This window comes from Thalassoroseus pseudoceratinae, from assembly GCF_011634775.1.
Classification (GTDB): Bacteria; Planctomycetota; Planctomycetia; order Planctomycetales; family Planctomycetaceae; genus Thalassoroseus; species Thalassoroseus pseudoceratinae.
This window is the reverse complement of sequence record NZ_JAALXT010000002.1, coordinates 173,015-230,685: the sequence shown is the minus strand read 5'-3', so window position 1 is coordinate 230,685 and position 57,671 is coordinate 173,015. Positions and strand designations below refer to the sequence as shown.

Annotated in this window: 43 protein-coding genes and 1 pseudogene (2 of these 44 running past the window's edge); 29 read left to right on the top strand and 15 right to left on the bottom strand. The window is 54.7% G+C overall.

Annotation, left to right across the window (positions count from 1 at the left end):
• The 5 genes from G6R38_RS06495 to G6R38_RS06475 form a co-directional block, all read right to left on the bottom strand.
• Window positions 1-925: the 5' portion of a M81 family metallopeptidase gene (locus G6R38_RS06495; protein WP_166821693.1), read on the bottom strand. It extends 575 nt beyond the left edge of the window; only the first 925 of its 1,500 coding nucleotides appear in the window; its start codon is at window positions 923-925; the stop codon falls past the left edge of the window.
• Between the two features lie 34 nt (window positions 926-959).
• Entirely contained in the window at window positions 960-2,081 is a 1,122-nt protein-coding gene (locus tag G6R38_RS06490) for a mandelate racemase/muconate lactonizing enzyme family protein (protein ID WP_166821690.1), read from the bottom strand.
• Between the two features lie 71 nt (window positions 2,082-2,152).
• Window positions 2,153-3,184 carry a succinylglutamate desuccinylase/aspartoacylase family protein gene (locus G6R38_RS06485; RefSeq protein ID WP_166821688.1) on the bottom strand — a complete coding sequence of 344 codons (1,032 nt, stop codon included), beginning with the start codon at window positions 3,182-3,184 and terminating at the stop codon, window positions 2,153-2,155.
• A 38-nt stretch (window positions 3,185-3,222) separates the two neighbouring features.
• On the bottom strand, window positions 3,223-4,632 hold the full coding sequence (locus G6R38_RS06480; RefSeq protein ID WP_240928100.1) for a DUF1501 domain-containing protein: 1,410 nt from the start codon (window positions 4,630-4,632) through the stop codon (window positions 3,223-3,225).
• Window positions 4,633-4,679: 47 nt separating this feature from the next.
• Window positions 4,680-8,063, bottom strand: a complete 3,384-nt coding sequence (locus tag G6R38_RS06475) for a PSD1 and planctomycete cytochrome C domain-containing protein (protein ID WP_240928099.1) — start codon at window positions 8,061-8,063, stop codon at window positions 4,680-4,682.
• Between the two features lie 314 nt (window positions 8,064-8,377).
• On the opposite strand from G6R38_RS06475, the gene G6R38_RS06470 reads away from it, so the two are divergent.
• The 5 genes and pseudogenes from G6R38_RS06470 (at window position 8,378) to G6R38_RS06450 (ending at window position 14,399) form a co-directional block, all read left to right on the top strand.
• A complete protein-coding gene (locus tag G6R38_RS06470; protein WP_166821685.1) occupies window positions 8,378-9,001 on the top strand; it encodes a GntR family transcriptional regulator in 624 nt (207 codons plus the stop codon).
• Between the two features lie 201 nt (window positions 9,002-9,202).
• Window positions 9,203-9,400 (top strand): annotated as a pseudogene (locus G6R38_RS06465) (DUF1559 family PulG-like putative transporter); the annotation flags it as partial.
• A gap of 32 nt (window positions 9,401-9,432) precedes the next feature.
• A complete protein-coding gene (locus tag G6R38_RS06460) occupies window positions 9,433-9,777 on the top strand; it encodes a hypothetical protein (protein ID WP_166821174.1) in 345 nt (114 codons plus the stop codon).
• 83 nt (window positions 9,778-9,860) lie between these two features.
• On the top strand, window positions 9,861-12,914 hold the full coding sequence (locus tag G6R38_RS06455) for a DUF1553 domain-containing protein (RefSeq protein ID WP_166821682.1): 3,054 nt from the start codon (window positions 9,861-9,863) through the stop codon (window positions 12,912-12,914).
• A 78-nt stretch (window positions 12,915-12,992) separates the two neighbouring features.
• A complete protein-coding gene (locus G6R38_RS06450) occupies window positions 12,993-14,399 on the top strand; it encodes a DUF1501 domain-containing protein (RefSeq protein ID WP_166821679.1) in 1,407 nt (468 codons plus the stop codon).
• Between the two features lie 39 nt (window positions 14,400-14,438).
• On the opposite strand, the gene G6R38_RS06445 is transcribed toward G6R38_RS06450, so the two are convergent.
• From G6R38_RS06445 to G6R38_RS06420, 6 genes are all read right to left on the bottom strand, one after another.
• Complete coding sequence (locus G6R38_RS06445) at window positions 14,439-16,619, bottom strand: heavy metal translocating P-type ATPase (protein ID WP_166821675.1); 2,181 nt, start codon at window positions 16,617-16,619, stop codon at window positions 14,439-14,441.
• 148 nt (window positions 16,620-16,767) lie between these two features.
• Window positions 16,768-17,451, bottom strand: a complete 684-nt coding sequence (locus G6R38_RS06440) for an ABC transporter ATP-binding protein (RefSeq protein ID WP_166821672.1) — start codon at window positions 17,449-17,451, stop codon at window positions 16,768-16,770.
• Window positions 17,452-17,493: 42 nt separating this feature from the next.
• Window positions 17,494-18,726: an ABC transporter permease gene (locus G6R38_RS06435; protein WP_166821669.1), complete on the bottom strand. Its 1,233-nt coding sequence runs from the start codon at window positions 18,724-18,726 to the stop codon at window positions 17,494-17,496.
• A 108-nt stretch (window positions 18,727-18,834) separates the two neighbouring features.
• On the bottom strand, window positions 18,835-19,602 hold the full coding sequence (locus tag G6R38_RS06430; RefSeq protein ID WP_166821666.1) for a hypothetical protein: 768 nt from the start codon (window positions 19,600-19,602) through the stop codon (window positions 18,835-18,837).
• A 480-nt stretch (window positions 19,603-20,082) separates the two neighbouring features.
• The gene (locus tag G6R38_RS06425; RefSeq protein ID WP_166821663.1) at window positions 20,083-20,508 is read right to left on the bottom strand and encodes a hypothetical protein; all 426 of its coding nucleotides are present in this window, start codon (window positions 20,506-20,508) and stop codon (window positions 20,083-20,085) included.
• 197 nt (window positions 20,509-20,705) lie between these two features.
• Entirely contained in the window at window positions 20,706-23,669 is a 2,964-nt protein-coding gene (locus G6R38_RS06420) for a DUF1553 domain-containing protein (RefSeq protein ID WP_166821659.1), read from the bottom strand.
• A 194-nt stretch (window positions 23,670-23,863) separates the two neighbouring features.
• Between G6R38_RS06420 and G6R38_RS06415 the strand changes: the two genes are divergently transcribed.
• A complete protein-coding gene (locus G6R38_RS06415; RefSeq protein ID WP_240928098.1) occupies window positions 23,864-24,523 on the top strand; it encodes a D-sedoheptulose-7-phosphate isomerase in 660 nt (219 codons plus the stop codon).
• 114 nt (window positions 24,524-24,637) lie between these two features.
• Entirely contained in the window at window positions 24,638-26,551 is a 1,914-nt protein-coding gene (locus G6R38_RS06410) for a preprotein translocase subunit SecA (RefSeq protein ID WP_166821655.1), read from the top strand.
• Window positions 26,552-26,648: 97 nt separating this feature from the next.
• On the opposite strand, the gene G6R38_RS06405 is transcribed toward G6R38_RS06410, so the two are convergent.
• From G6R38_RS06405 to G6R38_RS06390, 4 genes are all read right to left on the bottom strand, one after another.
• Window positions 26,649-27,728 (bottom strand): 3-keto-disaccharide hydrolase, encoded by a 1,080-nt coding sequence (locus tag G6R38_RS06405; RefSeq protein ID WP_166821652.1) that lies wholly within the window; start codon window positions 27,726-27,728, stop codon window positions 26,649-26,651.
• A gap of 93 nt (window positions 27,729-27,821) precedes the next feature.
• Window positions 27,822-28,904: an ATP dependent DNA ligase gene (locus G6R38_RS06400; protein ID WP_166821649.1), complete on the bottom strand. Its 1,083-nt coding sequence runs from the start codon at window positions 28,902-28,904 to the stop codon at window positions 27,822-27,824.
• 147 nt (window positions 28,905-29,051) lie between these two features.
• The gene (locus G6R38_RS06395; RefSeq protein WP_166821646.1) at window positions 29,052-29,468 is read right to left on the bottom strand and encodes an NUDIX domain-containing protein; all 417 of its coding nucleotides are present in this window, start codon (window positions 29,466-29,468) and stop codon (window positions 29,052-29,054) included.
• A 13-nt stretch (window positions 29,469-29,481) separates the two neighbouring features.
• Window positions 29,482-30,189, bottom strand: a complete 708-nt coding sequence (locus tag G6R38_RS06390) for a leucine-rich repeat domain-containing protein (protein WP_166821643.1) — start codon at window positions 30,187-30,189, stop codon at window positions 29,482-29,484.
• A 208-nt stretch (window positions 30,190-30,397) separates the two neighbouring features.
• Here G6R38_RS06390 and G6R38_RS06385 point away from each other — a divergent pair, with 208 nt between their 5' ends.
• The 22 genes from G6R38_RS06385 to G6R38_RS06280 form a co-directional block, all read left to right on the top strand.
• Window positions 30,398-31,051: a riboflavin synthase gene (locus tag G6R38_RS06385; RefSeq protein WP_166821640.1), complete on the top strand. Its 654-nt coding sequence runs from the start codon at window positions 30,398-30,400 to the stop codon at window positions 31,049-31,051.
• Window positions 31,048-31,959: a 16S rRNA (adenine(1518)-N(6)/adenine(1519)-N(6))-dimethyltransferase RsmA gene (gene rsmA, locus G6R38_RS06380; protein ID WP_166821637.1), complete on the top strand. Its 912-nt coding sequence runs from the start codon at window positions 31,048-31,050 to the stop codon at window positions 31,957-31,959. The genes G6R38_RS06385 and rsmA overlap by 4 nt, the downstream gene beginning before the upstream one ends.
• An 18-nt stretch (window positions 31,960-31,977) precedes the next feature.
• Window positions 31,978-33,234, top strand: coding sequence for a TIGR02996 domain-containing protein (locus G6R38_RS06375; RefSeq protein WP_166821634.1), 1,257 nt, complete (start codon window positions 31,978-31,980; stop codon window positions 33,232-33,234).
• A gap of 9 nt (window positions 33,235-33,243) precedes the next feature.
• On the top strand, window positions 33,244-34,485 hold the full coding sequence (locus G6R38_RS06370; protein WP_166821631.1) for a TIGR02996 domain-containing protein: 1,242 nt from the start codon (window positions 33,244-33,246) through the stop codon (window positions 34,483-34,485).
• Window positions 34,486-34,515: 30 nt separating this feature from the next.
• Window positions 34,516-35,067, top strand: a complete 552-nt coding sequence (locus G6R38_RS06365) for a TlpA family protein disulfide reductase (RefSeq protein WP_166821628.1) — start codon at window positions 34,516-34,518, stop codon at window positions 35,065-35,067.
• Entirely contained in the window at window positions 35,006-36,157 is a 1,152-nt protein-coding gene (locus tag G6R38_RS06360; RefSeq protein ID WP_206028490.1) for a type II secretion system F family protein, read from the top strand. The genes G6R38_RS06365 and G6R38_RS06360 overlap by 62 nt, the downstream gene beginning before the upstream one ends.
• 68 nt (window positions 36,158-36,225) lie before the next feature.
• Entirely contained in the window at window positions 36,226-36,744 is a 519-nt protein-coding gene (locus G6R38_RS06355; RefSeq protein ID WP_166821621.1) for a hypothetical protein, read from the top strand.
• A gap of 208 nt (window positions 36,745-36,952) precedes the next feature.
• Window positions 36,953-37,984, top strand: a complete 1,032-nt coding sequence (locus tag G6R38_RS27810; RefSeq protein ID WP_206028489.1) for a Rieske 2Fe-2S domain-containing protein — start codon at window positions 36,953-36,955, stop codon at window positions 37,982-37,984.
• 89 nt (window positions 37,985-38,073) lie between these two features.
• Window positions 38,074-38,847: a cytochrome b N-terminal domain-containing protein gene (locus tag G6R38_RS06345; RefSeq protein WP_166821617.1), complete on the top strand. Its 774-nt coding sequence runs from the start codon at window positions 38,074-38,076 to the stop codon at window positions 38,845-38,847.
• Window positions 38,848-38,910: 63 nt separating this feature from the next.
• Window positions 38,911-40,248: a cytochrome b family protein gene (locus G6R38_RS06340; protein ID WP_166821614.1), complete on the top strand. Its 1,338-nt coding sequence runs from the start codon at window positions 38,911-38,913 to the stop codon at window positions 40,246-40,248.
• 131 nt (window positions 40,249-40,379) lie between these two features.
• Entirely contained in the window at window positions 40,380-44,933 is a 4,554-nt protein-coding gene (locus G6R38_RS06335) for a PDZ domain-containing protein (RefSeq protein WP_166821611.1), read from the top strand.
• Between the two features lie 31 nt (window positions 44,934-44,964).
• Window positions 44,965-45,909, top strand: a complete 945-nt coding sequence (locus G6R38_RS06330) for a carboxypeptidase regulatory-like domain-containing protein (protein WP_166821608.1) — start codon at window positions 44,965-44,967, stop codon at window positions 45,907-45,909.
• 790 nt (window positions 45,910-46,699) lie between these two features.
• Window positions 46,700-47,776, top strand: coding sequence for a cytochrome c (locus tag G6R38_RS28360; protein ID WP_390881379.1), 1,077 nt, complete (start codon window positions 46,700-46,702; stop codon window positions 47,774-47,776).
• 72 nt (window positions 47,777-47,848) lie between these two features.
• Entirely contained in the window at window positions 47,849-48,757 is a 909-nt protein-coding gene (locus G6R38_RS06320; protein ID WP_240928097.1) for a cytochrome c oxidase subunit II, read from the top strand.
• Between the two features lie 111 nt (window positions 48,758-48,868).
• Window positions 48,869-50,704 carry a cytochrome c oxidase subunit I gene (locus G6R38_RS06315; RefSeq protein WP_240928096.1) on the top strand — a complete coding sequence of 612 codons (1,836 nt, stop codon included), beginning with the start codon at window positions 48,869-48,871 and terminating at the stop codon, window positions 50,702-50,704.
• A 106-nt stretch (window positions 50,705-50,810) separates the two neighbouring features.
• Entirely contained in the window at window positions 50,811-51,836 is a 1,026-nt protein-coding gene (locus tag G6R38_RS06310; protein WP_166821602.1) for a COX15/CtaA family protein, read from the top strand.
• A complete protein-coding gene (cyoE, locus tag G6R38_RS06305) occupies window positions 51,833-52,816 on the top strand; it encodes a heme o synthase (RefSeq protein ID WP_240928095.1) in 984 nt (327 codons plus the stop codon). The genes G6R38_RS06310 and cyoE overlap by 4 nt, the downstream gene beginning before the upstream one ends.
• 57 nt (window positions 52,817-52,873) lie before the next feature.
• Window positions 52,874-54,421, top strand: a complete 1,548-nt coding sequence (locus G6R38_RS27980) for a cytochrome c oxidase subunit 3 (protein WP_240928094.1) — start codon at window positions 52,874-52,876, stop codon at window positions 54,419-54,421.
• A gap of 56 nt (window positions 54,422-54,477) precedes the next feature.
• Window positions 54,478-54,861: a cytochrome C oxidase subunit IV family protein gene (locus G6R38_RS06295; RefSeq protein WP_166821599.1), complete on the top strand. Its 384-nt coding sequence runs from the start codon at window positions 54,478-54,480 to the stop codon at window positions 54,859-54,861.
• Between the two features lie 44 nt (window positions 54,862-54,905).
• Complete coding sequence (locus G6R38_RS06290) at window positions 54,906-55,856, top strand: ABC transporter ATP-binding protein (RefSeq protein WP_240928093.1); 951 nt, start codon at window positions 54,906-54,908, stop codon at window positions 55,854-55,856.
• Window positions 55,856-56,737 (top strand): ABC transporter permease, encoded by an 882-nt coding sequence (locus G6R38_RS06285; protein ID WP_166821596.1) that lies wholly within the window; start codon window positions 55,856-55,858, stop codon window positions 56,735-56,737. The genes G6R38_RS06290 and G6R38_RS06285 overlap by 1 nt, the downstream gene beginning before the upstream one ends.
• Window positions 56,738-56,842: 105 nt before the next feature.
• Window positions 56,843-57,671: the 5' portion of an SCO family protein gene (locus G6R38_RS06280; protein ID WP_166821593.1), read on the top strand. Its footprint extends 503 nt past the window's final position; 829 of the gene's 1,332 nt are visible here — the first part of the coding sequence; its start codon is at window positions 56,843-56,845; the stop codon falls past the right edge of the window.

Here is a 57,671-nt window from a genome sequence, read left to right as displayed (position 1 = left end):
TTGTCGCGTCGGCGGCATCGACCAGTGCAACGGGCTTCGTGGTCGATAACGCTTGTCGCACACCTTCGGTCATTGGTGTGAGCTGAGCCTGCATGTGGGCTCGCTGTTCCCAAAACTGATTCGCCAGACGTTCCGCGGACTCGGCCGCCAAATCTGGGGCATTATCGGTGACGACGACGGCGTAGCTTCGAAGTTCCGGTACGTCCGTAAAGGGATTGCCGATGAAGAACCCCGCTGAAAGTCCCACGTCGGTTTGTTCGATCTCTTTGGCTTGATCGATCAATCTTCCAAATCGGCCGGTTTCCGTGATCAGTTCATCGCCACGCACGAGCGCGGGGATTTCGACTTTCGCCATGACCGGTTGGACCTTGTCATCCAGTCGATCCATCAACAATTGGGCCGCTTGCTCTCCGGTGCGTTGAAAATCGACGTGCGGATACGTGTGGTAAACTGTAATCGCATCGCAGTGCTTCATCATCCGATCCGTGAGGATGCCGTGCATGTCGAATGATGCAACGAACGGTATTGACTCACCAAGAAGTTCCCGAGCGATTTCCAACAATCGGCCTTCGGGATCGTCTTCGTCTTCTGTGGCCGTCGCCCCGTGCAACGCGAAATACGCACCGTCAACTGGACCGGCGGCTTCGATGCTCTCCCGCCATTCCGTTTCGATCCGAGCGAAATCCGCAGCCGGAATGACGCCGCCCGAAGTGATCCCACGAGCACTCGACGTGGGAATCACTTCCACCTCCGGTCGCTGTCGGAACACGCTGAGAGCCCCATGGACCTCGGTTCCCATTTTTTCGTGGTGCGAGAAAATTTCCGGTCCGAAGTTCATTAAGAAGTCGGTGTATCTTGTGGGGACGGGGTTGAACGAGGAGATCTCGTGGATGTACTCCGCCACCAAAATCCGCAGCCCGCGCATGAGCAAAGCTCCCTGGGAGTCGGGTGAGCGATGGTTAACAAGACTCGTCGATCAACGTTGATTTCACGAAGTCCTCATTGATCGTGACACCCAAACCAGGGCGATCAGGCGGTGAGATCCATCCGTCGACCGCTTGAATCTTTTCTTCGGTCAGTTCGTGACGCAGCGGCGAGTCTTCCACGCAGTCTTCGAAGATGAACGCATCGCGGCACGTGCTCAGCCAATGAATGCTCGCCGCCACCGTAACGGGACTGGTGTAGCAGTGATTGCACAGCCGAGCCCCAATTTCTTCGACACGCTGACGAATGTAATTGGATTCGCTGAAACCGTTGCGGGACAGATCGACCTGATAGACATCCAAGCAACGTCCGTCGATCAGCGGGCGGAACGAGTATCGTCCGCACTCCTCTTCGCCCGAGGCAATCGGCACCGGCGAACGATCTCGGAGCCAGCGATAACCTTCGTAATCATCGGGTCGCAACGGTTCTTCCAACCAACCGATTCGGTAATCCGCGAAGGCTTTGGCTCGATCAAGTGCGGTGCGAGCATCCCACACACAACCGGCATCGACGAGCAAGGTGGCATCGTCTCCGAGCCCTTCACGAGCGCCTCGAACCAAGTCGACGTCGACCGCTTCGCTTTGCCCCATTGGTTCCCAGCCGAACTTGACGGCGTTGTAACCGTATTCTCGCCAACGTTCGCCGATCTTCGCAGTTTCGTTTCCGTCCTTGCCGAACAGGATCGACGCGTACGCCTGAATGCGATCGTGTTTCTTCCCACCTAACAGACGGTGAATCGGCTCGCCAAATTGCTTCCCTTTGATGTCCCACAACGCCATGTCGATCGCGGCCATCGCGGTGATCGTGACCGATCGCCGTCCACAATACATCGTACTGCGGTACATCTTCTCCCAAAGGCGATCGGTCTCAAGCGGGTTCTCGCCGATCAAGATTTGGCGAAGTCCCGTGGCGACGTTGTGGCTAAACGGAGCGTCGATGACGGCTTTAACCATCTCGGGGGACGAGTCTGCTTCGCCGACACCTTCCAAGCCATTGTCAGTCCGGACACGAACCAAAACGGAATCTTGGCTGCTTGCGGTTTTTGCCTCCACATTTTTGATACGAAGAATTTGAACGACGATCTGAGTGATTTTCATCGAGTCGGTTCTCAATAAAGGGTAATGTTCGTCGATCGCCAATCGCGATGACGGTCTGTGTGAGTGTGTCGCTAGTCAATAACTCGCCCCACGACGACGATGTGTTGCCCACGCGGAACGGCCGCTCCCCACGCCTGAGCAAGTACCACACCATCGACACCGGCTTTCACCGGCCATGGTTCCATGTCAATGTGATCGAAATCGTGAAGACGCCCGATGGTGTCATTGGCTTTCACAACTGTGCCGCATTCCAAGAGCGGTTCGTAGTGTCCATCGAACGGTGCGAGCGTGTAGCATTCGCGATCGACAATTTCCAATTTCTTCTGCTTACCCGCCGCATGAAACGCGATCGGTTCGATCGTGCCTTGCATTAAATCGTTGTGAATCAAAGCGGCCAAAACTCCCTGCCGAGCGTATCGCACCCCCACCGGATCAACAGCGGCCCCCCAACCGAGTTCCGTCCCCACCGTGATTTTCCCAAGTCGCTCCGCCTCACTGGGCAACAACCCTGGTGTCACGTTCTGATAGACCATCAAGCTCGGTGTGCCAAACCAACGCGCGGTTTCTTCGATCTTGGCAGACAAACCGGGATCGTCGACCGGATGAAAACTCGCACAATGGGAGAATCTTGCGACGTGCCCGCCGGAGTGCAAATCAATCACGATATGCACTTGCGGCCAAATGTGTTGGCGAACGAAGTCGGCAATGCGATGGGTGATTCCAGATAACGCCGGCGTCTTCCCAGCACCGTCAACAAACGCGCGATTGAGGTTCACGCCGTCATCCAGTCGACTGCTTTCTCGTGTCCCGGCCCGGAATGCCGATGGGTTCAACACCGGAATGAAGATGATTCGTCCCCGGACATCTTCCGTGCGAATGTCGCGCATCAATCCCTTCAGCGCGATCGGTCCTTCGTATTCGTTGCCATGATTTGAACCGAACGACACCAATCCTTCGCCAGCTTGAGCTTCCGGCCCGACCCAAACGGTGAGCGGAATCAGATGGTCCCCCCAGATGCTGTCGTGTTCCAAGGCGACCCAGTAATCGCGGCGGCCTGGAGATTCAAAATCAAGCAACTTGGGTCGGACGATGGTTCGGGACATGCGAGAATGACTCTACTGATGGAAACGAAATTCGAGAGCTAACGCAGGATGTCGTGCAAAACATGCCCATGCACATCGGTCAGACGGAAATCGCGTCCGGCGTAGCGATACGTGAGCTTCTCATGATCAAAGCCCAAGAGGTGCAACATCGTGGCATGCAAGTCGTGTACGGCGGTCGGGGTTTCGACGGCTTGAAAACCAAAGTCGTCGGTGGCTCCACGGACAGTTCCACCGCGAACACCGCCGCCAGCCATCCACACTGTGAAACCGTAGTGATTATGATCCCGCCCCAACCGCGACTTACCTTCGCCGGTCAGTTCCACCGTCGGCGTGCGGCCGAATTCGCCGCCCCACAGAACCAACGTGTCCTCGAACATGCCGCGTTGTTTCAGGTCGGTCAGCAACGCGGAAATCGGCTGGTCAATTTCCCTAGCGAGCCTACGATGATGATTTTCGATGTCCTTGTGATTGTCCCACGGTTGGCCACCTCCATGCCAAAGTTGCACATATCGCACTCCGCGTTCGAGTAACCGACGAGCGATCAGGGTTTGCCGACCATGCACGCCGCTGCCATACATTTCCTGAATCGACTTGGGCTCCTTTTGGATGTCGAAGACATCCGCGGCTTCCATTTGCATCCGGAACGCCAACTCAAACGATTGAATCCGTGAATTCAGTCGATCATCGTCGCGTGCGGACTGATGTTCCCGGTTGAATGTCCGTAAGAGATCCAATTGCCGACGTTGAATTTGGGTGGTTGCATGCGTGCTGCGGATGTTCTCGATGAGCTTGTCGATCTGCTGATGCTGGGGATCGACGTACGTGCCCTGAAACGCTCCCGGCAAAAACCCCGATTGCCAATTGTCGGCCCCTTTGACCGGCAACCCTTTCGGGCACATGACGATAAAACCCGGCAGATTCTGATTTTCCGAGCCCAATCCGTACAAGACCCACGAACCCACGCTTGGTCGGGGAAGCACCGAATCGCCACAGTTCATCAGCATCAACGACGGTTCATGATTCGGGACCTGGGCGTACATTGAGCGGATGACGGCGATATCGTCGATGTGCTTCGCCGTCTTGGAGAACAACTCACTGACTTCGATGCCGCTTTCCCCGAATTTCCGAAACGAAAACGGTGACGCAAACGCGGCCCCTGTTTTGCGTTCTGTGGCCAAGCTCACCGGGGGGGCTTGGCCTTCGTACTTTTTGAGCATCGGTTTCGGATCGAATGTGTCGACGTGGGACGGTCCACCGTTGAGGAAGAAGTGAACCACCCGTTTCACTTTGCTCGGAAAGTGCGGCAGTTTTCCACCGGTGAGTGCCGCTTGAGTCGCCTGTGAATTGGGATCGCCGACGATGCCCGCCAGTCCCAAAGTTCCCAGCCCCATCCCCACACGTTGCAGGAGCGAACGCCGATCCAATTCCATCACCTGTTTATGTTGCATCAGCGTTCCCATGACTTGTGTTAGGCGGCTTATCACTCTCAAGTATCTCAGTCCACGAACAGAAATTCGTTCGACAACAACAGCACTTGTGCAAGCTGTTCCCAGGGCTTCAAGTTTTGCGTCTTTGGACCGGTGAAGTCCTCGACCGAATTCCACGATTGATTCGATTTCTCGTCAGCCGGTGTCCCCGCCACGGTTCCGAGTTCGTCAATGGCAATCGACCAAAGATACTGATCGCTGTTGAGATTGCCGTTGATGTCGACAACAAAATCCAATGTGTCCCCGGCTTGCACTTTTACCGATTCGATCTTCAACGTCTGTGCGGAGTCATGCAGCGTAAACTGACTCAACACTCCCTGCCGACTGGAAATGATCCAACACCGAATCCCGTTGCCCGCAGCGACTTCGTGCCGTGCATCAGAGTCGATGGAAACCGTCGCATCGCGTTTTGCGGTCCAACGACGAATTACGGCGTGTTTGTGGTCATTGCCTGGATGCCCTCCACTCGCCGTCAATTGCGCCCAACCGAGTTTGGAATCGGGCCATCTGCCTCCGCCTTGCCAAGCCGTCCCGTTGAAGTACGGCAATGGCTGAAAACTCTGGATCGCGGTCCCGGCTTCATCGACGGCCCCATAACCGTATTGCCACGCCAACTGACGGGAAGTCAGCGGGCGTTGACTTTCGGATTTGGGGGCGGAAACGAATCGCAATGCGGCCTCCCTTTGTTGTGGCGTGGGAGCCCGCTGATAGACGCGTTGAAAGAGTTGCTCGATACGTTCTTCCGGTGACGCATGCGGCATCGCCTCGATCAAGGCAGCCAAACGTCGTGCTCGAACGGCCACAAACGGATGATTCAGCCCGAACAAGGCTTGTTGCGGCACCGTCGTTTGCGAGCGTTCCGGAATATGCAGATCAGGATTGGCGAAATCGAAGACTCGATACGCATTCGGCAAACGTTCGCGGTCGATGTATCCATAAAGTGAGCGACGTCGATTTCCGTCGTTGCCACCAAACAACGGCTTTCCACGTCCACCAAGTTGCAACGTCAAATCGCCCGATGCGGTCAACATCGCATCCCGAAATTCCTCGAACGTCAACCGGTGTGCAGGATTCTTCCAGATGAGAGAGTTCCCCGGATCGACGCGTTCCGCGAGTTCCTGAATCGCATTGTCAACCGGGCCGCGTGATCCCTGTCGATACGCCGACGAAAGCAGAATCTGTCGGTGGATGGCTTTCGAGCTCCATCCACTCTCGACCAGTTGAGTCGCGAGCCAATCCAACAACTCCGCATGAGGCGGCTTCGCTGCCCGAGCACCAAAGTCACTGGGCGTCGGAACAATCCCTGTGCCAAAATGATGCTGCCAAATCCGATTGACCCACACCCGAGCCGTTAGCGGATTGTCCGGCGAAACAATCGCCTGAGCCAATTCCAACCGCCCACTCCCATGCTGGAACGGTTTGCGGTCTTGCCGTGCTAGAATCAGCGGTAGTCGGCGTGGAACCTCCTCGGTCTTGGTGAGGTGATTGCCACGGCGGAATATCCGCGGTTCTTCGATGGTTTTTCGATCGACTAGTCGCACTGCGAACGGCGGAGCGTCGGGTGAGTTTAGCAGCAGTTTCTCCAAAGCGGTTTGGTGTTTCCACAAACCGGGAAGTTCCGATCGCGTCGAAAAATACGTGCTGATTTCTGCAAGATGCACATCGGGAACAACACACGGCGAACCCTCCGCATATAACACGTCTCGAATCGCGTTGTGCTCCGGATCCGCGAGTCTTTCCGGTTGCGGGCTGTTGGAACTCTTCGCCGCCGCCAATGCTTGCCGCCACTCTTGATCAATCTGCGTGAACAACGCTCCGTAACGCTCCGCGACTTCCCGCATCGACTTCGGCGGCGTGGAGAATGAGTTCATCACCAATGGAGAGACTTCGTCCGCGTCGAGTTCTTGCAACTCTTGGAGCACCTTTGGTGCTTCGGCGGCGAACGACTCAGACTCGATCGCCGCAAACCGATGCCACGGCACGAACACGGGATGCCTCTCCGAATTCGTCTTTCGCAAGAACGCTTCCCAACGCTCCACGAAAACCGGGAAGATGTCATCCGTCGACAGGATTTGCGAAAACGGAATGTTCGGATGTTTTTCGAGTTCCAACTGGGCGATCAGATAATCGGTCATGCGAGCCCGCATCCGATCCGCAACCACACCACGCATGCGGTCCACTTCCTTGCGGAGTGCGTTCTGTTTTTCTTCCAACTGCTGTTTGAATTGGGGGGCGATGGGTTTCGATGAATCGATCGCCGGCGTCAATTCCTTGACGCTGTTCCAGAAGACTCCATACAGCGAATAGTAATCCGCCGTTGGAATCGGGTCGTACTTGTGATCATGACAACGTGCACACCCGAACGTGAGCCCCATCGTCGTGCGACCGAGAACATCAATGCGATCGTCAATGATGTCATGCTCGTTGCCTAGGAATCTCCGTCCGATGGTAAGAAACCCCATCGCCAATTGGGCATTCGGTTCTTTCGGGGCAGCTTGATCGGCTGCAATCTGCAAGAGCAAAAATTGATTGTAAGGCAGGTCATCGTTGAACGCCTGAACAACCCAATCCCGATACGCGGGAGCATGAATGAACGGGCGAATTTCCCAGCCATACATGTACCCCTTCGTGTCCGAATAACGAGCCAAATCCAACCATTTTCTCGCCCAGTGCTCCCCATACTGTGGAGATTCCAGCAAGTCATCCACAAGCTTCTCGTAAGCGTCGGGAGCGGGGTCGTTGACGAAACGCTCGACGTCTTCGGGGGCTGGTGGAAGTCCGGTGAGATCGAACGACAAGCGGCGAATCAGCGTTCGTCGGTCGGCGGGAGGCGACGGATTCAAATGCGACTCTCGAAGCTTTGCCAGCACAAACGCATCGACGGGCGTTCGCACCCATTTCTCATCGGCGACACTCGGTGCACCCGGTTCAATCACGGGCTGAAAGGCCCAATGGCTTTCGAGGAGGCTGGATTTTGTCGGACGGACCAGTGTTTCATTCGGCCAAGGAGCACCGATACGAATCCATCGTTCGAGGATCGCAACCTGAGACGCCGTCAATGGCTTCTCCGGCGGCATCTCAAAACTGGTCCGGCGAACGGCGGAGATCAGCAAACTCTCATCAGGATGACCTGGCACGATGGCCGGTCCAGAATCTCCCCCCGTGAGCAGATTGGTTCGTGAATCAATCCGCAAACCGGCCCACTGTTTCTTCTCGCCATGACATTCGCCACACGAATTGACCAAAAGCGGCCGCACCGATTTTTCAAAAAACTCCGCATCCGCCGGTGAAATCTCCGCCTGCTGTGAAGAAGCCTCGGCGCACGATCCGGTATGACACAGCGACAGCCACACTACCAAAGCCATCACCCCAAGCATCGCATACCGTGTCATGATCCGAATTCTCCAGTCACTCACTCAGCCTGCTTCGCTGATTTCCGGTTCCAGTTCTCATTGTTCTGTCCCAGACACCAGGAAGCAACCATCCGAGATCAAGCAGCCCGGGGACGATTGTCAGCAATAAACCGCCAATTGTCAACAATCCAGAAGTTTTTGGAGCAAATTGTTGACAATCCAATATCCATTGAGTACAAAAAACGTCGCATTAGTTCACTTCGATGACTTCCTGACCCACATCAACTGAGCCAATTTCATCGAAATCGATATTCACGGCCCACACGCCGACACTGACAATTGAGACCCCATACATGGGCACCAAAGAGATTCCCGTCGTCCGTTCCCTTCAGGTCGCTGAACAGCTCCGTGGGGAAATTCTGTCCGGTCGAATGCCGGAGGGTTTAAGGCTTACGGAAGCGGAATTGGTCAAGCGGTTCGGCGTGGGACGCGGTGCCGTTCGTGAAGCGGTGCAGCGGTTGTCCCTGCAAGGCTTGCTTGAGAATCGCCCGAACTGCGGTGCCGTCGTCGCCCCCGAAGCTCCCAAGGCAATTCGAGCTGTGATTATTCCCATTCGACGAACGCTTGAAGTCTACGCTCTTCAGGAAATCTTCGAAGACCTGACTGACGAGGATTTCGAAAAGTGGGATTCCATCCTCGCAGACATGCGGAAAGCCTGCGAAGCCGAAGACCTACACGCCATCGCCGAGCAAGACATTGCGTTTCATCACCACTTGCTCTTGCGACTCGACCAACCCGACATGACTGCGATTTGGGAGCTGCTCGTTGGACGAATTCGCTCTCACTTTCGCCGCGTCCAACGTCGGCGTCACTCCGACCTAATGGAAATTTACGAAGAACACCGCACCATTTTAGAGTCGTTCCGTCGCGGAACACTCGAGGAAGCGGTTTCATTGCTTGAAGAGAAAATCGACTGACTCGCAACGCCGCAACATTTGGCTAGCCCAGTCGACTTGATGATAAACGTCACGCAGCAAGTCACTTGCTGTGATAAAGCGTTCTTCTGCGCTTGACCAGTTTTCCCATTGAGATTGCTTCAGAAATCTCAATGGGGGGCTCTCGTCCCGTCCAAGTCCTCAAGTATTGGAGTTTGCCATGAAGTCTGTCGACGCTGCGCGGTGCCGTCCTGGGTTCACTTAATCGAACTCTTAGTCGTGATCGCCATCATTGCGATTTTGATCGCATTGCTACTACCCGCTGTTCAACAAGCCCGCGAAGCCGCGCGTCGCACGCAATGCAAAAACAATCTCAAGCAAATTGGACTCGCTTTGCATAACTATCATAGCAGTTCGCAAGTCTTGCCGCCTGGCTTCATTCAGGATCCATCGACGAACCTCAACGAGGCAACGTGGATTGCCCTATTCTGCCATACATTGACCAAGGCCCTGTTGTCTTCGTCCCCGCCCAAGGGCACAATGGACTTTCGGCAGGAGGCCCGATCAGTAACGGCGAGTTTAAGATTGATCACGCTAGCGGACTCGCCCCGGGTCCACATCGCGTGGAGATTCGTGCAACCCGCGTGAGTGGAACCACAACTGTGAAAGGCATCGAAGGAGCCGAAGGCGGACTATCTGGTGGTGGCTCCTTTGATAAAATCGAAATGTATATCCCCGCGAAGTACAATACACAGTCGACCCTTATCGAAGAGATATCTGATGACAAATCACAACTCGACTTCGCACTCGCTCCCTAGTTTTTGTCAAGAAAACTCGGGTATCACACTACCAACGATTGTCGGTGAAACGGTCTAGCAAAGCTCAACCTGAGATCTCTGTCATGCATATCTGTTCAATGTTGCGTGCTGCCAAACTGTTGACTATGGCGGCCGCATTCACCTTGTTCGTTCAACGGGTTTCTGTATTAGCGGACGATGCGAAACCAACTCCAGGCGAAATCAAGTTCTTTGAGAATGAGATTCGGCCCCTACTGACGAAGCACTGTTTCTCCTGCCATGGCAAAGATAGCGATGCAGAAGGTGAATTACGCCTGGATGGCAGAGCGGTCTTGCTTCATGGTGGTGCGAGCGGTCCCGCTGCGGTCCCAGGCAAACCGAAAGAGAGTCTGCTGATTGAAGCCGTTCAATACCGCAGCTTAGAAATGCCCCCCAATGGAAAGTTGCCTGAACAGGATATCGCAAAACTTGTTGAATGGGTCGAAATGGGGTTGCCGTGGCCGGCGGACGATCAGAATGCCCCAATGGTGAACCGCAAGAACTTTCACATTACCCCGGAACAACAAGCCCACTGGGCGTTTCAGCCCGTAAAATTGCGGACTCCCCCCACCATTGTTGATCCGATGTGGAACACCACCACCATTGATCGCTTCCTCTATGCCGCGATGCAGGAAAACGACCTAATTCCTGTGCAACGTGCCGATCGCGAAACGCTCCTGCGGCGAGTCACTTACGATCTCACAGGATTACCGCCGACTCCGAGCGAGCTAGCCGACTTCCTAGCCGATGAACACCCCGAGGCATGGGAAGCTGTGGTCGATCGGTTGCTAGCATCTCCACGTTATGGAGAGCATTGGGGGCGGCACTGGTTAGATATCGTCCGTTATGCCGACACCGCTGGGAATGCAAGCGACCATCCCGTTCCCGACGCCTATAAATATCGAGACTATGTGATTGCGTCGTTCAATCAAGACAAACCATACGATGAGTTTATTCAAGAGCAAATCGCGGGCGACCTATTGGCGAAAGATCACCCGGAACAGTTCGAGGAACTAACAACAGCAACGACCTATCTCGCGATGGCACGTCGCTTTGGCTACAACGACACGAACTTTCTCTACTTCCACCTCACCATCCACGATCTAATTAGCAATCTTGGCGAATCCATTTTAGGTCTATCTATTGGGTGTGCCCGATGTCACGACCACAAGTTTGAACCGATCTCTGCGAAAGACTATTACGCCCTCTATGGAATTTTTGAGAGTACAACGTTCACCTTCCCAGGAGCAGAGGAAGTCAATACCCCGAAGGAACTCATTCCGCTAGTCCCTCCGAACGTCGTCAAAAAGTACGATGAAAGACGGGCCATTCAAAAGGCGAAACTCGATCAGGAACTTGAGCGAAAACAGTTTTCGTTGTTGACCCTGGAAGGGTCATTGGAATCAAGTGACAAATTGAAGTCCCCGTGGCGTGCGGACAAAGATGTCAAAATTGTCAGTGATGCTTCGAGTCCATTCACCAACGTGTTCCCTAAGGGAAATCAATCGGTTGAGTTGCCAAACTCAGCTGGCAATATCGGGTTTCGACGACCAATACCCACACAAAACCGTGAGAGTACTGAGACAACTTTTATTAACCTCGACTTCCGGAACGTGAGCGCTCAGTCTGGTGGAGACGGCTACTATCGCATTTGTCTAGATCACGTTCAAAACTACTCTCCGAGCGTTGAACTCTTTATCAATAGCGACGGCATCTTCGCACGTGATGACGCCAAAATGAACAAAATCGCGTCTTTGAAACTAGGAGAGTGGTATAACCTACAGTTTCGCGTCGATTGGCAGAAGAAGACGTTCTCTGGAGTTGTGTCTAGCGAAAGTGGCACATGGTCATTCGCAGATTTGCCGTTTAATCCACGTTGGGATGGTGTCGCCAACTCCATTGTGATCGATGCCGCTTTCACTGATGCGACGAAGGTGAAGCCGCAACGGCAGGTCGATAACCTTGCTGTTCAATCGACCGCATTCCCAGCGGCTCACGAAAACGCAAATCATCCAATCAAAAGCGTTCCGGAAGAAGTTCAACGACTTCGGAAAGAGTATGCGGAGATCGAAGGTCGGAAAGCGACCCTCGACAAAGAAACGCTCTATCCCACTGCGTACGCTGTTAGGGAAGGCACGCCGTCTGACACCCGGATGCAAATGCGAGGCGAGCCGGACCGACTTGGCGAGGAAGTGCCCCGCGGGTTTCTCACAGTGTTCGGTGGCGAGCAATTGGCCGAGGACTGTCAAGAAAGCGGCCGCCGACAGCTTTCACAATGGCTAACCTCGCCCGACAACCCTCTCCCCCCTCGCGTGATTGCGAACCGTGTCTGGCAGTACCACTTTGGTCGTGGGATTGTCGCCACTGCGAATGATTTTGGGGTGCGTGGCGAACCGCCGACTCATCCGGCATTGCTAGACTATCTCGCGATTCAACTCATCCAGAATGGTTGGTCGTTGAAGTCGTTGCATCGCGAAATCTTGCTGAGCCGGGCCTATCAATCATCTAGCGTGATCCATGCTGAAACTAGGGAGCGTGACCCCACAAACCGCTGGCTCTCACACTTCACTCGTCGTCGTCTCACTGCGGAAGAGATTCGTGATTCGATTCTTCAACTCAGCGGAGAACTAGAACTGGGCCCCACGGGACCTCATCCGTTTCCCCCTGTGAGCAAGTGGCGATACTCTCAGCACAACCCGTTTGACGCTGTGTATGAGTCGAAACGACGGTCGGTTTACTTGATGACTCAGCGAATCAAACGACACCCATTTCTTGGACTGTTCGATGGAGCGGATCCGAATTCGAGTACTGCACGGCGGGAGACAACGACGACACCGTTGCAGGCGCTGTTTCTTATGAATGATCAGTTTACGCATGAGCAATCACAGAGAATCGCCGAACGGTTCCTGACGGAGTATCACACGGATTCCCAGCGACTGCACGCCTTACATGAGTCGGTTTGGTCGAGAACACCGACCGAAGTCCAGGTTGAATCGGCCAAGAATTTTCTGAGTGACTATGCCGCGAAGTTGCCGAACTCGACGACTCGTGAGATGAATAGTCTAGCAGCTTACACCCGTGTTTTGCTCAGCAGTAATGCCTTCCTATATGTCGACTAGTGAGTTCCGATGGGAATTGCCACTCATTTACTTGAACACTGCTGAGCCTTAAACAGTGAGTTCGAAAGAATGCCAGATATGAACCAATCGATCTCCCGGCGTGAGTTGCTCAACCGAGCCGCTGGTGGATTCGGTGCACTTGCCTTGCGTGGGATGCTCGCGGAACTGGAAGCAAGCGAAGGACGATCGACCTCGACAAATCCGCTCGCTCCAAAACCGCCCCATTTTCCCGCAAAAGCCAAGAACGTGATCTTTCTGTTCATGGGTGGTGGAGTCTCGCATGTGGACTCATTCGACCCGAAACCCAAGCTCGTTGAAGATCACAACAAATCCCTCACTGTTCACAACTACCGAGGGTCAATCGGTGAGTTCAAGCAGTACCTCAAACGTCCCCAGTGGGAGTTTCGTCCGCGAGGGAAATCGGGAATTGAGATCAGTGATTTGTTTCCCTATGTCGGAGAAGTCGCTGACGAGCTTTGCGTAATTCGCTCGCTAACAACCGACCACATCGCGCACTATGAAGCCACACTTGGAATGCACACAGGCTCCTTTAGTTTTGCACGGCCGAGTATGGGGTCTTGGATTAGCTATGGGCTAGGCACGGAGAATCGCAACCTACCATCGTTTGTCGTGGTCACCGGGGCCACTCCCTATGCGCGAGGGCAAAACTGGAACAATGATTTCCTACCGGGATTTCATCAAGGTACCCAGGTATTTCCGGGGAAGACGCCGATTCCGAATGTCAAGCGGCGGGTGGCTTCATCCGAACTGCAATCGACAGAACTCGAACTACTGCAACAGATCAATCAAGAGCACTTTGAGACACGTGCCCTGGACGATCAGCTCGATGCTCGGATTCGGTCCTTTGAAACTGCATTTGGAATGCAGCAGGCGGCTCCGGAAGTTCTAGATTTTTCTCAAGAGACGCAAGCGACGTTAGACTTGTATGGCCTGCAACCGGGACAGAATAAAGGGTTTGGTTGGCAGTGTCTCGTGGCTCGTCGGATGGTTGAGCGGGGTGTTCGATTTGTGGAATGTATTGATGTGGGTTCGAGTAACAATTGGGATTCCCATGGCAACATGCTCGACCACGCTCGTTTGGCCAAGAACGTCGATCAACCAATCGCGGGGCTCATCAAAGATCTCAAATTGCGTGGGTTGCTTGATGAGACGCTTGTTGTCTGGACGACTGAATTCGGACGAACCCCATACATGGCGGCTAAGAATGCCGGGGGTCGCGACCATCATCCGATGGTGTTCTCAAGTTGGATGGCGGGTGGGGGGATCAAAGGGGGGATCACACACGGGGCATCGGATGAACACGGGATCGCGGTTGCGGACAAACGCGTTCATGTCCACGATTTTCATGCCACGATCCTGCATCTGCTAGGCATGGATCACACTCGACTGACCTATCGACACGCAGGGCGTGATTACCGACTCACGGACGTCTTTGGCAACGTTGTCGAAGAAATCCTAGCTTGAATTTGCCCACGCACGAAACAAATCCTTTTGATTATGAGTCTAGTTGATTTTTAGCAGTCGAAGACCGTTGAAGATCACGAGGAGCGAAGTTCCCGCGTCAGCTGCAATGGCAGCCCACAGTGATGTGTAACCGGAGAATGTCAGGAGCACAAAGATAACTTTGACGGCAAGGGAAAAACCGATATTCTGACGGATGATGCGGAGCGTTCGTCGTGAGTGCCGGATCAGCCAAGGTAACTTCGCGAGATCATCGGACATTAAGGCGATATCGGCGGTTTCGATGGCCGCATCACTTCCCGCGGCCCCCATCGCAATTCCAATGCTGGCCCGTGCCAACGCGGGTGCATCGTTCACACCGTCACCAACCATCGCAACGCCGCCAAATTTGCCGACCAGTGTCTCGACGACGTGAACCTTTCCCTCAGGGAGCAACTCGGCATGGACCTCATCCAGATGAAGTTCTTGAGCAACGGCTTCTGCCGTCTGTTGGTTGTCGCCGGTGAGCATGACGAGATGGCGGATACCGGTTTCTCGTAACGCTTGCAGTGTATCATTGGCCGCCGGTCGCACGGTGTCGGCTAGCGAAATGAAGCCACACACATGCTCGTCGTTTCCAATGACAACCACGCTTTGGCCACTCTTGGAGAGAGCCTCCAACTGCTCACAAACCTCCGCGGTTTCTTGGCCTTGCTCCTGCAAATACCGATGCGAGCCCAGCCAATAGCGTTTGTTGTTCAATCGACCGACGGCTCCTTTGCCGGGAACGATCTGAAAGTCTTCCACAGGTTGAATCGTCACCTCACGGTCTCGGGCATAGTCAACGATGGCTCTTGCCAACGGATGATCGCTGCGCGCTTCCAACGCAGACGCACGTTCCAACAGTTCCGTTTCGGTGTGGTCGTCAAGCGGCACAACACCTCCAACCGTTGGCGTGCCCTCGGTCAATGTCCCGGTTTTGTCGAGTGCAATAGCATCCAACCGAGCCGGTGCTTCGACGTAGACACCACCTTTGATGAGAACCCCGTTCCGAGCAGCGGCGGCCAACGAGGCAACGATACTCACTGGCGTCGAGATGACCAACGCACACGGACACGCGATGACAAGCAAAACGAGCGACCGATAAAGCCATTCCGACCACACGCCATCGAATAGCAGCGGACCTGCGATCAGAACAGTGGCGGCGAGTCCCATCACGATCGGTGTGTAGATGCGAGCGAACTTTTCGACCCACTGTTCGGCAGGTGCTCGGCGGGACTGGGCTTCTCCCACCATGCGAATGATGTGAGCCAACGTCGTGTCCTGCGCGGGCTTGGTGCATTCGATTTCCAAAGCACCATCGCCATTGACCGTTCCCGCGAACACGGTGTCACCCGGCTGTTTGACGACCGGGATGCTCTCTCCGGTGATCGGAGACTGGTTGACATTGCTCGAACCATGGACGACGTATCCATCCAACGGCAACTTCTCGCCGGGTCGCACGATGAATAACGTGCCGACAGATACTTCCTCAGGCGGAACGTGGACTTCGGTGCCATCGTCGCGGCGAATGCATGCGGTCGGAGGCGCTAAGTCCATGAGAGCGGCGATGGCTCGACGTGCTCGACCAACGCTCCACGACTCCAATGCCAAAGACGCCGAGAACAGAAACACGACCACCGCGGCCTCGAACCATTCATTGATGGCAACCGCTCCCGAAACGGCCACAACCATCAGCAGATTCATGTCGGGGCGAACGCGACGCAATGCGAACCATGCTTTGGGAAGGACCAACCAAATCCCCGCAGCGATTCCCACGGCATACAGCACCTTCGAGGCCGGTGGGACGTGATGTGTCATCCCCATGCCTTCGGAGCCGAACGCCGCTTGGGCACCTCCAGACAACCAAACGTGAGTCAGAAACCCCGCTAATCCGAACAGGCCACTAATTACCGTGAGGAAGTTCCGACCAGGTCCGTCCCAAAAACGTTTTGAGCTTGTAACTGGTTCATCTTGACGCAGAACCTCGGCACGCATTCCGGTCCGAGAGACCGCTTCCGTGATGTCGTCCGCGGAAGCTTCGACGGCCCCCGGTTGCACTGACATCGTACCGTTGAGAATATCGAAACCGATTCGGTCCTCGTTGCCGACAACGCGACCGACCTCACGCTTGAGCAACGCAACTTCCTCAGCACAGCATAAGCCATGAACTTTGAACTTAAACAGTTCTTGCGAGGAGTTCATCGGTTGTTACTCTCAATCGGACACCGCCGAACCGCCGGACGACCACCGTGATTCGACTTCGAATATTCTCACCAATTCCTACGTTGCTTATGTACTCAGGATGATCAATCGGGAGCTGACCGGCAACTCCCGGTGTCGATTCGGGACATTACGCGGCTTCCGATTGTTCGGCTTCCTCGACCACTCCAGCCACGAGCCGAATAGTCCGCTTGGCGAAGCTGGCGGTTTGGGCATCGTGAGTGACCATCACAATCGTTCGCCCGTCATTGTGGAATTCGGCGAGGTATTCCATGACTTGCACACGGGTTTCGGCATCGAGATTTCCGGTGGGCTCGTCAGCCAAAATGACTTGAGGATCATTGGCCAACGTGCGAGCGAGGGCCACTCGTTGCTGTTGCCCTTGGCTCAATTCCGGTGGACGATGGTCGGTCCGATCCGAAAGCCCAACCCGATCCAGCAATTCCATCGCTCGGTCGCGTTGCTCTTTGGGCGATTTTCCGCAGAGCATCAATGGAACCTGCACGTTCTGGCAGGCTGTCAGCCACGGAATCAGATTGAAGGACTGGAACACAAATCCAATCGTTTGCTGTCGCAATGCGGCTCGTTTCGCGATTGAGAGGTCATACATCGACTCGCCATCGAGAGAGATCTGCCCCGATGTCGGAGCCAACATGCCGCCCAACACCGATAGCAACGTCGTTTTTCCGCTGCCGCTCGGTCCGACCACGGCCATGAAGTCATTTCCGGGGATGTCGAGGGTCACGTTGCTAAGAGCTGTCACAGTTTGGTTGCGACGCTGGTAGGTATGTGTGACTGATTGAAGCTGGTACATCGTGTCTCCTTCACCATTCTTGAGGGGATACAGCAAGCGGGTTCATGCGTCGTTGAACACCAAACACGGATCAAGTCCAGCGGCTCGACGGGCCGGCAGGAAACTCGCCGCGAGCGCAACGACGGTTGCCGCCGCCATCCCGATGGCCAACAGTTCCGGCAAGGGTTGCACTGTGATCCCCAACAGTTTTGGCCCGAGAACTGCGGCGAGGATGGTGCCACCAAGAAAACCACCGAGACCACCGGCCAATCCCAGAACCATCGCTTTGCCGAGGAACATGCGAACGACAAACCCACGACTGGCACCGAGTGCCATCAATGTGCCGATCTCTTTGCGTCGCTCCGTCACGTTGGCGTACATCACACTGGCAATGCTCGCAGCTCCGACGAGTAGCAAAATCGAGAAGAAGACCCACGAAAGCCGCGACATCAAACGATTCACCGCGACTTGCGTTTCGACGACCTGAGCGATTGTGATCACTCGGGTCTCCGGCAGTTCTGCGGACAATTCACCAATCAGATCACCTGCCGCGTCCTCGCAACATGCCATGATCTCAATCACGTTCACCACTGGACCGGTTTCCGCCAAATCTTGCACGCTGTGAAGGTGAGCGAATAGGCGGGAATCGTCGATGGTACCGGTCGACGGCAAGACCGAGAGAACTTGGAATTCCTCGTCGGATACAGTCACCTTGTCGCCGACTTTCTTCCCGAGTTTGGTGGCCGCATCGCTTCCGAGGATGATGTCACGTTCGTCAAGTTGGGCAATGGTCCGCATGGTGGCCAACGATTCCGGTGCGGCGTCCGCTTCGACATCCACCGTCGTCGCGCAGCAACCGCGATCGGTCCCAACCCCATCCGACATCGGCATGATGCCAATGCCTTGCCACGCGGCTTTGGCTTGAAACTCGCTTCGTGGCAGGATGCCGGTCAGTGTCACCGAAGTGCCATCCACATTCGCATCCACGCACAACTTGGGAGCCAGGTTTTCAACGCCGGGCATACGGGCGAGTGCCAACCGCGTGACGAACTCTTCCGGCATGGTTTTGCCGTGCATATCGGCTGCGTAATAGTCCTCGAGAGTCACGTTCGGTGGGAGGACGAGTACGTTCGCTCCCAGCGAGGCCATGTCGTCGGAGATTTTCTGCTCCGAGAAAACAGTGAGATTTTGAACTGCAACCAGGGCGGTGACGCCGAGCGTCACAGCGATCAGGCTCGTCAGCATCGGTGTGGGACGCTGCCAGAGTTCTTTCCAAACCATTGAACGAAGTCGCATCGGTTCCCGTCCTTGGGTCAAAGCTGAATTTCGAATCCAACCAAGACGAGAGAGCCAACGTGAATTGGCCCTTCGACTCGGGTTCTCAACATCGATCAAAGCGAGCCGTTATTTCTTCTTGGCTCCGTGGGATTTGTGATACTTACAATTTTCGTCGTCACAACATTGCCCAGCGGCCGCCAATTTCTCCGCGAGTTCGCGATGGGTGATGTTCTCACCGAACACACCGATCATCACGCCGGGAGGAGCCATGAACGCCACAACCGAAGTTGGCCGATCGGTTGGGACTCGAAGTTGCCGGAGAAACCGCGATTCGTTGGGGTCCTTGGCTTGAACCGTTACGACCTGCGTTCGTTCTTGGAACAACTTGTCCGCTTGAAACTGCCGCACACCCGCTGGAATCTCAGCCGATCCGTCGGGTTGGGCACACAGAATTGTAATCTTTTTGTCCTGTAGCGACTTCAAACACTCCGCCTGAGCGGGCGAAACAATCGCGACGGTGAGTTGCTCCGGCGTGACACGCTGTGGATAGACAATGCAAACGGCATCGTTTGGTGCGAGCACCGCCACGGCGGGCATCGGCATTCGTGTGGCATCGAATCGGTCGATCAGAGCTTTTTCAGCGGAATCGTCAATTCGGACCGGCACGATTACCGCGTCATCTCGGCTTTCCAAGGTGGATTTCAGTGTGCCATACATACTCTTGGTCGCGGAATCATTCCCGCGATAGAACATGATGAATGAAAACTGGCCATTCTCGGCAGCGGCCGTGACCGCTTGCTGACCGGGTCCAGCGGCATCGGCACGATGGCTCAATGCCAGCAACACGCCCAGCACGAACACCGTGCGGATATTGATTGCGACAATCCTTGTCATCGGTGGAACTCCATTTGAGGCCGAGCGGGAATATCGACTCCGCATCCGCTCGGCAGACGGACACAGAGTTGGCCGACAGAACTGCAAACAATCAGTCATCGCACAGGGTCTTGCGAGATTGAACAACGTCATTCACGAATGTTCTGGTCGGCGTTAATAGAAGTATCGGCGAGTTGCACACGTGGTTTTGGACGGTTTCTCACCGAACTCCGCTTTGTGCACAATTGATTTCGAGTGACACGGCAATTCATCACGCAAAGACTGTTCCCAAACGGCACGAACCACAGGTTTTCTCAGTTGCTGATCCGTAGGCCAGCTGAAATCGGAAACCGAACTTCGTTGTCCGGCCCAACCGTGGAACCGATACCGATGGAAGCACAGGCAAAGACGCAAATTTCACTGCGGGAACTGCCGATCATTAAGCGATGCTCAACCGCAAACATCATCGCGGGAGTCACGATCGGCAATGCAGGAACCGACTTAGACCAACCAAGATGCGATCGCAACACGCACGGCGATCCCCGATGGTAAATCCGGATGGGTGGCGTTGCGACCGTGTGGTCCGAGGGTCGCGGAATTGAAGGCCACAGAGAACTGATCGACAATCAAACCGGCATCGGTCAGGAATGTGGCATCGAGCTTCAGCAACAACGTCCTTGTGGACGTGTTCAACCGAGCATTCTTGACGCATTCGTGACGGCAATCGTCATGGTCTGGAAAGTCCGGACACTCGTGGTTCTCAGAGAAACCATGTGCCTGTTTCGAGGTCGCGTTTCCACCACCGCAACAGACACTCCCTGAGATCACCGGGGCACATTCCGTCACCAACCCCGTGCCCATGCAGGCGAACGGGCAAAGCAAGATGCCGACAACCGGCAAAATGGTGGTCACGAAACGAGACAACATCAGCGTCGATGAACTTTCTACAAGAATGTAAAAATGCGAAACCCGCGAGCTGTCAGTCCGTCATATGGTCAATCGCAGGGTCGGCCTTCAGAAGATCGGCATCCACAGTTGCGGCGCTTGACGAAAATATCGGTTACACGGATCAAGACAAAACTGCAAGACCAGACCGGCACGATGCGAGCGTCCCCCATAACGGTTCAGTCGAGAAACACGAATTCACTGAGATTGAACAAATATCGACACATATTGTCCAAACCGTACTGGTTCGAGTATTCGACGAGTTCTTCGTGTTCCCAATCGGTGGGTTCGCGTTGTGTGATCAACCGGATGGCCTGGGCGACTTGTTCGGAGCGTGTGGGCGACTCCGCTCGCAAGCGGTTGGCGAATCGTTCAGCCATCACCAAATTGAAGCGGTTATTGAGTAGCGAGAGGGCTTGGAGTGAGGTCAATGTTTCCGACCGCTTCGGTGTGCTTTGTGAGGAGTCGGCACAGTCGAGAGTGGTCATCCACGGGTCCGGTTGGGACCGGACGACGAACCGGTAAATGCTGCGGCGGTGTGAAGCGGTGTCCGTTGGATCGAACTTATGGTACTGGTAATGCGGGGAGTGTGCTGTCTTTTCGAGATTGAACAAGTAAAACCCTGGCCCACCCATTTGCGAATTCATCGCCCCGCTGACCGCAAGAATCGAATCGCGAATTTCTTCTGCTTCCAACCGTCGGCGGTTCATTCGCCAGAGAAATTGGTTGCTGCCGTCAATCGCGGCGTTGGCTTCGTTGTGTTCTGATGACTGCCGATAGACGCTACTGGTGACAATCAAACGATGCAGCTGTTTCATCGACTGACCACCATCGCGAAATTCGGCGGCGAGCCAATCGAGCAATTTAGGATGTGTCGGCAGGGCTCCCATGCGACCGAAGTCATTCGGCGTGGCCACAAGACCATGACCGAAATGGTACTGCCAGATTCGATTGACAATCGACCGCCAGACCAACGGGTGATCGCGGTCCGTCAACCACTGGGCCAAAGCGGCTCGTCGATCAGCTTCGCTGAGTTTCGAATCGAGTTGCCCATTGCTGGTGGAACTCAACGGGAGCACACTCGGAACCGCGACCGGTCCCGGTGTTTGCACGTCACCGCGATTCAGAACGAAGACGGTTCGTGGTTTGCCCTTCGTAGCGTGAAACTGTCCGCGTGACGGAAACTGCGTTGCCGCTGCGTACACGTGCCGACCGGTCGGCAGCGACGTTTGTTCTTCTTCGATTCTGGTGATGGTCTCAGCAATTTTTGCTTGGCGGCTTGTGCGTTCGGGGGTCATGACTTGCTTGAGGAGTCGATCCCGTTCTCGCGTGAAATTCGAAAGCTGCTGACTGCGAGCCGGATCGGTGTCGGTTGCCCATTTCCCATCGGTCAGGTTTTGTCGTCGCCAACGAACGGGGGCTTCAATCGAATCTAACGACGCCACCTTCGCCCCCAATGCCGCATTCATGCCGTCATCGGTGAACACCTGAAGTTCCGCAAGGGCCAAGATGAAAACACCAGACCGGTCGGCGAGTTTCGTTGCCGTCACACGGACCTTGCGAGCCGTTTGATTGACGTTTTCAATCGCGAACGCCGAAACACCGGGGTTGGAAACATTATCGGCGGTTCGATCGAGAACTGGATGCCAATCATCATCAATGGCGACCTGCACGCGGAACCGTCTTGGAAAACCAAACCCCGCCCCGATGCCGCCGAAGTCATCATGACATGGACGCAGGACGATCCGCGAAATTGCCACATCTTGACCCAAATCAACTTCGACCCACTTCTCCACATCGGGTTGGTTCGCAAGACCACTGTGATAACCGAATTCTGGTTCTTTGACGATTTTGCGAGCCGACTGAAGCTCCGCGATCGTTTGCTGCAACTCTTTCAACCGTGGTCCGCCGGCCTTCGTAATTTCCGTTTCCAGTGCGGATTTTTGTTTTCGAAGATCCGCGAGTTGCGACGCGAGTTCATAGCGACGGCGTTCGATGGTCGGATCGAGATCGTACACGCGATCGGCCCGATCAACGGCCGCAAAAACCGACTGCAAACCGTAATAGTTTTCCTGGGAGATCGGATCGAACTTGTGATTGTGACACCGAGCACATTGCACAGTCACGCTGCAGAAGGTGTTCAGTGTGTTCGACACCATGTCGTCGCGATCGAGATTTCTGGCAACTTTTCCATCGAGCTTGCTCTCGGGCACTTCGACATGCCCGATGAAATCCCAAGGGCCAGCGGCAAGGAATCCGAGACCGAGGATGCCATCCGGTTCGCCGGGAAACAGCACGTCTCCGGCGATCTGCTCTTGCACGAACCGCGAAAAGGGTTTGTCGTCGTTCAAGGCCCGCACGACATAATCCCGATACGGCCACGCATTCGGACGGAGTTTGTCCTTGTCGTAACCATGCGTGTCGGCATATTTGACGACATCCAACCAATGCCGGGCCCAACGCTCACCGTACTGCGGAGACGCCAACAACCGATCCACAAGCCGTTCGTACGCCAACGGGTCGGAACTTCGAACAAACGCGGCGACCTCGCCCGGTGTTGGTGGCAAGCCGATCAAATCGTACGTCACTCGTCGAATGAGCGTGCGGCGATCGGCTTCGGCGGCGTGGGTTAAACCGTGGTCATCCAGCTGCTTCTGAATGAATTTGTCAATCGAGGTACGTGCCCAGGACGTGTGGATCGCGGGAACTTTTGGCCGTTCGATCCTGCGGTATGACCACCAATCGAAATCCGTGACCTCGGGTTCTCGAAGCGTGACTTCCTTCGGCCACTTCGCTCCACTGGCGATCCATTTCCGAACCGTCGCGATTTCCTCCGCTGACAGCGAATCGGCATTCTTCGGCATCTCGGCTTGACCATCGACGGGCGTGATGACATGGACGAGGTAACTGCTCTCGACATCCCCCGCAATGATCACGCCATCGGTCCAGGACGAGGTCGCCGTCTGCAACGACAAATCCCCTTGGGAATCGGTGTCGTTATGACAACTCAGACAACGCCGCTCAAATATCGGAGCCACTTGCGACTGGAAATCAATGTCCTCACCTGCCGATGCTCCCGGCAAAAACAATCCTGTCGCCAGAAAGAACACCGTGAATTGGGTTGTTGTAATCAATAGATTCATTGGTGACCGATCTGCAATCGAAATGTGTTCATACATCGTACTGAAATCAGCCGTTGTTGACAGGCTTTGCCTACGATGGGTCCTTTGAAAAAACACATCTGGCATTGATTGGAGTCCTCTGCTAGATTTCCGGCACGGGAGGGTGTGTCCGGCGTGGCATCGGCGTTCTTCCCGGCAATCGGATCGACAACGGATTGTCTTCCACACCAGAGAAAGGACCAGCCATGCTCGGGGCGTATCTCAATCCGGCAGAATATTTGCAGCGTTGTGCGAAAGAATTCGAAAAACTGGATCTCCAGCAAACCAGTGACCTGGCGAATTCCATTTATCAAGCGTGGCAGGACGGCCGTTTCGTATTCATTTGCGGCAACGGCGGAAGTGGCTCGAACGCATCGCACCTTTGTGAAGACTTGGGGAAAAGCACGCTCGACCCTGCCGACTTCACCAACGACGACGCCAAACGGCTGAAAGTACTCAGCCTGACCGACAACACACCTTACATTCTTGCCTGGGGCAATGATGAAGGTTTTGATCGCGTGTTCGTCGAGCAACTGAAAAACTTGGCATCGCCGGGTGACGTGTTGATTGCCATCAGCGGCAGCGGCAACAGTGCGAACATCGTCAACGCGGTGGAATGGGCCAACAAACACAACCTGGAAACCTGGGGAATCACGGGTTATCAGGGTGGCACATTGCAAGAGATCGGCCAACACAATCTCCATGTGCCGTTGGATGACATGGGGATGGTTGAATCGATTCATCTGATGCTATTCCATTGGATTCTCAATGACGTTTACGCCCGCATCAACTCGGTCGGTCGTTATGCCGGTCAAACGCAATCAGAAGCCGCCTGAAGAGATTTCTATCGCGACTCTTCCAAGTAGTCGCGTTGGGTCAACAGATCACCGGATGCCATGCCCATGTCTTCATGGGCATGGTACTCAAACGCCTTTTCGGGAGGCGGGGCGATGCGGTTGTTGAATCGATCCGGTGTCCGGTCTCCATCGCGGCGATTGCGTCGCGTAGCGAAGACCGTGTTGGAGTCTTCCGCAGAATGGGAATCGCTCACCGATGCCGAGTTGACGGAACGCAGTCTGGCGTTGCGATACGATACGCAGTGCGGCGAACCGCTGAAAACCTTGGTGACGCGGGCTGCGGGGCTTGTGCGTGAGGCGGCTCGTCGACGATTGGGCATGGCCCATTTCGAGGTGCAATTGCTCGGCGGATTGGCGATGGTCGATGGAGCCATCGTCGAAATGGAAACCGGCGAAGGAAAAACCCTGACCGCAACGCTGCCGTTGTATCTGCACGCGCTCTCCGGCGAAGGCGTGCATCTGGCAACGGCCAACGATTACCTTGCCTCTCGCGATGCGGACATCATGCGACCGGTGTTTGAGCTGCTCGGAATGACGGTCGGTGTGATCACCGCTCAGATGCCGCCCGCAACACGCCGGGAAAGTTATGCCTGCGATATCACTTACGGCACCGCAAATGAGTTCGGTTTCGATTTCCTCAAAGATCGACTGCAAACACTCGATCCGATCGCGAAGAGAAGTCGTCTGCTCGACGCCGGAGAACACAGATTCGGTGCGGAATTCCAAGACCCGTTGCAACGTCGATTGCACACGCTGATTCTGGATGAAGCCGACAGCATCCTCATTGATGATGCTCGCACGCCTTTGATTCTAAGTGCATTGCCAACTGCAGATCGGGCGGCGAAAGCGGCGGCGTTCCGTTGGGCAGCCGAATTCGCCCCGCAATTCACCGAGACCGAGGACTTCGAACGCGATCCCAAAACGAAAGCCGTGCGACTCACTTCCGACGGACGCCACCGTGTGCGGTCGGTCGTCAAACCGCCGGGGTTGGAGAGCGTGAGTCAAATCGACCTTTACGAACACGTGGAACGTGCCATCCGCGTGCTTTTGGACCATCACCGCGATCGGCAATACGTCGTGCGGGATGGGGAAGTGGTCATCGTGGACGAATCGACGGGACGGTTCGCCGAAGGTCGCCGTTGGCGGGATGGAATTCATCAAGCCGTCGAGGCGAAAGAGCAACTCAATCTGTCGTTCCCCACACGACATGCCGCCCAGATCACGATTCAAGACCTGATGCTGCAATATCAGCACATCGGTGGAATGACGGGAACGGCGAGTGTCTCCGCGGGCGAATTCCAATCCGTTTACCGCTTGCCTGTGGTGCAGATTCCAACGAACCGCCCTTGCCAACGCCAAGTTCTGCCGGATGTGGTGACTCGAAACGATGACGAAAAATGGACTGCGATCGTGCAGGAAGTTTCCGAGATGCACGAGCGGGGGCGTCCCGTATTGATCGGCACACGCTCGATTGCAAAGTCCGAGGAATTGGCAAAGCTCCTGCGAACCGCTGGTATCGAACCGGAAGTTCTCCACGCGAAACAACTTGACCGAGAAGCGGAGATTGTGTCGGCCGCTGGCGGACGAGGACGTGTTACAGTCGCAACGAACATGGCCGGGCGGGGGACCGATATTCAGCTGGGACCCGACGTCGCAGAACTTGGCGGGTTACACGTCATCGGAACAGAACTCCACGATTCCGCACGCATCGATCGACAGTTGGCTGGGCGATGCGCGAGGCAGGGCGACCCGGGAAGTTTCCGTCAATTCATGGCGATCACAGACGAAATCCTCGTGGAAGCATACCGAGAGTCCGCTCCACAAGTCGTGGCGGAACTGCAATCGGAGAAAGACCTGACGCGTGCCAGACGAGTGCTGCGTGACTGCCAACGTCGGGTGGAGTCTCGTCATGTCGGTGATCGCAAGCGGTTGTTGCACGCCATTCGTGAACGAGGCAAACTCTACGAGCGAATGGGTTTTGATCCGTTCTTGGACACTCCGGATTAAATAACCGCCGGTGTGGACATGATTCAGATTACGAATGTCGATGGCCCATGCCCACGCAAAGCCGTGGGCATGGCACACAACTCGTCAAACAACCGTATTACTTCTTATTCTTCGGCAGAATCCAGACATTGCGGAACTGCAATGGATTGCCGTGACCTTGGAGTTTGATCGGGCCAGGTGTGCCCATCGGTGCTCTTCGGGAACCGCCGGTCTTCTTATTGAGTTCGATGTCGTCATGAATCGTCACGCCGTTGTGCTTGACCGTCAAACGGGCAGGTTCGGTGACGTCGCCGTCTTCATTCGTGCGAGCGTTGGTAAATTCCACGTCATAGGTTTGCCAGACCAACGGTGGGAGGCACATGTTGACATCGGGTTCTTTGATGGTGTACACGCCGCCGCACTCGTTGTTTTTGCCTTCCAAGCCGAAGCTGTCGAGGATTTGCACTTCGTAGTGATCGACTTGATAAAACCCACTGTTGCCTCGCCCTTGCCCACGTCCTTTCGGTTTGTACGGTAGCAAGAATTCGAGGTGCATGGTGTAGTCGTCGAATTTGTCGCTGGTGAGGATATCTCGACCATCGGTGTTCAGGAGATTGGTCTCGGGGTCGTATCGTCCACCGTTCCATTGGTTCATGTTTTCCGGAATGCCGCTGAACAAGACAACCGCACCCTTCGGCGGCTTCATGCCCATCGACTTGCTTTGTCGGATCATTTTCTCGAGGGCATGGGATTTGCCATCGGCGTCAGTCACGACAAGCTTCTTGCCGTCAACTTTCAGAGACTCGAACTGGTCGTGCCCTTCCGGCGGGAATTGGGCCGACGCCGAAAACTGCTTGGGATTCGCAGCCAGATACTTCCGATTGCCATCCGCCTTGGAAAATTCGGGACTGCCGTCTTTCATTTCGCCGGCGAACAACGCTCGGGTTTTGCCGTCCCAACCGGCGCCTGGTAGGCCACCGTCATAGATAACGGCTTGGAAGTGGCCATCACCGAGAGCAATCACCTGGGCACCGACGGATTTGCCGCGGTATTCGCCCTGAACTTGGAAGTCAGCGGGAAGATCCGAACCTTCGGGATTGGTCCAAACACCGTCGGCTGCCGGTAGTACCGCACAAGACAGACATAAGAACAGGCCTCCGAAAACAGACGGCCAAATCGAACGACGCAAGTTGAGCATATTGGTCTCTCCGAGTGTGGGAATTCGTCAGGAATGCCTCGACGATACCGCAGTCTTCGGAACGAGTCCAATAACTCGCCTAATTTCCGTGTCTTACAGTTTTGTTTCGCGGAGCAATTCCAAGAACACCGGACGGATCATGCGGAAGTTCTTGGTCCAGTCATCATGCCCGACTCGCACCAGCAGCGTCGGTTGAAGCCAGTTCCCGCTAATCGGCATGGGACTGACGAACGGTGTCGCACGGTGTTCGGTACGCCGAATCCGTTCATTGAGAGTTTCGCTGGTTTCCTGCGGTAAATCGGTCACGTTGAGAGTGCCAAGATATTGCAACCGTCCTCGTGGAGCCGCCGCGAGTAGCAGCATCATCACATCGCCCTTCTGGTTGGCTCGATACCCCACGACGACGCAATCGGTCTCGATGGCTGGCGGTTTCGGTTCTTTGTTCTCTTCTTCCTCGCCGACGAAGTCGTTCATCGCCTCTTCGAGTGAACCATTCTGGGCGGCTTTCTCGGCTTGTTCCTGACGTGCCTTCTGAACCACCGCTTGCACAAGATTCTTCTGAGCAGATTTTTCGAAGCCCCAGTCCTCGAACATGGCACTCCAACGAATTCCCCCGACGATGATCAACGCACCAAAGATCGCAGTAACACCCCACGCCCACAAACACAACCGGTTGCCGGTTGCCGGAAGATTGGCCAACGTCGGCTTCCATACTTCACCGGGTTTGAGCAGGAAGTCCATCGGTGAAAGTTTGTCGTTCTTTTGGATCGCGTGCATGTAAGATGCGGTGTGAGCCAAACCCGCAACCGCAACGCCTGCAAAGAGTTGCGTGAGAGTCCAGAGCAATCGCATCGAACCTTCATCGGACGCAGTGAGTGCTCGCCCCGCGATGCTCACCCCCAACATCGCAATCATGCCGATGACCAGCAGAATCAACCAACCGGGAACCAGTTGCCAAATCGGACCGGGTTCGGGTTCTTCCCACGGGCGTTCTTCGACGTCCTCGTCGTCTTCGTCGTCGAAATCCTTGAGCACCGGTGCCGCTGACTTCGGGACGGTGGCGAATGCTGGATAGTAGCCGCATTCCGGACACCAGGATGCTGCCCCCCATTCGGTGGTTTCTTGGCATTGGGGGCAGGTTGTGAGTTTCGTCTGTTCGGACGTGGGTGCGGACATAGCAGCCAACCAAATCGGGTCACGCGAAATGTGGAAACATTCCGGAAGCTTCCACACCGACCAAATATAGGTTCTGCCAACGACCATGCCCGGGGGCATTGACGGGAACGGCGAAAGTGATCCGCGTCCTGCACGATTGATCCGGTTTTACGGACTGTCAGGTTCGATTCGCGATCCAAATACCAATCGACGCACGATCGACGCATTCGCATCCGGAAAATCGAGTTCGGCCAATTCGTGTCGCGGAACCCAGCGGAATGGAGATGTCAGCGGTGGTTCGGTTTGTGCGAACTCGTCGCCAACACGACAACGCCAGAAGTGAAGTTCCAACCGCTCGGTTGTGACGATGGAGATTTCCTCGAAGGGGTGCACCGTTAAACCGGTTTCTTCCTCGCATTCTCGAACGACACAATCGACCGGCGATTCCCCCGGATCGCATTTTCCGCCGGGAAATTCGGATTTGCCGGGTTGCGATCCGTGCAGACTCCGCACGCCGATGACGAACCGTTCCGCACGCTCGACGATGGCAATTCCAATTCGTAGACGTGCGTTAGGCGTGTCCATTCTATCATCGCAGCTATGGGTTCTGGAGTGGTTGCCAGTCGATTTCACACCACGGCATTTGACGGCGGAGCGTTTCAACCGCCTGACGACTTGTCGGTGTGCGGCGGAGTTTTAGCCGTTTCAAATTCGTGAATTTCACAAACTTGGGTAACGCATCGTCGTTGATTCGGGTGCGTGTGGCATCGAAGTATTCCAGCGACAACGGTAATTCGTCAATGCCGGCACTCGAAAAGTGCGTCCGCATCACGCAGAGCCACGTCAGGCTCGGTTGCGACAACGCCGAAATCGCCGTGCGTGGCAATGGCATGCTCGTGATGCCCAACTTCCCGACTCGGCAACTCATCATCACTTCTTCGAGGTCGCCGAGTTCAAACGGCGTTGAACGAATTGTCAGACTTGGGACAGTCGGAAGTTTCTTCAGCAATGCGACTGTCTTTGCCACTTGCTCTTCCGAGTCACAACGAACGCTCACGGATTCGATCCGGCGATATTTGAACCGCAGCCATGTGCTTTCAATCCAAAACGGTAATGTGGATTGAAGTTTCGTCGGCGTGCCAAACGGTGAACCAGCGGCGGGACGTGGTCCGACCGGGACCCGTTCCATGTGCGACATGCTGACGCTGCAATGCTGTTCTTCCAAAGCTTCGGCGATGAAGTCGTGTCGCAGCCCCTCGAACATTGGAGGAGCCAACGCGGTGAACGTGAGAACAAGCTGAATCATCTTTTCCCTCCCTGAGAAAGAATTCCGCCATCGACCGCTAAACTTTTGTCAACAGAAGTCTGACCGACCCCAAACGGAGCGTCAAGCGTTGTTGGCCATCGACAATCCAAGTTGCCTGGCACGCCGGGCGAGATTTGCTCGACTTCAAACTATACAATCGCCCAAAAGAGTGACATACTGCCGGTTTGCGTTTCACAAGGTGGGGTCGATGTTTACGGGATTGGTGGAAGGTTGTGGTCGGGTTCAGCGGATTCAAAACGAATCGGCCGGGATCCGTCTGGGTATTGACATGTCTGGCACACCGCTGGGTGAAGCGTGCGTCAATTCCGATCACCCCGACGGAACCGATCTGGGAGCCAGCATCGCTCTCAATGGATGCTGCCTGACGGTGGTGGCTCGCGAAGGCATGGTCCTCGATTTTCAAGCGGGGTCCGAGACGCTATCGAAAACCAACTTAGGGCGATTGGCCGTTGGTGATCGGGTGAATGTGGAACGTTCATTGGCAGTTGGCGGACGGTTGGGCGGTCACTTCGTGCAAGGGCACGTCGATGGCCAAGGCACCGTGACGGCAATCGAAACGGAACCCGGCAGCGACGGCCAAGAGTGGGTCTTCATGACCTTTCAAATTCCGTCGGCGTTGGCCCGTTTGATGGTCTCCAAAGGCTCGGTCGCTGTGGATGGCGTGAGCTTGACCGTAGTCGATCCGACGGCGGAGTCGTTCCGTGTCGCGTTGATTCCTCACACACTCGACGCGACCACACTGGGCACGCGAGCGGTGGGTGACGCTGTGAACATCGAAGCCGACATGCTCGGCAAATACGTCGCGAAATTGTTGGCAACGCCGACCGTGGAGGATCAATGAAACCGATCGAGCGGCAAACGCGATCCCGTTTGATGTCCCTGTTCCGCGAACACGGTTTCGGGCCGAACGCACGGCTTGGCCAAAATTTTCTGATCGACATTAACATCATTGACTTTGTCGTTCGTGAGGCGGATATCACGCCGGATGATGTCGTCCTGGAAGTGGGCGTCGGGACGGGTGGGATGACGTCTTTCCTCGCGTATCTGGCGGCACACGTCGTTGCAGTGGAAATCGACCCGAATATGTACCGATTGGCGAGCGATGTCCTTGCCAACGCGGACAATCTATCGTTACTTAACATCGATGCATTGCGGAATAAGAACCATTTCGCGGACGAAGTTGTTGCCGAAGTGGACAAGGCTTTGGCGGTGGATGAGTCACGTCGGTTGAAGCTGGTCGCAAACCTTCCTTACAGCGTCGGCACGCCAGTGATGTCGAACTTGCTAGCGACAGATTGGCCGTGGGAACGTATGGTGACGACGATTCAACTCGAACTCGCCGAACGCATGATCGCCGGTCCTCGAACATCGGACTACAGTGCATTATCGGTGTGGATGCAGTCGCAATGTCGCGTGGAAATCCTCCGCAAGCTGCCACCGAGCGTCTTCTGGCCACAACCGAAAGTGAATTCGGCCATCGTAAGGGTCGTTCCGGATCATGATGCCATGGCCAAAATTTCCGACCGGGAGTTCTTTCAAGACTTCCTCCGGCGGCTGTTCACGCTGCGACGAAAACTAATGGCCGGTGTGCTGGCGGGGATGTATCGCAAAACGCTATCCAAAGACGACGTGCGGAGCATGTTGGAAGACATGAATCTGCCCACGAATGTCCGCGCGGAGCAACTCGAACCGGCTCAATTGGTCGAACTCTCAAACCGCTTGCATGCCATTACACAATCCAATCCGTGAAATCCGGAACCAGAGTCGATGCAGACCAACGAGCAATTTCTGCATGCGATCGTTGAGGATCCCGACAACGACTTGCCTCGGCTGGTCTACGCGGATTGGTTGGACGAGCAGGGCGATCCGCGGGGTGAGTTCATCCGAGTCCAATGTGAATTGGCAAAACTCGACGAGTTCGACCCCGACCGCATTCCGTTGGAAGAACGACAAGACACCCTGCTCAAAAAACACAAGACGAAGTGGTCAAAAGACTTGAAGGTCGCAGCCATTCGTGTTTTTGAGTTTCGACGCGGGTTCGTGGAAGCGGTCACGCTCAACGTAAAAAATCATCTGCAGAACGCCGAGGCGTTGTTGGATACAGTCCCGACGATCCGCAAGGTGAAGGTCAATGCACTCAAGGCGGTCGTTCCCGAATTCATCACATCGAAGTGGCTGGAACGCATCGACTCGCTGAATCTCGCGGGTAACAAACTCGGACTGCGGCGGATGCGAACGCTATTGGAGTCGCCACACTTCACAGAGATTCGCGAACTCGATCTGACCAGCAACAACATTCTGGCCGGCGGTTTCCAAGCGTTTGTGGATTCCGGCAAGTTCCCGAAACTGACCAAACTCATCTGCAATAACTCGGAAGCCGCGGAACCGTCCAAGCTCTCAAAGATCGGTTGCGGTCCGTTGTGGAAACAATTGGAATCCGTCGAACTTGCCGAACACGCATGGGAAGATGATGCCATTCAAACACTCGCCGAAAGTTGGCCGGTCTGCGGATGGAAGCACTTGAACCTCAGCTTCAATGCATTCGCCGAACGCGGCTTCCAGGCATTATTGGAGAACGGTCACCTCACGTCTTTGGAATCTTTGAGCCTCAAGCGGTGCTATCGGTTGCCGGACTCCGCCATCGCGATGTTGGCAAACGCCGATGCCTTGGGAACGCTTCGATCCCTCGACATTCGCGGTTGCAACTACATCGAGGATGGTCTGAACGCCGTGCTGAATTCGCAATCCTTGGTGGAATTGCGCAAACTCTACATTTCGTCAGCCTTGTTTCCGGAGTTCTATTTACCGATCGTTGCCCACAGCACGGGACTGCCAAACCTCGAAACGTTATATCTGAGTATCAATCCGATTCAATCCAGCGATCTCGCGAGCCTTCGCCAACCAAATCGGTTGCAACAACTCAAAACGCTCGTGATTTTAGCGGGAACCATGGATGACGACGTGTTGGCCGAACTGCGAGAACTACTGCCCGACGTGAAAATCTTCATCTACTCCCCATATTGATGACCGCTCATGTCCGCTCACGAGCAATTTCTGCAAGCGATCGTTGAGGACCCTGACAACGACTTGCCTCGGCTGGTCTACGCGGATTGGTTGGACGAGCAGGGCGATCCGCGGGGGGAATATATCCGCGTGCAATGCGAGTTGGCACAGGTTGGCGATTACGATCCGACCCGAAAACCGCTGGAAGAACGGCAGAACACGCTCTTCAAAAAGCACAAATCGAAATGGACGAAGGACCTGAAAGTTGCGGCCATTCGCAATTACGAATTCCGTCGCGGTTTCGTGGAAGTTGTCACGCTGAACGCGAAGAATCACCTGCAAAATGCGGAGGCGTTGTTGGATCGTGCCCCGACGATTCGCGAGATGAAGATCAACGCTATGAAAACCGTGCTCAACGAATTGCTGGAATCGAAATGGTTGGAGCGGTTGGATTCGCTGAATTTTACCGCATGTCAGATGGGCACACGACGGTTGAAACGACTTCTGCGATCGAAACATCTGAAGAACATCCGCAAACTGAATCTGACCAGCAACGGCTTGGGGCATGCGGGATTGGTTGCACTTGCGACAACAGAATCACTCCCGCGACTCGAGAAACTCAAAATTTGGCATCTCGATTTTTTGGCGTTCGATGATCTTGCTGATGTGGCTCGCGGACGTTTGTGGGAGCAACTGACGGATGTCGAAGTTTGCCACAACAACATGACCGACATTCACATCCAAAGCTTGGCCGATAATTGGCCGAAGTGTCGGTGGAAACGGCTCTCGTTGGCAGGTTGCGGACTGACCGATGTCGGTCTGAAAGCCATTCTCGAGAACGGCCATGCGGACCCGCTCGAGGAGTTGAACATATGCGATAACGGGGCTCTCACGGACGAGGGCATCAGCCAGTTGGCGACGTCGGACCGCTTGACGAACTTGAAGCGACTGGAACTCAACGGTTGCAATATTGGCCTGCAAGCTCTGTCTGCGTTGATGGACTCGGATACACTTTCAAACGTCCGTCGGCTTTCCATCTCACCGGAAGTTTCCGTGGGACTGGCCATCCAAACGATCGCTGACGGCACCGGATTGCCGGCTCTTGAGGAACTCCGCCTGGACACATACTCCGTGAAAACGAAGGACCTGGAATCTCTCCAGCAGCCCGGAAAATTTCACCAGTTGAAAACACTGATTTATCCATCGTACTTTGCGGAAGCGGATGTCAGTGCGGAACTGAACCGACTGCTCTCGAACGTGAACGTCGTCTGATAAACTCATTCCAAGTTGAGAGATCTCCCCATGATTGACCGCCGCTCCATCTTCGTCTTGGTGATGCATCTGTTATTTGCAACGACGGCGATGGCAGCGGACGTGTCACTTTCGATCACCGATTGGAAAGGTGTCCAGCGACGAATTGCGAAACATCATGGCAAGATTGTCGTCGTCAACATCTGGACCACCACCTGCGGCAAGTGTTTGGAAGACCTACCGAAATACGGGGCGATCGCGAAGAAACACGACGGCATTGTTTGGATGACCGTTGCGTGCGATTACGATGGCATTCCCGGTAAGCCGCCGGCGTATTACCGCGAAGGCGTTCTCAAGGTCTTGCGGAAACATGGGCGGATGACCGACAATGTTCTGCTGAGTGATCCATTCTTGGATTTTTTGGACCAAATCGATCTTTCTTCCACACCGGCGGTCCTGGTTTACGGTCGGGATGGAACACTGGCTCGGCGGTTTGACAATGACGATGCACGAACGCAAGAAGCCGAGTTTACCACCGAAAGTGTCGCGACGTTCGTCCAGCGACTCCAAAAAGAAGATCAAACTCAGCCATCCGCTCGATAAACTCAAAGACGACACCGGCGACACCTCGACATCCGCCGGTGCATCACGTGGGTTCGGTGGACGCATTCGGTTGACGACCCTCTCGACAACCTGTCGAAAGCTCGGCACGATGCTCGAATCCGGTGTCGCTGCTCGGAAGGCGTTCAGTGTTGTCGCCAAGCGAACACACGACCAACGTGCGCGAACTGCGTTGCATCACGTCGATGAGGCGGTTCAAGAAGGGCACGATGTCGCCTCCAGCATGGCAGAGCAGGGCAATGCGTTTCCACCGTTGATGATCGACATGGTCTCCGTCGGCGAGAAAACCGGGGCACTGCCGGAAATTCTCAAGAGTCTCGCATTGCACTATGAGAACCTCGTGCGGTTGCGACGAAGTTTCTTCCGTGCGATTGCCTGGCCGATGTTTCAGCTCAACGCGGCTATTTGGGTCATCGCTTTGTTGGTCCTGGTTTTGGGAATGATCGCCCAGAGTACCGGCAGCAAACCGTTGCAGGTTCTACCGTTCGGTTTGAGCGGCGGAACCGGAGCCGTCGTCTGGCTCTTCGCGTGCTACGGGACGCTCGGCACGTTGATCGGCGGGTATTTGCTGGTCACGAAATCGATGCAAGGTCGCAAACTGCTCGATCCACTTTTGATGAAGATTCCCGTATTCGGCGGTTGCATGCGTTCGTTCGCGATCGCTCGTTTTTCCTGGGCCTTCTCGTTGACTCAGAATTCCGGTATGGATATCCGCGAAAGCTTGGAAGCCAGCCTGAACGCCACCAGTAACGGAGCGTACATCGCAGCGTTTCCGCAGATTTGGCGTGAAGTGGAATCCGGCGAACCGCTTGCTTGGGCAATGCGACGAACGCAACTTTTCCCTGGCGAATACCTCGAAATGGTGGAAACCGCCGAGGAAACCGGAACCGTGCCCGAAATGCTGGACCATCTCGGTCCGCAATTCGAGGAAGAAGCCCAACGCGCACTGAAAGCAATGACCTCAACACTCGCGTGGGTTATCTGGGCCATGGTCGCGGTGTTCATCATCGTCCTTATCTTCCGCGTGGCGACGCTCTACGTTGGAATGCTCAACGAAGCCGCCCGCATGTAGGTGATGATCCATGCGCCGATGGCTCAAGGAAAAGTCCACGTTTTCTCCGAGCAATAGGTGGAAGAATCATGAGAAACGGTGGTCCTTGCCCGATCTGCCGAGGAGTGATTGAACGAGATGGCAGGCAACTAGTGACGAAACCGGACGGGACTTCGCGGCGGGCTCAGGTCTTCCACTGCTCCCAATGTGAATTCCGCGGATTTGCCCGAGAGTTCGAACGAGAAGCCCTATTCACGATCGACGATCGCTACGCCTTCTACTTCTGCCCCAAGCCGAAGTTGGCCCTGTTCTATCGCGAGAAAGTCCCACAGAAAGACCCGATCCACGAAATCGATGTCGATGTTCCTGATTTGAATGGAAGACGCGTCACCATCAAACTGATGGGGCTGGGTAAGCGTGGTCGCGAGCGATTGCTCAAAATAATGGGCGATTCCGACTGCCCCATCTTCCCAGTTGACCTCTGGCATGATCCAGGATGTATCCGCCCCCGCCGATCACGAACGGTGGACCAACCCCTGATGAATCACTGGGCCAATGTCATCGAACGCGAAACGAACGGCCCCCATGATAAAGCCTCTTCAGACTAAGCGAATTCACAGTCCGTCACCCGATCAGCCACCGCAAAATTGACGTGTTCTGCTTCTCAGTTCAGAGAATTCTTCACCACTCACAATTCCAGGTTCTGAGAAATCTGATTTGTAAGGCCGTTTTGAGTTGTCAGCTGGAACGGTTCTTGACAGAATCCTGTTGTCCTGTCCCCCGGTGTCGAGAACGCTTGCGCCTCCGAGTTTCCTTATGGGTAAAAAGAAAACGACGCAGGAAATCCTCGCGGAACTTCGTGCAAAAGATTCGAGTGGTGGATCCTCCAGTGAGGAACCCGCCGCCGATCAGTCTAAGGCGGAAACGCCGACTGAGTCGGCATCTCCCGCCGAAGCACCCCCGGCGAAATCGGCCGATAAGCCGAAGTCGACCAAGGATATCATGGCGGCATTGCGAGCCGAGGCTGCTGGCGGAGGCAAAGCGAAGCCCGCCGAGAAAACTGGGGCTAAGCCAAAGTCGACCAAGGACATTATGGCTGCCCTGCGAGCCGAAACGGCTGGTGATGGCAAGGCAAAGCCCGCAGCGAGCGAGGCTACAAAACCTGCAGCAAAGGCAAAACCAAAGGCTGCTGCACCACCCGCTGGCGAGCGTCCCAGCGTGCAGGAAATGATCAAGGTGGCCCGTGAGGGTGCTCCTGATAAGCCTGCCGAAGAAAAACCGAAGACGCGTGTTAAGCCAGCTTCGCGGCGCGCTGCGAAGAAATCCGATGATGACGCGACACGTCGTAGCTTTTTGTTCGACGTGCTTCTTGCTCCGTTCGTGCTTGCTTGGGTCGCATTTGCGAGTGCCGCAACGGCCTTCGGGCTCGGTGTGGCTCGCTACATGATGCCCAACGTACTTGTGGAACCGCCGAGTCGCTTCAAAGTTGGTAGCCCGACAGATTTCCCAGCCAACACAGTATCGACGAAGTTCAAAGCCGAGTTCGGTATCTGGGTGGTTAATGCCAACGTTGACGGAGAGCAGATGGTTTACGCACTCCGGTCGGTTTGTACCCATCTGGGTTGTACGCCGAGTTGGCTTGAAGGCGAACAGAAATTCAAATGCCCCTGCCACGGCTCGGGTTTCTATATCACAGGTGTGAACTTTGAAGGTCCTGCCCCGCGACCGCTCGAACGGGTTGGGATTTCACTTGGTGCCGATGGCTTGCTGGAAGTCGACAAGAGTGTGACATTCCAGCAGGAAATGGGACAATGGGGCGATAGTGCCTCCTACGTTCCGATGGTCTAAGTGCCGCTATCTGTGATCGGGCAGCCGTCTGGGTTGCCAATCGTTTACTTTGACTTTTTCGTTCACTCAGTCAGACCGGGACGCCAAGTATGTCCGTCGGCGAGTACATCCGCAATTCGCAAATTTGGAAGAGTATCTTCCGTCATCCAGCACCGACCGATCGTCGGAATCGGGCTGTGGTGATGCTGACGAACTTCTTCCTGCACTTGCATCCAGTTTCGATCAAACGCCAGGGTATCGCGTTATCTTACACGTGGTGCATGGGCGGGATCACGTTCTTTCTGTTTCTGGTCGAAACCCTGACCGGCGTGCTGTTGATGTTCTACTATCGCCCGACTCTGGAATGGGCGTTTACAGACATTCAAGCACTTCGCGACGTGCAAACGCTAGGGATCATGCGTGAGATCCACCGATGGGGTGCTCACGCGATGGTGATTACCGTGTGGCTACATATGTATCGAGTCTTTCTGACCGGTAGCTACAAACCTCCCCGAGAATTCAACTGGGTTGTCGGCGTGCTGCTGCTTGTGCTCACGTTGCTACTCTCGTTCACGGGTTACCTATTGCCTTGGGATCAACTAGCGATCTGGGCGATCACCGTGGGTTCGAACATGGCTCGGGCAACACCATTGCTCGGGGGTGAAGGCCCAGGGGCACAGTTGCTCAACGTGGGCGGATTCGACTTGATCACCTCAGCTAGCGATGCTCGCTTCCTTTTGTTGGGCGGGCGATTCGTCGGCGAAGCCACGCTGAACCGTTTCTACATTTTGCACTGCGTCGCAATCCCGTTGGTGGTGGCGGGGTTGATTGCGATTCACTTCTGGCGAGTCCGAAAAGACGGCGGAATTAGTCAGCCGCTCTAAGTTTCTCGCTGCTCGTTTCTTAAACTCCTACGGATTCACACTCGGACACGGACACCTCTACTCATGCACAACGCGGAACTGACGAAAGGTGTCATCCTCGGCTTGGGTTGGTTCTATCTGTTGCTGTTCCTTGCGAACGCTTGGTGGACCGTTATCTCATACCGCTCGGGTGAGCATAAACGGGTTCGCCTGTTTGGGCTGCTCGGTGACGGACAAGACGTGCTGTCGGCCACATTCTGGGGTGTATACAGCGGCGTGTTGCTGATGGTGTCTTTGGCACACTTCGTCAACAGTAGTCAGCCCGACTCCTTTGTCCTTGTGTTGCCGGAATTCCTGAAGAACGGCATCGATCAACTCGCAAACCCGGTGATCTATTTCGCGCTTTCGATTGTGCTCTTTGCCGCAATCATCTTGCTGCGTGAGTGGCTCGTGAAGCCGGAAGTCGCTTGGGTGCTCTTCAATGTCTCCGCTGTCGGCATGGCTCTCGCGATGACCGATATGGACTTCCGTAAGATCGTCGGCAAACCGGACAACGTTCCAATTGTGGGGATGTTGTACCTCGTTGCATTCTTCACATGGTTGTACTTCAAGCGGGCGGTCGACAACGATCGAAGAATTGCCGAGGGTCGGCCGTTATACGAGAAAGAAGACAGCGAGAAAGTTCTCGTCTGGCCAGACTTGGTCTACACCGAACTGATTTGCATGGTTCTTCTGACCGTCCTTCTTGTCGTCTGGGGCTTGGCCTTGCAAGCTCCGCTGGAAGAGCCGGCATCTGCGGTAAAAACACCAAACCCGTCGAAAGCACCATGGTACTTCCTCGGACTGCAAGAGATGCTGGTGTATTTCGACCCCTGGTTGGCTGGGGTGGTCTTTCCGACCATCATTTTGCTCGGCTTGATGGCCATCCCCTACATCGATTTCAACAAGAAGGGTAACGGCTACTACACCTTCAACGAGCGTCCATTCGCTGTCAGCGTGTTCCTGTTTGGGTTCCTCCCTTTGTGGATCGCGATGATTATTCTCGGGACGTTCTTGCGAGGGCCGAACTGGAACATCTTCGGACCGTTCGAATACTGGGATGTTCACAAGCTGGAAGTCCTCAACAATGTGAACCTTTCCGAATGGTTCTATCTCTCATTGCTGAATACGGGATTGCCCGAGAACATTCTGGTGAGAGAGGCCCCGGGCTTCATATTGATCGCCGCCTACTTCCTGGTGGCACCACCGTTGCTTGCCGGAACTGTCTTCCGCAAGATGTATCCAAAAATGGGATTCCTGCGATACATGGTGTTCGTCAACTTGCTACTGTGGATGGCCGCCTTGCCAATCAAGATGGTTCTGCGATGGTGGTTGAACCTCAAGTATCTGGTCGCAATTCCGGAATACTTCTTCAATATCTGATTAGGCCATGTGCGAGCACGACGGACTGGCTAGCACAACTTTGAATTGAACAACTGTTTGGCTGCATTGGCAAACCACTCCAGGTTTCCAAACGCATTCGAACTCATCAATGACCAATAGGATCCGACGCTATGCCGGCTGACGATAGTTTCTGGCGAAACCCCAAGAAATTACACATCTGGTTTGCCTTCAGTTCGCTCGGATTGTTGTTCGTGACGCTCGCGATGATGGCTGGCGACCACTCCGATCAATGGCGGGACTACCAAAAGACGTTCGACCAGATCAACGCGATCAAACTCGAAACTGCGATCGAGAGTGAGCAAGGTGGCGAATACCAAGCCCGAGTCGAGCAGCTTCAAACTGAGATCGACCAAGCTGAGTCGAACTTCTCGGAAGAGAAACAGAAGATCGACCAGAAAATCGCGGAGTTGTCTCTCGATGCGGACAACCTCAGCCGTCGCGTACGCGCTCAACGTGCCGTTCGCGACAAAGCTCGGGCCGACTATGACCTCGCCATCCGTGACGAGAAAACAGCACTCGCGGCTCAACTCCGAGAAGACTTCGATCGCGAGCAGCAACGAGTCGACGAGTTGGAACTGGCGTTAAGCAATATCGAAACGGAAATCAAAGAACAGAAACAGGAACTCGCAAAGCAAACCGTCGCCTATGATCAGGCGACTGAAGAGCTCAAGCAGTTCCAAGCTGAAGTCGAACGACTTCAGGCGGCAAAAAGCAAAGTCGATCCCGATAATTGGTTTTCGTCGACAAAACGAAGCATTATGCAGCTGCCGATCATCGACGGCTTCAACTCGCCGCATCAAGTGAAACAAATTTGGCTTCCCGATCTCAAGATCACCTTGGGAATGGCACACACCGCACGATTCGATCGTTGCACAACTTGCCATTTGGGGATCGATCAGGTCGAAGCTGGCAACAAGCCAGCGTACCCCGCAGGTCATCCCGAATCGGAAGAGCCTGCTGATTGGGTTGCGGCGAACGAGTTCCCACAACCGTTCTCGACACACCCCAACCCGGATCTGTATCTGACCGCCACAAGTCCGCACCCCACGCAGACCTTTGGCTGCACCGCGTGTCACGAGGGCCAAGGTTCCGGGACGACTTTCTCCAATGCCGCCCACACACCGAACAATCCAAGCACCGGGAATCATTGGGAAGAAGAATACCACTTCCATCCCAATCACTACTGGGAGTATCCAATGCTCCCCGAGCGATTCCAAGAATCGTCATGTTTGAAATGTCATCATGGCGTCACGGAACTCGCCACCAGCCCGAAATTTGGCAACTCGGCACCGAAAGTGACCAAAGGCTTTGAGACCATCGGCACCTTCGGATGCTTCGGCTGTCACGAAATCAACGGATACGCTGGTTCCCAGTCAATCGGGCCGGATCTGCGATTGGAACCCAACTGGTACGCCGTTGCCCAGCAAGTCAAAGCCGCCGTCGTCGGAGTTCTGAAGGATATGGAACCGGACGCGGAAGAATCCGGTCAGTTGAAGCAGATTGCGGACTTGGCAGACCATGTCGCCGATGCACCGTTCGAGTCAGCGACCGAACGATCCGAATTGCAGTCGATGCTGGTGGCCGATCGTCAACTCCTCAATCCGAAACTGTCTCAACGCACGCACAATCTCGCTGCCGAATTAGCTGATGTCGAACACATCGGCAAATATCGGAAAGTGGGCCCAGCGTTGCGTCATATTCACCACAAGACGACAGACGAGTGGGTCGCATATTGGACAGAGAACCCCTCACGATTCCGACCGTCGACCAAGATGCCACAATTCTTCCATCTCACGAATTTGGATGATGCAACCGCGAAACGCTACCAACCGTATGAGATCCAAGCGATCTCCGAATACTTGTTGAACAAATCAAAAGAGCAACCATTCGATATGCTTGCTCCCGCAAAAGACTACAAACCCGACACCGAACGAGGTCGAGAATTGTTCGCGGAACGGGGTTGTCTGGCGTGTCATTCGCACTCCGAATTCCCGTCGGCGACGGCGAACTTCGGACCGAAGCTTGACCGTGTCCACGCTAAGCTCAAGGAATACGACCCGGCTGCTGAAGACTTCACACAAAGCGAAGCATTCCGCTGGCTTTACACGTGGCTTCGCGATCCGCAGCGTTACCACAAACGAACTCGGATGCCGAATCTGTACCTGGACGCCTACGAATCAGCAGACGGCGAAGAGACACAAAGCGTCGACCCCGCCGCCGACATCGCCGCATGGCTCCTGCAGAAAGGTCCTGAGAAGTTCGAGGCACCGAGCACATTGCCGGTCCACCTGGGACTTGTTGTCGAAGACCGAGCATTCGAGTCGGGTGTCCTCGTGACAGAAGTATTGCGATTCTCCCCCGCAACACGAGCAGAGCACGGGGAAGGTGAGGACAAGATCGAATGGCCGCTACTCGCTGAAGACGTGATTTTGGAAGTCGGCGGACGTGAAGTGACCAATTCGAAGGTCTTCCGGGAGCTCGTCAACGAGCTCGACGAAGACGAACGAGTTTCTGTTCGGGTCCAAAGAGCCGGAACTGAAAAAACCGTCACCGTAATCGCACAGAGTCCTCTCCAAGATTTGATGCGACTGTACTTGTCGAAAACGCTCACCAACCCGCAAGTCGAAGACACCTTTACCGCTCACGCTTATCCGTTCGAGGCGGACATGATCAAAGGTGATGAAATCGAGCTCGTCCCAGGCAAAGTGGATGGTGAGAAGCTTTCCGATGAAGATTGGAAGAGCATGCAGATGGCCTATCTGGGTCGTCGCACGATCTCACGCTACGGCTGTTATGGTTGTCATGACATTCCTGGTTTTGAATCTGCGAAACCGATCGGGACTTCACTTCAGGATTGGGGTCGTAAGGACACCAGCAAACTGGCCACCGAGCACATCGCCGAATTCCTCCATCACAATGGACATGGCGACGAATTGAGCACGAGTGAGCAAGTCGAGCAAGCCATGAAGTCCGCACGGGCTGACGAGTTTGCGTCCGAGGAAGAACGCGAAAAAGCACTTTCGATGGCCTACTACTACGAATCACTGGCCGAGCATGGCCGACCAGGATTCATTTGGCAGAAGCTGCATGCACCACGTAGCTACGACTATCACAAAACGGAAACCAAAGGCTACGACGAACGTTTACGAATGCCGAAGTTCCCGTTCGACGAAGCTCAGATTGAGTCCGTGATCACGTTTGTGTTGGGGCTCGTGGCCGAACCGCCAGCGGAGCAGTATCTCTATCAACCGGAAGGTGCGGACAAGGCCCGATATGAAGGCGAGTTCCTGCTGAAGAAATACAATTGTACCAGCTGCCATATGCTCGACCTGCCCGAAATGCAGATCATGGTCGACCGCGAATCGGACGACACTCCATCGACCTATGCGGACATGGTCGGCATGACGCAGTCGCAGATGCTCGACTGGTTCGTGGAAAATCGAAAGGCACTCTTGGATGACGCTACCGATCCACCGGAGTACCCCAAGGAAATCCAACAAGTTGAAGAATTGGCGAAATTCTTCGGGCTAGAAACCGACATTCCCGGCATCGCTCAATTGGCCGACACGGGAAAATCTACGCAGTTCCGTGCCAACCTCGAAACATTCTTCAAGGATCATCCCGAACTTCGACTTCAGACGAAGCCGGACGTATCCAAAGAATCTCCGCACGGAATTCTCAAGTTCCTGAACTTCCGCGAACGAAGTTCTGGAGAAGTCGACAAGACAACCGACGATGGCGATGCGATCTTTGCATTCCACGGTTTGCAGACGGACCGATTGGTCCTGGATGACCCGGAGAACCCCAACTTCAAATATCAGCTGTGGGAACCGCTGGAAATCGGTGGCAAAGTCTATCTGCCTGGTGTGGATGCCTTTAACTTTACACAGTCGATGGTCGCCGACGAGAAGCCTGCCCGTGGTGGTGATTTCGCCCAGTGGCTTGTTGGGCGGATCGATGAGAAATCCTCACCAGCCGACCAAGGCACATCGGCCAGTATCACCAAAGCTTGGCAGATGGTTCCGCCTCCGTTGTATGGGGAAGGGAAGAAGGTTCAAACCGCTTGGCTTTACCGCTTCCTCAAGAATCCCGATCGACTTCGTTGGATGGCCGTCCTACGAATGCCACAGTTCAACCTGAGTGACCAAGAAGCACGTAGCCTCGCCAATTACTTTGCGGCTGCGGATGACGCGGACTTCCCGTATCAAGACATTCCCGAACGTGAAGAGCCGTACCTCAACCATAAGGAACAAGAACTTCACGCGTTCCTGGAAGAGCAGAATACGGACTATCTCAACCAAAGCTGGGATATGCTGGGCAAACACGATGTCTGTATCAAATGCCACTCGATTATGGGACGGCAGTTCAATGGTACTGGTGATTCCGTCACTCGTGGACCGGACTTGCGGTCTCGCACGTCGGATCGGCTGCGTCCGGAATGGCTGGAACTCTGGTTCTATAATCCCAAGTGGAGTTTGCCCTACACGGCGATGCTCGCACCGTCGACAAATACGACCGAAGGGTATTTCAAGAAAGATCCGGAATGGCAAGTCACCGGGTTGCGTGATGCCATCATGAATTACGATCAGCTCATTCAGAAGCACGGTATCGTCGAGGCCCCAGCGGCGCCGCAGACGAATGCCGATCCCGCTGAAAACGAGTAGACTTCCAATGCACTCAAAGGCACAGAATTCGATGATTCGACGACAAAACATCACTGTATCACTTTGCGTTGGTGGGCTTTTCCTGGTCCTCAACGGTTGTGGTGGCGGTGTCGAAACCGATGCGAACGTGGTCCTCAAACCGACCTACGATGTTGCTCCTGAAGCCGGCAAAGAGGGCGGCACGAGCAAAACTGGTGGTAACGGAACCGGTGGCGGTGACAGCACAACAACAGAACCGGAAGCCGGTGGAGTGGGTATCTGGAAAGGCAAAGTCCAAATTGCTGCCGGTGACGCGCTTCCCGAACCGAAAATTCGTTTTGCAGTTGGCAAAGCCACCGCTGATCCGCAGTGGTGTGCAGCCAAACAACCGATCATGAATCGGCAGCTGATTGTCAATCAGGAAACTCGTGGCATCGCAAATGTCTTCATCTGGCTTGAGGAAATGCCCGACGGCGGTAAAGCCGAAACCTCCAGTTCTCAGAGTTGGGAATACCTCTTCGACCAGAAGAATTGCACGTTCGTTCCTCACGGCATGGTGGTTCGGACGGGGCAACCGATCAAGGTCGTCAGTTCAGACCAGGTTAAGCACAATGTGCACTCGCGACCGCTTGAAAATGCGGAGTTCAACGAGTCTCTTTCGGCTGGTGAAACCACAGAGATGACGTATCAGTCGCCTGAGTTTGTGCCAGTCAAAGTCGTCTGCGACATCCACACTTGGATGAATGCCTATCAATTGCCGGTTTCGCATCCGTACGCCGCCGTGACGAACGAGAAAGGCGAGTTCACCATTGCCGACCTCCCGGCTGGCGACTATGAATTTAAAGTATGGCATGAAGCCAAAGGCTGGATTCACCGAGGACTGGAAGTCACGATCACAGGTGGCGATAATACACAGACCATCGATGTGAGTGCCGGTGAATTGCTTGGAGCATTTGAAGGCCCGAAACCTCGGACAGTCCTGCTGTCCGGATTCTAATTCGCGGACAATTGCCGCGAGATGATGATCGTTTGAGATTCAATTCCACATATTTGATTCGGTCAATTTGGCCATGTATATGAATCCATCACCAGCCCATTGCATCACCACACGTCGAGTGGTCAAAAACCTAACCGCCGGACTGGTTAGCTGTCTTGCGATCCTGACGGTCGTAGGTTGCTCCCCACCCGAAGCCGAGTTTTCTCCGAGCAAGGAAACCGTGGGGTTGTTGCCGCCCGCAGCACGTGCTGTGGAGGATGCGGTCAAAGAACACTTCGGTACGCCCGACGAAATCGTCGCGTGGCTGCGAATGCCGCTCGCATTCGGTGGACTCTCCGGTGTAGTTGCCGAAGACGACACTGAAACCGAAGACGGCGCAACCAGCACAAAGACGTTCAAGGTCGATTTCTCGGGACCTGCAATGCTCGTCAAATACGATCGAAACTTCGATGACGAGCTCAGCCTCGACGAGTTTCCGATCTCTCTCCAAGAAGTCTTGATGGCAAAGCGTGGGTCGAAGACATCTTTCGAGCGTTACGATCGCGATGGCAATGGAAGCTTCTCGGCTGAAGAAATCGAGAAAGCCAGAATTAAAAGTGACGAGTGGGAAACGGAAATTATATCCGCGGTCAACGAGGAAAACGTCAACGAACTCATCGGGCAAACCCTGACTTTCGCGGACGGTCTCTATGTGAAACAGTCGACGCGGATTGCCGACCTTGATTTGGAAACTGGTCGATTGACGGTCACTGCTCAAGGTTTTGAAGAACCGGTCGAACCGGGAACGCGAATCATCGTTGACTTCGGTGACAACCTGAAACATGGTCGTACCGTGTATATGCAACACTGCATGCACTGTCACGGTGTGACTGGCGATGGGAATGGTCCGACGGCCGAGTATCTCAATCCGTTGCCACGCGATTACCGGCAAGGTTGGTTTAAATTTGCTTCCACTGGGCAGAACGATCCACCGAACACCGGCGACCTCGACCGCATTATTCGTCGAGGAATCCCTGGGACTTACATGCCGTCGTTTGCGTTACTGAAGGAAGACGAGGTTGCAAATACGGTTGAATACGTTCGTTGGTTGTCGATGCGAGGTAATCTCGAGCTGAGTCTCGCGGGCCGGATGTCGCGTGAGTATTCCGAAGCGAGTGTTCAAGACGAAATCGATACCGCTTTGAATCGTCATCAACAAGCTGTCGAGAAGTGGAACGAAGGCGGACAAAAGGGCGAAGAGCCTGTGCTTGAAAAAACCGCTACAAAAGTTCGCAAAGATCGACTCGCGGATTTGAAAGACGACTTGGAAAAGATTCCCGGCTATGTCGATCGGTATGCGGATCAGATCGCCACGAATTGGAAACAAGCCCAACAACTTTCGCACGCGATCTACCCCAAAGAACCACGGACGCCGGACACCGCAGCATCCAGATCGCGGGGACGACTATTGTACTTGCGAAACAATTGCCACAACTGTCATGGCGTGACGGGTGAAGGGAATGGACCTCGTACTCGTGAATTCGACAAAGACCCAGTTACGAACGAGCCGTATCCGACACCGGGCTTATACAACAAATGGGGCCATCCCATCGAACCTCGGAACTTGACGGTCGGGATGTATCGCGGTGGACGGCGTCCACTCGATCTTTACCGTCGAATTCACGAAGGAATGCCAGGAACGCCAATGCCGCCTTATGGCAAATTGGAAGATCAACAAATTTGGGACATCGTTAACTACGTCATGTCGTTGCCGTACAATGATCCAATGGCGGGAACGCCGAAGGAGTCTGAGGAAGCATCCGAGGACGAGGTTGCGGCTCGGCAAGATCAGCATGAACAGCTCGTCGCGGAAACTGCGGACGAATAATCTCAATCGCATCGCCGTGTGGGGACGAATTTGGGTTTCCGAGTGGCTGGGTTGAACCGGTTGGAGTAAGACGTGAAACGACTTTGGGTTGCCTTTTTTATGTTCTGGCCGTTGTTGGCCGTTGTCGTCTGTTGGTTCGCCGCTGACATGAATTGGTGGCTGCCCCGACACGATGGGACAATCGGTGGCGCGGAAGGTGTCACGACCGCATTCAGCCCGATCGGCCAACGAATCGACGACTTGTTCCACCTGATTCTCATCATCACCTCCGTTGTCTTCGTCGGTACCCATATTGCGTTGGGATACGTGGTTTGGGGCGGAGCGAAGAACGTTGATGAAGGTCGAAAGTCGGTCTTTACCCACGGAAGCCACAACCTGGAAGTGATGTGGACAATCATTCCGGCCGGAGTTCTGCTATTCATCGCCTTGTATCAAATGGATACTTGGGCCGAATATCGGGTGAAGAGTACCTATCCGGAGAAAGCCCTGAGAACACCAATTGCCGAGATCACCGCTCGGCAGTTTGAGTGGCGGATTCGGTATCCTGCCCCTGGTCGAGAATTTGCCAGCGATGCGGAGGTCGACCAATGGTTGATGGGTCCGCAACCGGGTGACTTGTACTCGGTCAACGAATTGCACGTGCCCACCAACCGTCCTGTGATCGTCCATTTACGATCGATGGACGTGCAGCATTCGTTCTTCGTTCCGAAGCTACGCGTCAAACAGGATGCGGTCCCCGGATCGATTATCCCCATCAAATTCGAAGTCACCAAACCCGGTGAATATGAGCTGCTTTGTGCGGAGCTGTGTGGCTGGGGCCATTACAAGATGGGAGCGAAACTCATCGGCCGGAACACCCAGGGCCATGCCGCTGCGATCGAAAAAATGAGGCATGACCAAGAATACGACGGCATCACGCAACCTGCCGATTCCGTCGTTGACCAAACGGAATCCACAACGCGGATGGCGCGAACGAACTAATCGTTTGCCGGATGTCGCAACTAAGTTTTTCCGATCGGACCTCTTGACGGTCAGTGTCGGAGAAACAGACTTAATTCCAGGCTAGAACCGCCTGAATCGTCGAGGGATATTGTGAGTACGATCAACCATCCTGTCTCGTCACATGATTTGCATCATGCCCATCATGACCCTGGTTTCGTGCGGAAGTACATCTTCTCCACCGACCACAAAATCATCGGCATTCAGTTCCTGATCACCACGCTCATCATGCTGATGTTCGGTGGGGCGTTGGCACTTGCGGTCCGCTGGCAACTGGCGTTTCCTTGGTCTTACGTGCCGATTCTCGGCAACATGATCGAACAGTTCGCACTCCAAGGCGGTCAAATGTCGCCGGAGTTCTACACGATGCTGTTCACGATGCATGCCTCGGTGATGATCTTCCTGGTCATCATTCCAGTTCTGGCGGGGGCGTTTGGAAACTTTTTGATTCCCCTGATGATCGGGGCCGACGACATGGCCTTTCCGGTCTTGAACATGCTCAGCTACTGGTTCATGTGGCCCGCGATTTTCTGTTTCACGATGGCCACCGGTTTGGGAGCCGGACTGAACGGTGTCGAAGGCGCGACTGCCGGTGCCGCAGCGGGTTGGACGAGTTATCCAGTTCTCTCGGCAATCCAAGCGGCAGCACCGGGTTCGGGAGCTGCTCAAAACTGGTGGTTGCTTGGACTGACATTGGTCGGGGTTTCCTCGATGATGGGGTCCGTCAATTACATGACGACAATCATCAACATGCGTGCCCCTGGTATGACATTGTTCCGAATGCCACTCACCATTTGGGCCATGTTTATCACGGCGATTCTCCAAGCCTTTGCCTTGCCGGTGCTGACTGCCGCCGGTTTCATGCAACTGAGTGACCGTGTTTTCGGCACGACATTCTTTATCCCAGGCGGTTTGGATATCAACAACACCGATCCGAGTGTCGGCGGTGGCCAACCCCTACTGTGGCAACACCTGTTTTGGTTCTATTCACACCCAGCTGTGTACATCATGCTTCTGCCAGCGATGGGCATGGTGTCTGACATGCTTGCAGCAACCTGCCGAAAGCCGATTTTCGGTTACAAACCGATGGTTTACTCGTTGGCTGCGATCGCGGGTCTTGGTTTCATCGTGTGGGGACACCACATGTTTACCAGTGGTATGAATCCCGCGCTCGGCATGACGTTCATGGTCTCCACTATGATGATTGCACTCCCATCAGCCATTAAAGTGTTCAACTGGATCGGAACGATCTGGGGGGGGCGGCCTGTCTTCAACACGATCTTCCTGAACTGTGTGGCGTTCATTTCGATGTTTATCGTCGGTGGACTCTCCGGCATCTTCATGGCAGCGGTGCCCGTCGATGTCTACTTCCACGACACTTACTTCATTGTGGCTCACTTCCACTATGTGTTGTTCGGGGCCACCTTGTTCGGAGTGTTTGCCGGTATTCATTTCTGGTTCCCGAAAATGTTCGGGCGGACGATGAACGACACCGTCGGCAAGATGCACTTCGTATTAACGTTCATCGGCTTCAATTGCACCTTCTTTCCGATGCACTTGCTCGGTATTTCCGGGCTGCCACGACGGTACGCTGATCCGTACATCCACCCATACCTCGAGCATCTTTTGAACATGAATCAGTTCATGACGATCTCGGCGATGCTTATGGGGGTTGCTCAGTTCTTGCTGTTAGGCAACTTCTTCTATTCGATGTTCTTCGGGAAGAAATGCGGACGAAACCCGTGGAATGCGAACGGTCTGGAATGGACCGCACCATCGCCACCCGGGCACGGCAACTTCGATATCCCGCCAATTTGTTATCGTGGACCGTATGAGTACTCCTCGCCATTGGTTCCCGATCAGGATTACTTGCCGCAAACGCACCGCTTAACCTCTGTGCCAAATCCGAATCCGACCACTGCGACATGATTCTTGAAAGCTCTGATCTCGGGGCGTGGCGAAAACGCTGCCAACCGAGTTCGAGCCAAGCTCGATTTTGAAACCATTTGAATTGACGTTCCGCTAGCTGAACTCCATGAACTCCGCCGACTATCGCCCTCTTGTCCATCGATATGCCATGTTGATGTGCGGCATTGCTTTGCTGCCGTTGATCATGGGGGCGTTGACGACCACACTGAAAGCCGGTTTGGCTTTCCCGGATTGGCCCACCTCGGATGGCCAATTCATGCTGACCTACCCGTGGTTTCACGACTGGGTTCGCGGGGCGACCGAAAAGTTCTGCGAGCATGGCCACCGGTTGGCGGGAGCACTGATCGGCTTTGTCAGTATCGGTTTCGTTTACGTGACGTGGCGGTACGAACGGCGTCGCTGGATTCGCGGCATCGCGGTCGCTGTGCTTCTTTCGGTCATCTTCCAAGGATTGCTTGGCGGCGGACGAGTTGAACTTCGTGCCACGACTTTGGCAATGATCCACTCCATTTGTGGCGCGTTGGTCTTCGCGAGCATTGCAGTGGTCGCGGTGATGACGAGTCGATCTTGGTGGTCAGTTTCTGAAGAACTGGAACAAGTGACATCGCCGGTTTCCGAACTCTGGCAACAACTCGACCGGTTGCGTATTTTCGCGACGATCACGCCGATTTTCCTGGTGGCTCAGTACCTATTGGGTGGCTGGTTGCGACATTTTGGCGGCGGATTGTATGAACACATCGGCGGAGCTGTGATTGCTTGGTTGTGTCTTGTTGTGACCGCTGTCATTGCCATTCGAACGCAAGTTCCGTGGATTCGACGAGCAGGTTGGACATTCGCGATCATGGGGAGCTTGCAAGTTTTCCTCGGATTGGGAGCCTTTGTCGTCCGCTTTGGATTCGCGCCGCTGGGATATGTCGCTCAAATGCAATCATCTTTCCAAGTCGCAGTGCGAACAGCCCACGCCGTTATCGGGATGGCTCTACTGGCGAGTTCACTCGTTGTCCTCGTTCGATGCCTGCGAGTTCGCTACATTCTCAGAGAACAACTTGGATCCGTGACGAAAAGTGACTCAAAACATTTGCCATCAAACCGGCCTGTTGTGCCGGCGTATGCAGAAGGGGGCTCTCGGTGAGTACGTGGAATCGTGAAGCAACAGCGACTCCCACATCGACCGGTCATTCGGTCGATTCAGTCGTGATTGTTTCGCCACTCAAACCGCCGAAATGGTCGGCACAGCCAATCTCGTTGGCACGGTTGGCCGACTATCTTGAACTAACCAAGCCCAAGATCGCTGTCTTGGCATTGGCGACGGTCACGTTCGGATATGTTCTCGCGAGTGGAACGACAATCGATCGCGCCGGCCTCATGCATGCGTTGATCGGCATCACCCTTGTCGCCGTGTCGTCGAGTGTGCTCAATCAACTGATCGAACGTGATACCGATCGGCGAATGGACCGTACCCGCAACCGTCCGATGGTGACAGGTCGCGTGACGGCGATCGAAGGTTTGGTGTTCGGTCTCGCAACTGGAATGATGGGGACGCTGTATCTGTCCGTGTTTGTGAACTTGCAAACCGCGATTCTCGGCGTCTTCACATTGCTGACTTATGTGGCCCTCTACACCCCGATGAAACGCACAAGCTCCTTCTGTACCACCATCGGGGCAGTTCCGGGCGCGTTGCCGCCAGTCCTGGGATGGAGTGCCGCAGGTGGTTCACTTGATGCAGGTGCCGCAGCACTTTTCGCCATCCTGTTTTTTTGGCAGTTTCCGCACTTCCTCGCGATCGGGTGGCTGTACCGCACTCAGTACGAACGGGCGGGCCTGAAGATGCTGCCATCCTGTTGGGCGAATCGTAACCTGACAGGTGCTCTCGCTGTCCTTTATGCATTGGCCTTGTTGCCAGTTAGCTTGTTGCCATCCGTTTTCGATATGGCTGGCTCGGCGTACTTCGCGGGAGCCATCGTGCTGGGAATGGGCTATCTCATTTGTGCAGTCCTGTTCATGGCCAATGAAACTCGGTCCTCGGCTCGACGGTTGTTGTGGTCGTCGTTGTTATATCTTCCATTGCTGTTGACGATTTTGACTTGGGACCATTTCCAACTGCTACGTTGATTCAACACTTGCGAACGCGGATCGACAGGTTCACTCTCGGAATCAAAGACGAAATTCATGGCTGACACCACCGCTCATCACACGCCGTCCCCATCGCCGCTCAAGATGGGCATTCCGATTCCAAATTCCAAGCTGGGGATGTGGCTGTTCCTCGGTACGGAGATCATGTTTTTCACGGCGTTCATCGGGACGTACATCGTGTTGCGAATCGGGTCGCCAAACTGGCCGACTGATCCGAATGTGACGCACATCAAAGTGTTCTGGGGTGGTTTAAACACCTTCGTGTTGATCTTTTCCAGCTACCTGGTCGTGTTGGCTCATGAAGCTATGGTCGAGCGGGACTATGGGAAAGCCTGGAAACGGTTGCTGATCGTCTTTATCTGCGCTTGCGTGTTCCTCGGCATTAAGAGCTATGAATATTACGGGAAATTCGACCACGATATTCTTCCCGGTCATATCGCAGAAACCGATGAACAAGCTCTCTTGAAAGTTGTCTCCGAAGCACGATCCGCACTCGATGCTCGCACGAACGAACTGCTGCCAGATGGTGCCATCTACGATCGGCTGGAAAAAGAAGGTTTAACGCCGACGCAAATTGATACGCGAATTGCCAAGGCCGCTTTGCTCGATGCCAGCAACAAACGCAAAGACCTCGCCCAAGAACGGGGCCAGATTGAATCTCTTCGCGAGGAAATCAAGGTCTTCGAAGGTCGAGAAGCCGACCTTTCAGATGAAGAACTCAGCGAATACCAATTGAAACGAGAAGTTCTCGAGGAATCGGAATCGCGGGAGCCGGAGATTCGGCACTTGCTCGCGTTTGCCGAGGAAGTTCGTGTGCTCGAACTTCACGTTCAAGAGAATGTCTCGCTAGCCGTGCCGTTGGGAACGGAAGACGTCGCGTTGGTGACGAAAGACGGTAAACGTGTTGTGGGGCAACTCGATCCAAGCAACGAAGCCGATTCTGATGTCATCAAGGTCATCACCAAAGACGGCGAAACGGTGGAAGTTCCTCAAGCGGACATTTCGGAAGAGCAATCTGCCGGGCTGGCACCGGCCATTACTTTAGCGGAAGTCACGGAGCGTCTGCACAACTTACGCAACTTTGGGTTGGTCTCATACGGCGACGGCGAAGGCGAACCCAAGCAAGTTGTGGGAGCGTTGCAACTGCCCGGTGAGCAAGACAGCCACGGACACGGAACCGAATCCGCAGAACATGAAGAAGCCGAAGAGCACGCCAAAGCCAACATCGTTCGCATCGTGAAGGGTGAGGGCGGGCTTCCATTGCAAAGTCAGCAGGATGTCATTGAATTCCCCGAAGAGGAATACAGCGAAGTTTCCGTGGACCGCTGGTATGGCCCGATGATGGAGCACGTGCACGATCCGCATCCGATTGTTTATGGTAATCTGTTTGCCTCGATGTACTTTCTGATGACCGGTTTTCACGCGATTCACGTGATTGTTGGAATGATCCTCTTCGGGGCTGTATTGCTTCAAGGGTCTCGATTGAATGGGGCGTGGACGGACTGGGTCGAGAACAGTGGCCTGTACTGGCACTTCGTTGACCTCGTGTGGATTTTCCTCTTCCCGCTGCTGTATATTGTCTGATCGAATTTTCAGAGTGATTTTCGATTTCCCGAACCGATCATGGAATCGTGTTTCTTATGGCTAATACACAATCAGGTCACAAAGTTCACTACGGCTTGATCTTCTTCTTCTTGTGCATTTGCACGGCGTTGTCCTGGATTGCGGATGAGGCCAAGCAAAACGGCTGGCTGCAAAACTGGGTTTTGATCGCCGTCATCGTGCTCGCCATTGCCGTGGCGAAAGCCATGTTCGTGCTGACCTACTTCATGCACCTGAAGTTTGAAGGCAAATGGAAATTCATTTTGCTGGCCCCCACGACAGTCCTCGCCATTGGCTTGCCGTTGGCTCTGTTGCCGGACATCGGTCTGCACTACTACACGAACGTGGCCCCGCAAATCCAAGATGCCGCCGGCGAGACTCCAGAACCAACAACCGAACTCGAATCGTCCGAGCAGCACTGAAGACGTTGCGAGTATCTGGTTTCCTTTTGAGCTGACGACTTCCTGTGTCCGTCCCCAATTCCATTATCTCGGTTGAAGGGCTTGGTTTTCGCTACCCGAACACCGATTCGACCGCACTCGATGACGTTTCCTTTGCGGTCGCGGAGGGCGAGATTTTCGGTCTGCTCGGACCGAACGGTAGCGGAAAAACAACGCTCTTTCGGATGCTCTCCACACTGCTCCCCTTTTCCGCAGGGCAGGGTACTGTTTGCGGGTTCGATCTCGCGTCACAGACGAACCAAATTCGCAGAGCGATCGGCGTAACGTTTCAATCGCCGAGTTTGGACATCCAACTCACGGTGGCGGAAAACCTCGTTCATCAAGCCAGACTCTACGGACTCAATCGTCAGGCGACTCGGAATCGGGTCGACGAACTCTTAGAACGAATGCGATTGACCGATCGACGACGTGATCTCGTTTCCACATTGTCTGGGGGTTTGAAACGCCGCGTGGAGATTGCCAAAGGACTGATACACAAGCCGCGTGTGCTCTTGTTGGATGAACCAAGTACGGGTCTCGACCCCGGTGCTCGGCAGGATCTTTGGCGGTACTTGTCCGAGTTGGCGAGCGGCTCGTCACTCACCATTTTGGCGACGACTCATCTCATGGACGAAGCCGAACAGTGTGACCGGTTGGCAATTCTCAATCAGGGGCAATTGGTTGCAATCGGTTCGCCCGACGAGTTGCGGGCCTCAATCGGTGGTGACTGCCTGACAATCGAATGCGAACACCCGGAACGTCTCGCCAGTTCGCTGCGTGAGCGTTTCGAGATCGATTCCCAAGTGCTAACCGATTCCCTACGGATTTCGTCAGACGGTGGGCCACAGTTGTTCCAAACCATCATGGATGGTTGTCGAGATGAAATCACCAGCGTGACTTACGGCAAACCGACGCTCGAAGACGTATTTATCAGCCGAACGGGGCATCGGTTTTGGGAAGGAGGTCAAACCTCCTGATGAGTGCGACATCTGTTATCGACACCGAAAAAGAAAACCCGCCAACGGCGAAGTCTTCCACTTGGGTGGCGACGGGCACGTTGGTCCGCCGGGAATTGGTCCGGTTTCTGAGGCAACGATCGCGTGTGGTCGGGGCGTTGGGACAGCCAATCATCTTTTGGATTTTGTTCGGTGCGGGTCTACAAGGATCGTTCAAAACTCCAAGTTGGGTGCCCGACGGAGCAACACTTTCTTACCAGGAATATTTTCTGCCGGGCATCATTGCTTTGATCCTTCTCAATACCGCGATTTTTTCGACGGTCTCGATCATTGAAGATCGACGCGAAGGGTTCTTGCAAGGAGTGTTGGTTTCACCGGCCCCCCGGTTGGCCATTGTCCTGGGCAAGTTGATCGGTGGAACACTGCTTGCGGTTGGGCAGGTGCTGATTTTTCTGGCATTGGGGCCATTGATCGCATGGATCGGACTCGCACCGGCAATCCCGTGGTTACACAGTTTTCCGCAAGCGTTGGCGGTTCTGTGTTTTCTTACCACGATGGCACTTTCGATGACGGCTCTGGGCTATATCGTGGTTTGGCCGATGAGTAGCACGCAGGGCTTCCATGCGATCATGATGATTTTTCTGACGCCGATGTGGTTGCTGTCCGGTGCGTTTTTTCCCGGCGATGGCTCCGTCTGGTTGAGTTGGATCATCCGTCTGAACCCGATGACGTATGGTGTCGCGGGGTTGCGAAGATTGATGTCGCCCCATCTGGATTTGGCTGTCACCCCCACAATGCCGGGAATGCCGCTAAGTGTCGCGGTATCAATCGCGTTCGGTTTGGTTTGCGTTGGGGCGGCGGTGGTGCAAACGCATAGCCGGAACTCGCGGAACGTGCAATAATAGGGGCATCCCCGAAACTTCTGGGCGTTTCGATCCCACGGTATCGCGGTTTCGGACGTATCAAACGGAGTGGAACTGCCAACGTCATTTGCATGAGGACTGTCGATGCAGACAGATCAAAGTTTAGAACAAAGCACCACTCAACCCGACTCGCCCCAATCGAATTCCGCTGCACCGCAACGGTTTTGGTTTAAGATCGTGTCGTGGGTTCTGTTGCTGACCAGCGGTACATTTCTGGGGTGGGTTGTTGCAGAGTCGGCACGGCGAAATCGAGAACGGGTCAATCCGTTGGATGTCCTAAACGACAGACAACCGGAAACACCATCCGAATTGATTTGGCCCGAGGAGGGGGTTGCGGATTTCTCGTTGATCGATCAGGACGGGAATACGGTCACGCGTGACGATTTGCTCGGAACGCCGTGGGCCGTTGGTTTTGTCTTTACGCGGTGTGCCGGGCAATGTCTGAACTTGACGGCGGGCTTGAAGGACATGCAAGACCAACTCAAAGATACCGACGTTCGACTCGTTTCTCTGTCCGTCGATCCCAAGTTCGACACACCGGAAGTCCTCAAGAATTACGCCACCAACTTCGGGGCCGATCCAGAAAAGTGGTTGCACCTGACCGGCGATCAAGACGAGATCTATTCGCTGATTCAAAAGAGCTTTCTGATGCCGGTGCACGAAGAAACCGGCGAAAACCGCAAACCGGGTTTCGAGGTGTTGCACTCGCCCAACTTGCTGCATGTTGATGCCCGGGGGCGTGTCGTCGGGAAATTCAACGGATTGGTAGAAGACGAACGGAACGAACTTGTCAGCGCGTTGAAAGCCGAGGCCGAGAAAATCGCGAATTCGGGACCGATCATCACGGGACCGGTCCGACTGCCGGGGGTTGGTTCATTTGAACTCACCGAACGAAGCGGTCGTACCATTACCG

What these genes read in the sequence shown, in the direction of transcription:
- G6R38_RS06490 (WP_166821690.1), bottom strand. Translation starts at nt 2,081, where the DNA reads ATGAAAATCACTCAGATCGTCGTTCAAATTCTTCGTATCAAAAATGTG.
- G6R38_RS06485 (WP_166821688.1), bottom strand. Translation starts at nt 3,184, where the DNA reads ATGTCCCGAACCATCGTCCGACCCAAGTTGCTTGATTTTGAATCTCCA.
- G6R38_RS06480 (WP_240928100.1), bottom strand. Translation starts at nt 4,632, where the DNA reads ATGCAACATAAACAGGTGATGGAATTGGATCGGCGTTCGCTCCTGCAA.
- G6R38_RS06475 (WP_240928099.1), bottom strand. Translation starts at nt 8,063, where the DNA reads ATGACACGGTATGCGATGCTTGGGGTGATGGCTTTGGTAGTGTGGCTG.
- G6R38_RS06470 (WP_166821685.1), top strand. Translation starts at nt 8,378, where the DNA reads ATGGGCACCAAAGAGATTCCCGTCGTCCGTTCCCTTCAGGTCGCTGAA.
- G6R38_RS06455 (WP_166821682.1), top strand. Translation starts at nt 9,861, where the DNA reads ATGCATATCTGTTCAATGTTGCGTGCTGCCAAACTGTTGACTATGGCG.
- G6R38_RS06450 (WP_166821679.1), top strand. Translation starts at nt 12,993, where the DNA reads ATGAACCAATCGATCTCCCGGCGTGAGTTGCTCAACCGAGCCGCTGGT.
- G6R38_RS06445 (WP_166821675.1), bottom strand. Translation starts at nt 16,619, where the DNA reads ATGAACTCCTCGCAAGAACTGTTTAAGTTCAAAGTTCATGGCTTATGC.
- G6R38_RS06440 (WP_166821672.1), bottom strand. Translation starts at nt 17,451, where the DNA reads ATGTACCAGCTTCAATCAGTCACACATACCTACCAGCGTCGCAACCAA.
- G6R38_RS06435 (WP_166821669.1), bottom strand. Translation starts at nt 18,726, where the DNA reads ATGCGACTTCGTTCAATGGTTTGGAAAGAACTCTGGCAGCGTCCCACA.
- G6R38_RS06430 (WP_166821666.1), bottom strand. Translation starts at nt 19,602, where the DNA reads ATGACAAGGATTGTCGCAATCAATATCCGCACGGTGTTCGTGCTGGGC.
- G6R38_RS06425 (WP_166821663.1), bottom strand. Translation starts at nt 20,508, where the DNA reads ATGTTGTCTCGTTTCGTGACCACCATTTTGCCGGTTGTCGGCATCTTG.
- G6R38_RS06420 (WP_166821659.1), bottom strand. Translation starts at nt 23,669, where the DNA reads ATGAATCTATTGATTACAACAACCCAATTCACGGTGTTCTTTCTGGCG.
- G6R38_RS06410 (WP_166821655.1), top strand. Translation starts at nt 24,638, where the DNA reads ATGCGGTTGTTGAATCGATCCGGTGTCCGGTCTCCATCGCGGCGATTG.
- G6R38_RS06405 (WP_166821652.1), bottom strand. Translation starts at nt 27,728, where the DNA reads ATGCTCAACTTGCGTCGTTCGATTTGGCCGTCTGTTTTCGGAGGCCTG.
- G6R38_RS06400 (WP_166821649.1), bottom strand. Translation starts at nt 28,904, where the DNA reads ATGTCCGCACCCACGTCCGAACAGACGAAACTCACAACCTGCCCCCAA.
- G6R38_RS06395 (WP_166821646.1), bottom strand. Translation starts at nt 29,468, where the DNA reads ATGGACACGCCTAACGCACGTCTACGAATTGGAATTGCCATCGTCGAG.
- G6R38_RS06390 (WP_166821643.1), bottom strand. Translation starts at nt 30,189, where the DNA reads ATGATTCAGCTTGTTCTCACGTTCACCGCGTTGGCTCCTCCAATGTTC.
- G6R38_RS06385 (WP_166821640.1), top strand. Translation starts at nt 30,398, where the DNA reads ATGTTTACGGGATTGGTGGAAGGTTGTGGTCGGGTTCAGCGGATTCAA.
- rsmA (WP_166821637.1), top strand. Translation starts at nt 31,048, where the DNA reads ATGAAACCGATCGAGCGGCAAACGCGATCCCGTTTGATGTCCCTGTTC.
- G6R38_RS06375 (WP_166821634.1), top strand. Translation starts at nt 31,978, where the DNA reads ATGCAGACCAACGAGCAATTTCTGCATGCGATCGTTGAGGATCCCGAC.
- G6R38_RS06370 (WP_166821631.1), top strand. Translation starts at nt 33,244, where the DNA reads ATGTCCGCTCACGAGCAATTTCTGCAAGCGATCGTTGAGGACCCTGAC.
- G6R38_RS06365 (WP_166821628.1), top strand. Translation starts at nt 34,516, where the DNA reads ATGATTGACCGCCGCTCCATCTTCGTCTTGGTGATGCATCTGTTATTT.
- G6R38_RS06355 (WP_166821621.1), top strand. Translation starts at nt 36,226, where the DNA reads ATGAGAAACGGTGGTCCTTGCCCGATCTGCCGAGGAGTGATTGAACGA.
- G6R38_RS27810 (WP_206028489.1), top strand. Translation starts at nt 36,953, where the DNA reads ATGGGTAAAAAGAAAACGACGCAGGAAATCCTCGCGGAACTTCGTGCA.
- G6R38_RS06345 (WP_166821617.1), top strand. Translation starts at nt 38,074, where the DNA reads ATGTCCGTCGGCGAGTACATCCGCAATTCGCAAATTTGGAAGAGTATC.
- G6R38_RS06340 (WP_166821614.1), top strand. Translation starts at nt 38,911, where the DNA reads ATGCACAACGCGGAACTGACGAAAGGTGTCATCCTCGGCTTGGGTTGG.
- G6R38_RS06335 (WP_166821611.1), top strand. Translation starts at nt 40,380, where the DNA reads ATGCCGGCTGACGATAGTTTCTGGCGAAACCCCAAGAAATTACACATC.
- G6R38_RS06330 (WP_166821608.1), top strand. Translation starts at nt 44,965, where the DNA reads ATGATTCGACGACAAAACATCACTGTATCACTTTGCGTTGGTGGGCTT.
- G6R38_RS06310 (WP_166821602.1), top strand. Translation starts at nt 50,811, where the DNA reads ATGAACTCCGCCGACTATCGCCCTCTTGTCCATCGATATGCCATGTTG.
- G6R38_RS27980 (WP_240928094.1), top strand. Translation starts at nt 52,874, where the DNA reads ATGGCTGACACCACCGCTCATCACACGCCGTCCCCATCGCCGCTCAAG.
- G6R38_RS06295 (WP_166821599.1), top strand. Translation starts at nt 54,478, where the DNA reads ATGGCTAATACACAATCAGGTCACAAAGTTCACTACGGCTTGATCTTC.
- G6R38_RS06285 (WP_166821596.1), top strand. Translation starts at nt 55,856, where the DNA reads ATGAGTGCGACATCTGTTATCGACACCGAAAAAGAAAACCCGCCAACG.